Annotated in this window: 62 protein-coding genes and 1 tRNA gene (1 of these 63 running past the window's edge); 26 read left to right on the plus strand and 37 right to left on the minus strand. The window is 66.7% G+C overall.

Translation table 11 applies throughout. The annotated features are described in order from the left end of the window. The first annotated feature begins 27 nt into the window (after positions 1–27). The 8 genes from acpP to AC5P76_RS14590 all read left to right on the plus strand — a co-directional run bounded on the left by acpP (position 28) and on the right by AC5P76_RS14590 (position 6,518). A complete protein-coding gene (acpP, locus tag AC5P76_RS14555; RefSeq protein ID WP_053519101.1) occupies positions 28–267 on the plus strand; it encodes an acyl carrier protein in 240 nt (79 codons plus the stop codon). Between the two features lie 142 nt (positions 268–409). Further along, entirely contained in the window at positions 410–1,672 is a 1,263-nt protein-coding gene (fabF, locus tag AC5P76_RS14560) for a beta-ketoacyl-ACP synthase II (protein WP_053519103.1), read from the plus strand. A gap of 101 nt (positions 1,673–1,773) precedes the next feature. After that, positions 1,774–3,138 (plus strand): aminodeoxychorismate synthase component I, encoded by a 1,365-nt coding sequence (locus tag AC5P76_RS14565; protein WP_253118876.1) that lies wholly within the window; start codon positions 1,774–1,776, stop codon positions 3,136–3,138. 165 nt (positions 3,139–3,303) lie between these two features. Then, positions 3,304–4,365 (plus strand): endolytic transglycosylase MltG, encoded by a 1,062-nt coding sequence (gene mltG, locus AC5P76_RS14570; RefSeq protein ID WP_065175958.1) that lies wholly within the window; start codon positions 3,304–3,306, stop codon positions 4,363–4,365. Continuing rightward, entirely contained in the window at positions 4,362–5,027 is a 666-nt protein-coding gene (gene tmk, locus AC5P76_RS14575; RefSeq protein WP_065182455.1) for a dTMP kinase, read from the plus strand. Before mltG ends, tmk begins: the two co-directional genes overlap by 4 nt. Further along, positions 5,024–5,980: a DNA polymerase III subunit delta' gene (locus tag AC5P76_RS14580; RefSeq protein WP_111187151.1), complete on the plus strand. Its 957-nt coding sequence runs from the start codon at positions 5,024–5,026 to the stop codon at positions 5,978–5,980. The genes tmk and AC5P76_RS14580 overlap by 4 nt, the downstream gene beginning before the upstream one ends. Beyond that, a complete protein-coding gene (locus AC5P76_RS14585) occupies positions 5,977–6,330 on the plus strand; it encodes a PilZ domain-containing protein (protein ID WP_053520428.1) in 354 nt (117 codons plus the stop codon). The genes AC5P76_RS14580 and AC5P76_RS14585 overlap by 4 nt, the downstream gene beginning before the upstream one ends. A 113-nt stretch (positions 6,331–6,443) precedes the next feature. Continuing rightward, a tRNA-Val gene (locus tag AC5P76_RS14590) sits at positions 6,444–6,518 on the plus strand. Between the two features lie 84 nt (positions 6,519–6,602). Here AC5P76_RS14590 and AC5P76_RS14595 read toward each other — a convergent pair. The 8 genes from AC5P76_RS14595 to AC5P76_RS14630 all read right to left on the minus strand — a co-directional run bounded on the left by AC5P76_RS14595 (position 6,603) and on the right by AC5P76_RS14630 (position 11,831). Further along, on the minus strand, positions 6,603–7,166 hold the full coding sequence (locus AC5P76_RS14595; RefSeq protein WP_253118877.1) for a hypothetical protein: 564 nt from the start codon (positions 7,164–7,166) through the stop codon (positions 6,603–6,605). A 52-nt stretch (positions 7,167–7,218) separates the two neighbouring features. Next, positions 7,219–7,623 (minus strand): hypothetical protein, encoded by a 405-nt coding sequence (locus AC5P76_RS14600; RefSeq protein ID WP_111187148.1) that lies wholly within the window; start codon positions 7,621–7,623, stop codon positions 7,219–7,221. Between the two features lie 457 nt (positions 7,624–8,080). Then, positions 8,081–8,842 carry an Imm52 family immunity protein gene (locus tag AC5P76_RS14605; RefSeq protein ID WP_253118878.1) on the minus strand — a complete coding sequence of 254 codons (762 nt, stop codon included), beginning with the start codon at positions 8,840–8,842 and terminating at the stop codon, positions 8,081–8,083. A 177-nt stretch (positions 8,843–9,019) separates the two neighbouring features. Beyond that, positions 9,020–9,781: an Imm52 family immunity protein gene (locus tag AC5P76_RS14610; protein ID WP_253118879.1), complete on the minus strand. Its 762-nt coding sequence runs from the start codon at positions 9,779–9,781 to the stop codon at positions 9,020–9,022. Further along, positions 9,778–10,536: a Tox-REase-5 domain-containing protein gene (locus AC5P76_RS14615; RefSeq protein WP_253161736.1), complete on the minus strand. Its 759-nt coding sequence runs from the start codon at positions 10,534–10,536 to the stop codon at positions 9,778–9,780. Before AC5P76_RS14615 ends, AC5P76_RS14610 begins: the two co-directional genes overlap by 4 nt. A 17-nt stretch (positions 10,537–10,553) precedes the next feature. After that, positions 10,554–10,901 carry a hypothetical protein gene (locus tag AC5P76_RS14620; RefSeq protein WP_253118881.1) on the minus strand — a complete coding sequence of 116 codons (348 nt, stop codon included), beginning with the start codon at positions 10,899–10,901 and terminating at the stop codon, positions 10,554–10,556. After that, positions 10,882–11,385, minus strand: a complete 504-nt coding sequence (locus tag AC5P76_RS14625; protein WP_253118882.1) for a DUF4123 domain-containing protein — start codon at positions 11,383–11,385, stop codon at positions 10,882–10,884. Before AC5P76_RS14625 ends, AC5P76_RS14620 begins: the two co-directional genes overlap by 20 nt. After that, a complete protein-coding gene (locus AC5P76_RS14630; RefSeq protein WP_253118883.1) occupies positions 11,385–11,831 on the minus strand; it encodes a PAAR domain-containing protein in 447 nt (148 codons plus the stop codon). Before AC5P76_RS14630 ends, AC5P76_RS14625 begins: the two co-directional genes overlap by 1 nt. A 369-nt stretch (positions 11,832–12,200) precedes the next feature. Here AC5P76_RS14630 and AC5P76_RS14635 point away from each other — a divergent pair, with 369 nt between their 5' ends. From AC5P76_RS14635 to AC5P76_RS14650, 4 genes are all read left to right on the plus strand, one after another. Next, complete coding sequence (locus AC5P76_RS14635) at positions 12,201–12,581, plus strand: tautomerase family protein (RefSeq protein ID WP_074900404.1); 381 nt, start codon at positions 12,201–12,203, stop codon at positions 12,579–12,581. Positions 12,582–12,711: 130 nt separating this feature from the next. Further along, positions 12,712–13,098, plus strand: coding sequence for a DUF2946 family protein (locus tag AC5P76_RS14640; protein WP_253118943.1), 387 nt, complete (start codon positions 12,712–12,714; stop codon positions 13,096–13,098). Between the two features lie 120 nt (positions 13,099–13,218). Beyond that, complete coding sequence (locus AC5P76_RS14645) at positions 13,219–15,354, plus strand: TonB-dependent receptor (RefSeq protein ID WP_253118884.1); 2,136 nt, start codon at positions 13,219–13,221, stop codon at positions 15,352–15,354. An 11-nt stretch (positions 15,355–15,365) separates the two neighbouring features. Then, a complete protein-coding gene (locus AC5P76_RS14650) occupies positions 15,366–16,871 on the plus strand; it encodes a PepSY domain-containing protein (protein WP_253118885.1) in 1,506 nt (501 codons plus the stop codon). 9 nt (positions 16,872–16,880) lie between these two features. Here the strand turns inward: AC5P76_RS14650 and AC5P76_RS14655 are convergent, their stop codons facing one another. From AC5P76_RS14655 to AC5P76_RS14670, 4 genes are all read right to left on the minus strand, one after another. Further along, on the minus strand, positions 16,881–18,014 hold the full coding sequence (locus tag AC5P76_RS14655) for an MFS transporter (protein WP_253118886.1): 1,134 nt from the start codon (positions 18,012–18,014) through the stop codon (positions 16,881–16,883). An 11-nt stretch (positions 18,015–18,025) separates the two neighbouring features. Next, on the minus strand, positions 18,026–18,802 hold the full coding sequence (locus tag AC5P76_RS14660) for a DeoR/GlpR family DNA-binding transcription regulator (protein ID WP_065175969.1): 777 nt from the start codon (positions 18,800–18,802) through the stop codon (positions 18,026–18,028). Positions 18,803–18,942: 140 nt separating this feature from the next. Further along, on the minus strand, positions 18,943–19,617 hold the full coding sequence (locus AC5P76_RS14665; RefSeq protein ID WP_253118887.1) for a class I SAM-dependent methyltransferase: 675 nt from the start codon (positions 19,615–19,617) through the stop codon (positions 18,943–18,945). Positions 19,618–19,984: 367 nt separating this feature from the next. After that, positions 19,985–20,389, minus strand: a complete 405-nt coding sequence (locus AC5P76_RS14670; RefSeq protein ID WP_053519241.1) for a GFA family protein — start codon at positions 20,387–20,389, stop codon at positions 19,985–19,987. Between the two features lie 174 nt (positions 20,390–20,563). On the opposite strand from AC5P76_RS14670, the gene AC5P76_RS14675 reads away from it, so the two are divergent. Further along, positions 20,564–21,538, plus strand: coding sequence for an Lnb N-terminal periplasmic domain-containing protein (locus AC5P76_RS14675; RefSeq protein ID WP_253118944.1), 975 nt, complete (start codon positions 20,564–20,566; stop codon positions 21,536–21,538). Between the two features lie 5 nt (positions 21,539–21,543). Then, entirely contained in the window at positions 21,544–23,562 is a 2,019-nt protein-coding gene (locus AC5P76_RS14680) for an esterase/lipase family protein (protein WP_253118888.1), read from the plus strand. A 45-nt stretch (positions 23,563–23,607) separates the two neighbouring features. Here AC5P76_RS14680 and AC5P76_RS14685 read toward each other — a convergent pair whose 3' ends face one another. Then, positions 23,608–24,975 carry an MFS transporter gene (locus AC5P76_RS14685; protein ID WP_253118889.1) on the minus strand — a complete coding sequence of 456 codons (1,368 nt, stop codon included), beginning with the start codon at positions 24,973–24,975 and terminating at the stop codon, positions 23,608–23,610. Positions 24,976–25,056: 81 nt separating this feature from the next. Between AC5P76_RS14685 and soxR the strand changes: the two genes are divergently transcribed. Continuing rightward, positions 25,057–25,491, plus strand: a complete 435-nt coding sequence (gene soxR / locus AC5P76_RS14690) for a redox-sensitive transcriptional activator SoxR (RefSeq protein ID WP_253118890.1) — start codon at positions 25,057–25,059, stop codon at positions 25,489–25,491. A gap of 41 nt (positions 25,492–25,532) precedes the next feature. Here soxR and AC5P76_RS14695 read toward each other — a convergent pair whose 3' ends face one another. After that, the gene (locus AC5P76_RS14695) at positions 25,533–26,135 is read right to left on the minus strand and encodes a short chain dehydrogenase (protein ID WP_053519252.1); all 603 of its coding nucleotides are present in this window, start codon (positions 26,133–26,135) and stop codon (positions 25,533–25,535) included. Positions 26,136–26,235: 100 nt separating this feature from the next. Here AC5P76_RS14695 and AC5P76_RS14700 point away from each other — a divergent pair, with 100 nt between their 5' ends. Further along, positions 26,236–27,111 (plus strand): LysR family transcriptional regulator, encoded by an 876-nt coding sequence (locus AC5P76_RS14700; RefSeq protein ID WP_111187135.1) that lies wholly within the window; start codon positions 26,236–26,238, stop codon positions 27,109–27,111. A 60-nt stretch (positions 27,112–27,171) separates the two neighbouring features. On the opposite strand, the gene proC is transcribed toward AC5P76_RS14700, so the two are convergent. After that, positions 27,172–27,993 carry a pyrroline-5-carboxylate reductase gene (gene proC, locus AC5P76_RS14705; RefSeq protein ID WP_053519255.1) on the minus strand — a complete coding sequence of 274 codons (822 nt, stop codon included), beginning with the start codon at positions 27,991–27,993 and terminating at the stop codon, positions 27,172–27,174. 18 nt (positions 27,994–28,011) lie between these two features. Beyond that, positions 28,012–28,689 carry a YggS family pyridoxal phosphate-dependent enzyme gene (locus tag AC5P76_RS14710; protein WP_128989763.1) on the minus strand — a complete coding sequence of 226 codons (678 nt, stop codon included), beginning with the start codon at positions 28,687–28,689 and terminating at the stop codon, positions 28,012–28,014. Between the two features lie 87 nt (positions 28,690–28,776). On the opposite strand from AC5P76_RS14710, the gene AC5P76_RS14715 reads away from it, so the two are divergent. The 3 genes from AC5P76_RS14715 to AC5P76_RS14725 all read left to right on the plus strand — a co-directional run bounded on the left by AC5P76_RS14715 (position 28,777) and on the right by AC5P76_RS14725 (position 32,197). Beyond that, positions 28,777–29,814 (plus strand): type IV pilus twitching motility protein PilT, encoded by a 1,038-nt coding sequence (locus AC5P76_RS14715; RefSeq protein ID WP_053519259.1) that lies wholly within the window; start codon positions 28,777–28,779, stop codon positions 29,812–29,814. 99 nt (positions 29,815–29,913) lie between these two features. Next, entirely contained in the window at positions 29,914–31,056 is a 1,143-nt protein-coding gene (locus AC5P76_RS14720; protein ID WP_074900446.1) for a PilT/PilU family type 4a pilus ATPase, read from the plus strand. A gap of 157 nt (positions 31,057–31,213) precedes the next feature. After that, positions 31,214–32,197, plus strand: a complete 984-nt coding sequence (locus AC5P76_RS14725; RefSeq protein WP_253118891.1) for an aldo/keto reductase — start codon at positions 31,214–31,216, stop codon at positions 32,195–32,197. A gap of 30 nt (positions 32,198–32,227) precedes the next feature. On the opposite strand, the gene AC5P76_RS14730 is transcribed toward AC5P76_RS14725, so the two are convergent. Continuing rightward, positions 32,228–33,130: a LysR family transcriptional regulator gene (locus AC5P76_RS14730; RefSeq protein WP_053519263.1), complete on the minus strand. Its 903-nt coding sequence runs from the start codon at positions 33,128–33,130 to the stop codon at positions 32,228–32,230. A gap of 165 nt (positions 33,131–33,295) precedes the next feature. On the opposite strand from AC5P76_RS14730, the gene AC5P76_RS14735 reads away from it, so the two are divergent. Further along, entirely contained in the window at positions 33,296–34,003 is a 708-nt protein-coding gene (locus tag AC5P76_RS14735) for a YitT family protein (RefSeq protein ID WP_053519265.1), read from the plus strand. An 85-nt stretch (positions 34,004–34,088) separates the two neighbouring features. Here AC5P76_RS14735 and AC5P76_RS14740 read toward each other — a convergent pair whose 3' ends face one another. Beyond that, the gene (locus tag AC5P76_RS14740; RefSeq protein ID WP_495222785.1) at positions 34,089–34,634 is read right to left on the minus strand and encodes a DNA-3-methyladenine glycosylase I; all 546 of its coding nucleotides are present in this window, start codon (positions 34,632–34,634) and stop codon (positions 34,089–34,091) included. Positions 34,635–34,723: 89 nt separating this feature from the next. Between AC5P76_RS14740 and AC5P76_RS14745 the strand changes: the two genes are divergently transcribed. From AC5P76_RS14745 to AC5P76_RS14755, 3 genes are read left to right on the plus strand one after another with little or no spacing between them, the layout of a single operon-like run. Next, positions 34,724–35,290 (plus strand): YqgE/AlgH family protein, encoded by a 567-nt coding sequence (locus AC5P76_RS14745; RefSeq protein ID WP_053519399.1) that lies wholly within the window; start codon positions 34,724–34,726, stop codon positions 35,288–35,290. After that, on the plus strand, positions 35,283–35,750 hold the full coding sequence (gene ruvX, locus AC5P76_RS14750) for a Holliday junction resolvase RuvX (protein ID WP_253118892.1): 468 nt from the start codon (positions 35,283–35,285) through the stop codon (positions 35,748–35,750). The genes AC5P76_RS14745 and ruvX overlap by 8 nt, the downstream gene beginning before the upstream one ends. Before the next feature lie 16 nt (positions 35,751–35,766). Next, on the plus strand, positions 35,767–36,717 hold the full coding sequence (locus AC5P76_RS14755; RefSeq protein WP_253118893.1) for an aspartate carbamoyltransferase catalytic subunit: 951 nt from the start codon (positions 35,767–35,769) through the stop codon (positions 36,715–36,717). 92 nt (positions 36,718–36,809) lie between these two features. Here the strand turns inward: AC5P76_RS14755 and AC5P76_RS14760 are convergent, their stop codons facing one another. From AC5P76_RS14760 to AC5P76_RS14840, 17 genes are all read right to left on the minus strand, one after another. Then, a complete protein-coding gene (locus AC5P76_RS14760; RefSeq protein ID WP_253118894.1) occupies positions 36,810–37,301 on the minus strand; it encodes an REP-associated tyrosine transposase in 492 nt (163 codons plus the stop codon). 101 nt (positions 37,302–37,402) lie between these two features. After that, complete coding sequence (locus tag AC5P76_RS14765) at positions 37,403–38,221, minus strand: carboxylesterase family protein (RefSeq protein WP_197600954.1); 819 nt, start codon at positions 38,219–38,221, stop codon at positions 37,403–37,405. A gap of 70 nt (positions 38,222–38,291) precedes the next feature. After that, the gene (locus AC5P76_RS14770) at positions 38,292–38,558 is read right to left on the minus strand and encodes a hypothetical protein (RefSeq protein WP_053519409.1); all 267 of its coding nucleotides are present in this window, start codon (positions 38,556–38,558) and stop codon (positions 38,292–38,294) included. A 57-nt stretch (positions 38,559–38,615) separates the two neighbouring features. Then, on the minus strand, positions 38,616–39,977 hold the full coding sequence (gene mgtE / locus AC5P76_RS14775; protein ID WP_053519410.1) for a magnesium transporter: 1,362 nt from the start codon (positions 39,975–39,977) through the stop codon (positions 38,616–38,618). Positions 39,978–40,188: 211 nt separating this feature from the next. Continuing rightward, positions 40,189–41,958, minus strand: a complete 1,770-nt coding sequence (gene ptsP, locus AC5P76_RS14780) for a phosphoenolpyruvate--protein phosphotransferase (RefSeq protein ID WP_495222786.1) — start codon at positions 41,956–41,958, stop codon at positions 40,189–40,191. 2 nt (positions 41,959–41,960) lie between these two features. After that, positions 41,961–42,230 carry an HPr family phosphocarrier protein gene (locus tag AC5P76_RS14785; protein WP_053519412.1) on the minus strand — a complete coding sequence of 90 codons (270 nt, stop codon included), beginning with the start codon at positions 42,228–42,230 and terminating at the stop codon, positions 41,961–41,963. After that, entirely contained in the window at positions 42,223–42,615 is a 393-nt protein-coding gene (locus AC5P76_RS14790) for a PTS sugar transporter subunit IIA (RefSeq protein ID WP_065174531.1), read from the minus strand. Before AC5P76_RS14790 ends, AC5P76_RS14785 begins: the two co-directional genes overlap by 8 nt. A gap of 136 nt (positions 42,616–42,751) precedes the next feature. Then, positions 42,752–43,636, minus strand: a complete 885-nt coding sequence (rapZ, locus tag AC5P76_RS14795; RefSeq protein ID WP_053519414.1) for an RNase adapter RapZ — start codon at positions 43,634–43,636, stop codon at positions 42,752–42,754. Positions 43,637–43,663: 27 nt separating this feature from the next. After that, positions 43,664–44,614 (minus strand): HPr(Ser) kinase/phosphatase, encoded by a 951-nt coding sequence (hprK, locus tag AC5P76_RS14800; protein ID WP_053519415.1) that lies wholly within the window; start codon positions 44,612–44,614, stop codon positions 43,664–43,666. Next, positions 44,611–45,063 carry a PTS sugar transporter subunit IIA gene (locus tag AC5P76_RS14805; protein ID WP_053519416.1) on the minus strand — a complete coding sequence of 151 codons (453 nt, stop codon included), beginning with the start codon at positions 45,061–45,063 and terminating at the stop codon, positions 44,611–44,613. The genes hprK and AC5P76_RS14805 overlap by 4 nt, the downstream gene beginning before the upstream one ends. 21 nt (positions 45,064–45,084) lie before the next feature. After that, the gene (gene hpf, locus AC5P76_RS14810) at positions 45,085–45,402 is read right to left on the minus strand and encodes a ribosome hibernation-promoting factor, HPF/YfiA family (protein WP_005415556.1); all 318 of its coding nucleotides are present in this window, start codon (positions 45,400–45,402) and stop codon (positions 45,085–45,087) included. A gap of 58 nt (positions 45,403–45,460) precedes the next feature. Then, complete coding sequence (locus AC5P76_RS14815; RefSeq protein ID WP_445393802.1) at positions 45,461–46,885, minus strand: RNA polymerase factor sigma-54; 1,425 nt, start codon at positions 46,883–46,885, stop codon at positions 45,461–45,463. Positions 46,886–46,925: 40 nt separating this feature from the next. After that, complete coding sequence (gene lptB / locus AC5P76_RS14820) at positions 46,926–47,645, minus strand: LPS export ABC transporter ATP-binding protein (protein WP_065174533.1); 720 nt, start codon at positions 47,643–47,645, stop codon at positions 46,926–46,928. Beyond that, positions 47,645–48,178, minus strand: coding sequence for a lipopolysaccharide transport periplasmic protein LptA (gene lptA, locus AC5P76_RS14825; protein ID WP_065174534.1), 534 nt, complete (start codon positions 48,176–48,178; stop codon positions 47,645–47,647). Before lptA ends, lptB begins: the two co-directional genes overlap by 1 nt. 105 nt (positions 48,179–48,283) lie before the next feature. Next, entirely contained in the window at positions 48,284–48,859 is a 576-nt protein-coding gene (gene lptC, locus AC5P76_RS14830; RefSeq protein WP_053519420.1) for an LPS export ABC transporter periplasmic protein LptC, read from the minus strand. After that, positions 48,856–49,404, minus strand: a complete 549-nt coding sequence (locus AC5P76_RS14835; protein ID WP_053519421.1) for a KdsC family phosphatase — start codon at positions 49,402–49,404, stop codon at positions 48,856–48,858. Before AC5P76_RS14835 ends, lptC begins: the two co-directional genes overlap by 4 nt. Before the next feature lie 66 nt (positions 49,405–49,470). Then, entirely contained in the window at positions 49,471–50,472 is a 1,002-nt protein-coding gene (locus AC5P76_RS14840; protein ID WP_065174535.1) for a KpsF/GutQ family sugar-phosphate isomerase, read from the minus strand. Positions 50,473–50,526: 54 nt separating this feature from the next. Between AC5P76_RS14840 and AC5P76_RS14845 the strand changes: the two genes are divergently transcribed. From AC5P76_RS14845 to AC5P76_RS14855, 3 genes are read left to right on the plus strand one after another with little or no spacing between them, the layout of a single operon-like run. Beyond that, on the plus strand, positions 50,527–50,757 hold the full coding sequence (locus AC5P76_RS14845; RefSeq protein WP_053519423.1) for a BolA family protein: 231 nt from the start codon (positions 50,527–50,529) through the stop codon (positions 50,755–50,757). A gap of 22 nt (positions 50,758–50,779) precedes the next feature. Beyond that, entirely contained in the window at positions 50,780–52,051 is a 1,272-nt protein-coding gene (gene murA, locus AC5P76_RS14850; RefSeq protein WP_053519424.1) for a UDP-N-acetylglucosamine 1-carboxyvinyltransferase, read from the plus strand. Further along, positions 52,048–52,359: a hypothetical protein gene (locus AC5P76_RS14855; RefSeq protein WP_053519425.1), complete on the plus strand. Its 312-nt coding sequence runs from the start codon at positions 52,048–52,050 to the stop codon at positions 52,357–52,359. The genes murA and AC5P76_RS14855 overlap by 4 nt, the downstream gene beginning before the upstream one ends. A gap of 86 nt (positions 52,360–52,445) precedes the next feature. Here the strand turns inward: AC5P76_RS14855 and AC5P76_RS14860 are convergent, their stop codons facing one another. Together AC5P76_RS14860 and AC5P76_RS14865 are read right to left on the minus strand one after the other, a co-directional pair. Then, the gene (locus tag AC5P76_RS14860) at positions 52,446–53,129 is read right to left on the minus strand and encodes a DUF3108 domain-containing protein (protein ID WP_053519426.1); all 684 of its coding nucleotides are present in this window, start codon (positions 53,127–53,129) and stop codon (positions 52,446–52,448) included. Positions 53,130–53,131: 2 nt separating this feature from the next. Next, positions 53,132–53,306 carry the final stretch of a DUF3108 domain-containing protein gene (locus AC5P76_RS14865; protein WP_065174536.1) on the minus strand. It continues 638 nt past the right edge of the window, so the window shows 175 of its 813 coding nt (coding positions 639–813); its start codon lies off the right edge, out of view; it ends in the stop codon at positions 53,132–53,134.

Genomic DNA, 53,306 nt, shown 5'->3' on the forward strand with positions numbered 1-53,306 from the left:
CCACAACTCCATCTGGAGCGAGATCCCATGAGCACCATCGAAGAACGCGTCAAGAAAATCGTCGTCGAACAGCTTGGCGTCAAGGAAGAAGAAGTCACCACCAGCGCATCGTTCGTCGATGACCTGGGCGCTGACTCGCTGGACACCGTCGAGCTGGTGATGGCGCTGGAAGAAGAATTCGAGTGCGAAATCCCGGACGAAGAAGCCGAGAAGATCAGCACCGTGCAGGCCGCCATCGACTACATCAAGGCCCACGTCAAGGCCTGATGTCAGACGGCAGTGCGCGTGCGGGCATCCGCCCGGCGCGCACCGCACCCCATGGGGCCGCTGTTGCGGCCCCGTGTGTTTGCGCATCACACCGAAGCAAACCGCGTTGCCCGAAAGCATCTTCGGGTCAGGAGAATCAGCAATGAAGCGTCGCGTCGTCGTAACCGGCCTGGGTATCGTCTCGCCGTTGGGCAATGATCTGGCCAGCAGCTGGGAAGGCATCACCCATGGTCGTTCGGGCATCGGTCCGCTGACCAACGTCGCCGATTCCTACCTGGAACGGTTCACCACCAAGATTGCAGGTGAGGTCAAGGGCTTCGACATCACCGCCGACAATGCACTGTTCGGCAAGTACCGGGTCAGCGGCAAGGATGCCAAGAAGATGGACCCGTTCATCCATTACGGCCTCGGTGCCTCGTTCATGGCCCTGCATGATTCGGGCCTGGAGATCACCGACGCCAATGCCGAGCGCATCGGCGCCATCGTCGGCGCCGGCATCGGCGGCCTGCTCGGCATCGAAGAGCAGACCATCGAATTCCACGAGGGCAAGAAGATCTCGCCCTTCTACGTGCCCAAGACCATCATCAACATGCTGCCGGGCCAGCTGAGCATCATCACCGGCCTGAAGGGCCCGTCGTTCTCGGCGGTTTCGGCCTGCGCCACCTCGAACCACTCGATCGGCACCGCCATGCGCATGATCCAGTACGGCGATGCGGACGTGATGGTGGTGGGCGGCGCCGAGCGCGGCTCCTCGCCGACCGCCGTGGGCGGCTTCTGCGCGATGAAGGCCATGTCCACCCGCAACGACGCACCGGAACAGGCCTCGCGCCCCTGGGACAAGGACCGCGACGGCTTCGTGCTGGGCGACGGTGCCGGCATCCTGATCCTGGAAGAGTACGAGCACGCCAAGGCCCGTGGCGCGAAGATCTATTGCGAGCTGGCCGGCTTCGGCGCCAGCTCCGACGCGTACCACATGACCGCGCCGAGCGAGAACGGCGAAGGCGCTGCCCGCTGCATGACCATGGCGTTGAAGGACGCTGGCCTGAATCCGGAACAGGTGGGTTACCTCAACGCACATGGCACCTCCACGCCGCTGGGCGACCTGGGCGAAACCATGGCGATGAAGACGGCCTTCGGCGACCACGCCTACAAGATGATGGTCAGCTCCACCAAGTCGATGACCGGCCACCTGCTCGGCGCTGCCGGCGGTGTGGAGGCGATCTTCTCGGTGATGGCTCTGCAGGACAACGTCATCCCGCCGACCATCAACCTGCAGGAGCCGGGCGAAGGCTGTGACCTGGACTACGTCCCCAATGAAGCGCGCCAGGCCAAGGTCGACGTGGTGATGTCCAATGGCTTCGGCTTCGGCGGCACCAACGGCACGCTGATCTTCAAGCGCGTCTGACCGGGTTGTCGCGTCGGGCCATGCTCGACCGGACGTGCTCCACGCACGAGGAAGCCGCCGCAAGGCGGCTTCCGTGTATCTGAATTCCCCTGCAGGCCACCATGACCCACGCCCCGCTGATCCACCCGCTGCCGCATCCGATCGATCTGCTGGCCCTGCAGCAGCAAGCGCCGGAACGTTTCCCGCTGCTGATGGAGTCCACCGCTTCCGGCACCGCGCAGGGGCGCTGGAGCCTGCTGTTGGCCGCACAGGGCGACACGCTGCGCCTGGATGCCGATGGTTGCGTGCGCGACCAGCAGGATACGGTGCAGCCCGGCAGTTTCCTGCAGGCGCTGGACCGCGCCTGGCAGCAGGCACGGCTGCCGCACGATGGCAGTCACAGCCTGCCGTTCCGCGGCGGCTGGGCCTTGATGCTCGACTACGAAGTGGCCAGCCAGATCGAGCCGGTGCTGCCGGCGCGTGCGCGCGATGATGGCCGGCCGACGGCACTGGCGCTGCGCTGCCCGGCGGCCGTGCTGCACGATCACCAGAACCACGCCAGCTTCGTCATCGCCGAAGCGGGCGAGCAGGCGCTGCTGGACTCGCTGGTGGCGCTGGCCGCGCAGGCGCTGCCGGAGGCGGGGCAGGGCTGGCAGCCGCCGCAGTCGGTCGGCGAAGACGCGCCGCAGCGCTTCACCGACGGCGTGCGCCGGGTGATCGACTACCTGCGCGCCGGCGATGTGTTCCAGGTGAACCTGTCGCGGCGCTGGAGCGCGCAGTTCGCCACGCCGGTCAGCCCGCAGGCCCTGTACGCACAGCTGCGCCGCGCCAACCCCGCACCGTTTGCCGGCCTGTTCAGTGCGTTTGGGCGGCACGTGGTCAGCTCCTCGCCGGAGCGGCTGGTATCGGTGCATGCCGGCCACGCGCAGACCCGGCCGATCGCGGGCACGCGCCCGCGTTTCGAGGGTGACGATGATGCCGCGCGCATCCAGGAGCTGGTCGGGCACCCGAAGGAGCGCGCCGAGCACGTGATGCTGATCGACCTCGAACGCAACGATCTGGGCCGCATCTGCCTGCCCGGCACCGTGGTGGTCGATGAACTGATGACGGTGGAGAGCTACGCCCATGTGCACCACATCGTCAGCAACGTCAGCGGCCATCTGCGCCCGGAGGTCACCCCCGGCGAAGTGATCGCCGCAACGTTCCCCGGCGGCACCATCACCGGCTGCCCGAAGGTGCGCTGCATGCAGATCATCAGCGAGCTGGAGCAGGTGCCGCGCGGTGCCTATACCGGGGCGTTCGGCTGGCTGAACCGCGATGGCGACCTGGACCTGAACATCCTGATCCGTACCGCCGAGGTGGACGGCCGCGAGGTCAGTTTCCGCACCGGCGCCGGCATCGTGGTCGATTCGGACCCGGACAAGGAGCTGGACGAGACCCGCGCCAAAGCGCGTGGCCTGCTGCGCGCCCTGGGCCAGCAGGGGTAGGCGATCGACCCCCGCCGGGCATGGCCCGGCGCTACCGACGCATCACCCTCCCGGTAGCGCCGGGCCATGCCCGGCGAGCGAAGCGGGGTTGAGTACCACCCCGGCCATGACCCCACACCACCGGCACGGTATCCTGCACGACGGAATCGAGTTCTGAGGTAATCCATGGCGGGAGCCAAGCGCGGGTGTCTGTTCGTGGTAACGCTGCTGGTGGTGCTGGTCGCGGTCGTGGCCGGCGCGGGCGCGTGGTTCTTCTACAAGCAGACCCAGTTCGCCGATGCCCGGATCTCCCCCTCCGCAGAGACCGTGGTGATCGCCAGCGGCGATGGCCTGAACACCGTGCTGCGCAAGCTGCGCGAGGCGGGCGTGGACGAAGGCCAGGACGCACAGTGGCAGCTGCTGGCACGCCAGCTCGACGCCGCCGGCAAGCTGAAGGTGGGTGAGTACGCGCTGGACAGCCAGCTGACCCCGCGCGAGCTGCTGCTGCGCATGCGCGCCGGCAAGGTCCTGCAGCACCGCGTCACCATCATCGAAGGCTGGAACATCCGCCAGCTGCGCGCGGCGCTGAAGCGTGCCGATCCACTGCTGCACACCACCGATGATCTTGATGATGCGGCACTGATGCAGCGCCTGGGCTTCGGCGGCCAGCATCCGGAAGGCCGGTTCCTGCCGGAGACCTACATCTACCAGCGCGGTGACAGCGACGTGGATGTGCTCAAGCGTGCGCATGCGGCGATGGAAAAGGCGCTGGACGAGGCTTGGCAGAGCCGTGCGCCGGACCTGCCGATCAACACGCCGTACGAGCTGCTGACGCTGGCATCGATCATCGAGAAGGAAACCGCGCTGGCCAGCGAGCGCCCGCAGATTGCCGGCGTGTTCATGCGCCGCCTGCAGATCGGCATGCGCCTGCAGACCGATCCCACCGTGATCTATGGCATCGGCGCGGCCTACGACGGCAACATCCGCCGCCGCGACCTGACCACCGATACGCCTTACAACACCTATACCCGTGCGGGCCTGACCCCGACCCCCATCGCCATGCCCAGCCGCGACGCGCTGATGGCCGCGGCACAGCCGGCAGCGGGGGATGCACTGTATTTCGTCGCCGTTGGCGATGGCAGTGGCGCGCACGTGTTCTCGTCCAGCCTGGACCAGCACAACGCTGCGGTAGCGCGCTACCTGCAGCAGCTGCGCCAGCAACGCACCCAGGAGACCCCGGCGCAATGAGTCCCGCGCTGCTACGTCACCCGCGTTTCGTCAGCCTGGAAGGCGGCGAAGGCGCCGGCAAGACCACTGCGATCAATGCCATCCGCGCGTGCCTGCGCCAGCATGGCCATGAGGTCGTGCTGACGCGTGAACCGGGCGGCACGCCGCTGGCCGAGCGCATCCGCAGCCTGATACTGAAGCCCGATGCCGAGATCGCCGCCGAGCCGCTCAGTGCCGAGGCCGAACTGCTGCTGGTGTTCGCCGCCCGCGCGCAGCACGTGCGGGAGGTGATCCAGCCGGCCCTGCAGCGCGGTGCCTACGTGCTGAGTGATCGCTTCACCGATTCCAGCTACGCCTACCAGGGAGGGGGCCGTGGCCTGGACCCGCAGTGGATTGCCGAGCTGGAGCGCCGTGCCGTTGGCCTGTTGCCGGGCCTGACCCTGCTGCTGGATGTGGACGTGGCGGTCGGTCGCGCGCGCGCCAATGGCCGCGACCTGTGGCCGGACCGCATCGAGAGCGAGCAGGACGATTTCTTCCAGCGCGTGCGTGAAGTGTTCCGCAGCCGCGCCCAGCAGGACCCACAGCGCTTCGCCGTGATCGACGCGGGCCAGGTGCAGGAACGCGTGGCCGCCGACGTGATCGCGCAGGTCGAGCGCTGGCTGCAGGAAGGAAAGGGCGCATGAGCACCTTCTCGCCCTGGCAGCAGCGCGCATTCGATCAGACCGTGGCCGCGCTCGACGCGGGCCGGCTGGGGCATGGCCTGTTGATCTGCGGCCCGGCTGGGCTGGGCAAGCGCGAGGTTGCACTGGCGCTGGCCGACCACGTGCTGGCGCAGGGCGATGCCGCGCACGCCACGCGCACCCGCCACCTGATCGCTGCCGGTACCCACCCGGACCTGCAGCTGGTGAGCTTCATTCCGAACAAGAGCGGCGACAAGCTGCGTACCGAGATCGTCATCGAGCAGGTGCGCGAGATCACCGACAAACTGGCATTGACCCCGCAGTACGGTGTGGCCCAGGTGGTGATCGTCGATCCGGCCGATGCGATCAACCGCTCCGCGGCCAATGCACTGCTCAAGACGCTGGAAGAGCCGCAGCCCGGCCGCTACCTGTGGCTGATCAGCAGCGACCCGGCACGCCTGCCGCAGACCATCCGCAGCCGGTGCCAGCGCCTGGAGTTCAAGCTGCCGCCGCACGAGGAAGCGCTGGCCTGGTTGCAGCAGCAGGGCCACAGCGACGCCTCCGCACGCGAAGCGCTGGACGCCGCGCGCGGCCATCCCGGCCAGGCCGACAACTGGCTGCGCGAGGACGGGCTGAGCCTGCGCCGTGAGGTGGCCCGCGACCTGGAGCAGCTGGCCACCGGCAGGACCGGCGCGGTGGAGCTGGCGCAGAAATGGTGCGGTGATGACAACGCGGCGCTGCGCCTGCGCTTCGCCGCCGACCTGGCGCTGGCCCAGGCCAGCACGGACGCCTTGACCGCGCCGGAGCGATTGCACAAGCTGGCAGCCTGGTTCGACGCTGCCAACCGCACCCGCGACCTGCTGCGCACCACGGTGCGTGCAGACCTTGCGGTGGTCGAGTTGCTGCTGGCCTGGAACAAGGTGAACGAGCGGCCTGCCGCAAGGGGAAATCGATGAGTGCCAGCAACGCCCGCCAGGGCATCCTGTCCCTGGCCGTGAAGGACAAAGCCGCGCTGTACAGCGCGTACATGCCGTTCGTGAAGAATGGCGGCATCTTCGTGCCCACGCCCAAGCGCTACTTCCTCGGCGACGAGGTGTTCCTGCTGCTGACCCTGCCCGATTCCAGCGAGCGCCTGCCGGTGGCCGGCAAGGTGATCTGGGTGACCCCGGCAGGCGCGCAGGGCAACCGTACCGCGGGCATCGGCGTGCAGCTGGCAGACGGCGCTGAAGGGGAGGGCGTGCGCCACAAGATCGAGACCCAGCTGGCCGGCCTGACCAGCTCGGACAAGCCCACCCACACGATGTGAGGCAGCGCCGGGCCACGCCCGGCGGCACGCCTTGAAAACACCCGTGAAGACGGATGTGAAAACTGTTGACGGCCTCTGAAAAGTTCCTATAATGAGCGGCTCAGCAACACACCGGGCGGTTAGCTCAGCGGTAGAGCATTGCCTTCACACGGCAAGGGTCACAGGTTCGATCCCTGTACCGCCCACCATGTTGCAGAACGAAAAAAGCCTCCAGAAATGGGGGCTTTTTTGTTATCTGATGATGCGTGCCAGCGTCGCTGCTGCGGCTGCCATCAGCCGTGCTGGTCCAGCAGATCCCGCGCGATCATCGCCGTCGCATCCAAGAGGTCGTGGCCGCTACCGGCCTGCACCACCACCGCCAACAGACCACGGCCCACCTCGGCATTGCCGCTGGTCAGTTCCATCTCGCCCTCAAAGCACAGATCGGCCAGCCACTCGTGCGCCTGTTGAAGCCCGCGCTTGCGGGTGCGGCGAAACTCCGCCAGCAGCTTCGCCTGGCCCGCGCCGTGCTCGCCGTCAGCGAGCAGGCCAATGGCGCCGCCGTGCGCAGCGCGCCAGACCTCGGGCAAAGGCCGGCCGTGCTCATCCAGCATCTCGGGTGCAAACTGTGCGCAGTACATCTCGTAGCGTTTGCCTGCTGTGCTGGCCGGCACGATACCGGCCTCGGCAAGCAGGCGTTCGGCTTCGTCGAGCTGATTGAACTTCAGGCGCAGCAGAGCGGGGCGGCTCAGTTGTCGAGCCAGCGCGTGCTGGTTGGCGGCAAACCATACGTTCCAACCCACGGTTGCGCGGCCTTCCAGTGCGGCCTTGAAGTAGTCCAGATGTTCGGCGTCCATTACGGCCTCCTGCGTTCCCTGCGCGATTGTAGCGGGAGGGCATCCGGGCCGGTCAGTCAGCGCCGGAGAGGCAATGATTCGCCTCGCGCACCAGCTGTCGTGCGGCCACGATCAGTCCGTCGGTGTGGAAAGCACCCAGCTGTTCGTCCGGGCCGCCTTCGGCGCGCGCACGGTCGGCAGCCTGCAGCAGATCGAGCAACGCGGTAAGCCCAGACATCGAGCGGCGCAGCGAGGCGTGATTGCTGGCAACGAGGGTGAGGCTTTTGCACGGCTGTCCGTCATCGCCGTCGGCGCGGCTGATGGCATTGAGGTACGTGAAGAAGGCAGGCGACTGCACGGGCAGACTCTGTTCGTGCAAGGCGCACTCGATCTCGCGTGCGAGGTCCTCGGGCACGTCGGCGGCGATGTCGCCGATCAGGGCGTGCAGACGGGGATGGACAGCGGTGCGGTTGGTCATGGCGAAACCCTCACTGGCGTGGGGCCACCTTCCGAGTGAAGGTGGCGGACGGTGCGGGTTGGCGTACCAAGGCAAACAAACTTCAAGGGAGAAGAACGCCTGGCGGATCTTGCGATCCCCACGCACCGTCCGCCATTGACGGCAGTCGGTGCATTCTCTCAGCTGCGATTGATTCCGCAGGCCTTGAAGCTTGTTCGTTTATTCGAGACGCCAATCCCGGCCAAGGCAACTGCCCCGGCGCGGTGATCATCCGGCTGCGCAATCACATCGGTCTGTAAGGAAAATTCTCTTTCATGCCAATGCGGAGGAGGGAGATTTCGATCTGTGCGTCAGTGCACGGGCGCGCTGCGAGCAACGTCACTTCCGATGCCGCGCGCTGCACGTGCTGTCGGTGCACTTCGCGACAACGCGGTACGCGCCGCGGGTTGTTTGCGTCACGCTGCGCACGATGCCCGGATCACTCGAGCAGCGTCGGGTCGGTGATATCCAGCAGCCCGGCATTCGCCATCCGCAGCTCAACCTGATGCACGCGCCTCAGATGTTCCGGGTTGCGCAGATCGAAGGGTTCGTCCAGCGCTACGATCATCGTTCCTTTGCCTTTCACGACCTCCATGGACGCCGCTTCAGGAATGAATTTCTTCGGCACGAGGTGGGGTACAAATCCCATCCAGCCCAGCCAGCGTCGATGGGGAAACAGTTGATGGAAGTGTGCGTAGGTTTCATATCCCTCTCCGTCCGGGAGTGGGGACGTAACGTCTGTCGCAACGAACACGGCATCCAAACGGGTTGCAATGCTTCGGACGCAGGATCGAATGATTCCGGATGTGCCATCCGGACCAAACGCCTGGACGGGGGCGTTGATGCTCAGGGTAACCCTGCCGAACCACGGCCTGTAATCCAGCGTAGGACAGCCAGGTTGATCATGAGCTTTCTGGCTCAAGGCGGGAGTAATGGAAGCGCCGGCACCGCCTGAATTGGCCGCAGTTGGGTACTTTCTATGGTAGTAGGCGGCGTTCTCGGCGACTGCATCGATGAACCTTGTCTTGTCGCTTAGAGGTACCGGTCTGCCAGAGGAATCACGAAGCGCCCAGTTCTGGAAAAGGTGATGTATCTCGCCAAGCTCTTCGGTAAGTTGCAACAGTTGTCGATAGGCCGCTTCAGCACTCAGCACCTCCAACGGCACAGTTGTATCTATGAATGCGTTGTACATCTCGGGCATTGTGATTTTCTAGGGGGATGTTGGATCAACGCAGGTGCAAGTTCGCAGATCTCGTCCTTTCCGCATGATGCGGGATGCACGATCCTTCTCACCATTCCTTGTACTTCGGCTAATGCTCATCGCGACAGCAGCACAAGTGGCAGGTCAGCTACATTGCATTGTGCACGGATGCCCGAATCACTCGAGCAGCGTCGGATCGGTGATGTCCAGCAGCCCGGCATTCGCCATCCGCAGCTCAACCTGATGCACGCGCCTCAGATGTTCCGGGTTGCGCAGATCGAAGGGTTCGTCCAGCGCTACGATCATCGTTCCCTTGCCTTTCACGACCTCCATGGACGCCGCTTCAGGAATGAATTTCTTCGGCACGAGGTGGGGTACAAAACCCATCCAGCCCAGCCAGCGTCGATGGGGGAAGAGGCGATGATTGGCATAGTAGGTGTCATAGCCCTTGCCGGTTGGAAGGGGACATACAACGTCTGTAGCTACATGATCGGCAACCATGGCGGTTGATAGCGCCGCAACGCACTGGCGTACCACCGAAGTGGCGCCTTCCGCAGAGAATGCTTCGATGGGCCTGAAGATCGTCATCGTCAGTCGTCCCGCCCATGGGTAATACTCGATGGAAGCCCTTCCAGGGGTTTTCCACTCCCTGGCGGTCATGGCAGTGGTGAGGTTGGCGCCCGCGCCACCGGCATCCGGGTCATCAGGGAATTCCTGTCCGTCCTGCTCGGCATGGGACGCCAGCATCTGGACGAAGCGCTCTTCATCGGAATATGGAATTGCCCCATTCGAGCGTGAATGCTCAATCCAGCGGTGGAACGCAGGATGCACGTCCTGGAGCAATAGAACGAGCGGTTGGAGCCGGCCATAGACAGTTTGCGCGTCAAGCGTTTCAGTGGCGATCCACGCGTCTACGACAGTTCTGAACATGGGCGTCATGGTGAGTGCCTGCAGCAGAAGGAATCATCTTTGAACAGCCTGACCGCGATGTCGAAGCACTCGATCTCAAGGAAGTGCCATTCCAGCTTTGCGGGTCGGCCAAGCGCGAGAACATGTGCGCGCTGTCTATGAAATTGTCTGAGCCAGCTCTCCAGGATGGTGGGTCGAGTTCGATCAAGCTGGGCCCAGAAGCGCAACTCGCCATCATCTTCAAAGAACTGCTTGTAGTGGCCCTTGGTCTCTACCACAGTGCACTGAGCGCGCCAGAATCCATCAAAGCGAATGCCGTCATGATTCCACTCGGTTACGGTAATGCGATTCCTGCTCTTGCGGCCTGCCAACTTCAATCGCGCACGGTCCAGCGTTGTTCCCCCATACGTGTAATCGAAGCTCTCCGGTCCGGCCAGGCGATTGGCGATTCGCAGCTGGTAGTCGTAGTTCCGGTACTGAGTCAGTGGAATCGTGTAGTTCGCGGGCACGAGGTAGCCTTGTGCCAGCTTGCAGGCGTTGCAGTCATTCTGGTTGCTCGTCTGCGAGCAATCTGTCTCGCTTGTCTGCACCCTGGGTTCGGTCTTCACTCCAGTTTCGACACCCGCCGCTTCCTTGATCTTCCTCCATATCTGGCCGAGCGTCGGGCCGCCTGCCGTGTTTCCTGGCATCTGGCCTGGGAGCGGAACGGGAGCATCGCGAACCGGATCCCATGCCCCTGGCGACGTCACCGGGGGAGGGGGAATAGGGAATGGCACAGCACCCATTTTCTGGTCCTTTCAGTTCAGTCTGTCATGCGGGAAGAGGCCAGCAGCGCCAGAAGGTCCGCTGCCGTGGCGTTGGGATGGGTGGTCTCGTTGAACCAGACCCGGGTGACTGCCTGGTCACGCAACCCGCGGGCCCAGGCCACATCGGCTTTCACCCAGCGCACCAGGGTCGGTAGATGCGTGATGTGCAGGGATGTCGTAGCGTGCCGGTAACTTGCACGGACGTCCTCCACGAGTTCGTCGTCGCTTCGTTGGGCGGTTTCGACAGGAAAGTGTCTTCTGGTTTCGCGCGAAAGCGGGACGACGAACGTTGCTGGATCCGGGAGGCAAAGCCTCGCATACTGTTCAGCGCTGAGTGTCAGCATCGCATGCACCTGGCCTTTCGAGATCGGCTCGGACCAGAGACCAGTCCTGACTGTTCAACGTGACCTGCCACTCCAGTATCGGACCGAGCAGGTCCAGCTGTTGTCGGGGAGTGAGGACATCGCAATATCGGAGGAAGGCTCTGGGGTCGTAGTAGCGCATCAATGCCAACGACCCGTCCGGCAGCGAGATGTCCAGTTTCGTCTGCAGATGTTGAAACAATGGATCGAAGGCTGTCGCTGAAGCCAGTATCGTGACGCCCGAAGACTGACGACCGAGGCAGGTCAGCCAGTGATGTACAGGTCTCTGGATCGCTCCCCAAGGTAACTCGATCAGCCAGGGAGAAGCTTGGACGAGATCGCTCTCGGGCTGTCCTGTGAACAGCGAGCGGTGGAGCAGTGTGTCCTGCTGAGTGTAATGGCGGAGTTCGCCCTCTCGTTCAGGGGCGGCGGCGCAGTCCACCAAAGCGAATGCTGTCCACGCCATCACGAGCGCACCAGAAGCGGAGCGCCGCTGGTGCCTGCAGTGAGCAGGCACTCCAGGCAGATGGCCGCTCCGGGAGAGGAGCCTGTCGAGACATCAATCGTTGAGGGTGCGGCAGTACAAGGCGCTTCGCTGACGTACACCAGGCGCTGTTGGGTGGAAACAAGCTGGCAGCCGCATGCGAGACGGTGCCCGTGGAGCGCGACGGGGTGACCGTCGATGATAAGGGTGGGCTCGCCTTCGATGATCGCGAAGACCCCCTGATGCAGCGGGCAGGTGGCGCTGTCGCCTTCACGTGCGACGGCGCGGCCCTCGATGTCTGTGCAGGGTGAGCCGTTGATGACGCGTCCGCTACTGCTGGTCGTGTCACCAACGACAATCCAGTGTCGTCTCACGTTGAGATATCGAACCTGTTGGTCGGTGCCCAGCCTGCAATCCTGCAACGACATCCATCAAGCATTTGCAGCCATCATGCTGTCACTTATGGCACTCCATGCAGCTGCTGATTGTGATCGCTTGTCCCGTTTCTGCTGGAGAAACAAGAGCTTTCCAGAAATTTGGGGTCGCGGGATTCAGTCAATGAGGGCAGGGACGTGGTCTGCGCGACGCTGCGTTGATGAGTTCAGAAACCTGCGAGAAGCGACATGCACCCTCGTAATCAGAGAGCGAACGCGGAGCGGCAGGGAAGCTGAGAAGTGCGCCCTCCTGGGGGAGGAAATTGCAGGGCTCTAAACGGGACGCGCGTTCGCGCGACATTTCACACAGAAATCCAGCAGCCCGGCGCATCGTCTCCCAACCCTCCACCCGGGAGCCCCACCATGCCGCTCGCCCGCATCGATCTCCGCAAAGGCCAATCCGCCGACTACCTGCAGCGCGTCGGCGAGGCCATCTACCAGGCCATGCGCGCTGTCGGCGTGCCCGAGAACGACCGCTTCCAGATCTTCCAGGAGCACGACGCCGCCACCCTGGTCTACGACCCCAGCTACCTGGGTGTGCAGCGCTCCGACGATTTCATCTGCATCCAAATCACCTGGAACGAGGGCCGCACCCTGGAGCAGAAGAAGGCGCTGTACGCGGGCATCGCTGACGGCCTGCATTCGGCAGTGGGCATCCGCCGCGAGGACGTGTTCATCAATCTGGTGGAAGTGAAGAAGGAGAACTGGTCGTTCGGGCATGGCGTTGCCCAGTACGCGACGTGAGGCGCCTGCGTCACCCTGTCGCAGGGGCAAAACCCTGAACGTGGTCCAAGGTTGCGGCGCCGCGCCGTAGAATGCCCGGGTGCACCGCCCCCGATTCCACCGCCGGTTCCAGGCCCTGGCATGGCTCGCCCTGCTGCTGGTGCTGCTTGCCCCGCTGGTGAGCCGCTGGGTGGCGCACGGCCGCGTGGCAGCGGCGGCGCCGGTGGCGGCGATGGATCATTCGCTGCATGCGCAGCACACGATGGAAGGCCATCACGACCATCATGCGATGGCGACGCCGCACGATGAGGCCGCGAAGAATCCGCCCGCCGATCCACACGCCGACCATGAAATGGGCGTGGATTGCGATTACTGCCTGATCGCGGCGCGGCTGATCACCCTGCTGGTGGCGACGTTCCTGCTGCTGGTGCCCTTGGCGCCGGTCTGCCGGGCGCGGCTGGGCGCTGTGCTGGCAGTGCCCGCGCGCCTGGCGGGAACCCTCGGGGCGCGGGGACCACCGGCGGCATTGGCGGGCTGAGCCGCGCGCGCGGCCGTGCATTCCCTCTGATGGAAGCCGCCAGGCATGGCCTGGCGCTACCGCGTGCGCTTTCCTTCCTGCTGCCCCGCGGTGCGGGGTGGCATTGCATGCCGTGAAAAAATGAAAAGACATCCGAAGCGCGTTGCCCTGCGTTGGGCGACGCTGCCGGCGCTGTGCGCCTGCGCCCTGCCTGTTGCACCTGCCCGTGCCGAAGCGGCGGGCCCGACCACCCTGGACACCGTACGCGTAGTCGATACCCGGCACGGTGCGCTGTCGGCCACCCCCGGCGCAGGTTCCGCGCTCGGCCTGAACGTGCTGCAGACACCTGCGGCGCTCACCGTGATCGACCGCGACCAGCTGGAGCAGCGCGGCGACAGCAACCTCAACGATGCGATCAGCCGCGCGGGTGCGATCAGCGCGATGCCGCATCCGGGCAACGGCCTCAGCGCGCTGTCCAGCCGGGGCTTCACTGATGGGGCGTCGGTGATGCGCCTGTACGATGGCCTGCGCCAGTACGGGGGCGTCGGCATCACGTTCCCGTTCGATACCTGGTCCATCGAGCGCATCGAAGTGCTGCGCGGGCCGGCCTCGGTGATCCACGGCGACGGTGCGATCGGCGGTGTGATCAACATCGTGCCGAAGAAGCCTTCGCGCGGTGCCGTCGAGAACGAGATCAGTGTGACGGTGGGCAGCGAGGACATCGCGCGCCTGGGCTTCGGCAGCGGTGGCGCGCTGACGCCCGAGCTGGCCTACCGGCTGGATGTGAGCGGCAACTACAGCGGCGGCTGGGTGGACCGTGGCCGCAACAGTGACGCGACTTTCTCCGGGGCATTGCTGTGGCAGCCGCGTACCGACCTGCAGCTGACGCTCACCCATGGGCAGGGCTACCAGCAGCCGATGCGCTACTTCGGCACGCCGCTGGTGGATGGCCGACAGTTGGACGCACTGCGCCACCGCAACTACAACGTGGAAGACAGTGACATCCGATTCCGTGACCGCTGGACGCAGCTCGATGCGCTGTGGACGCCGAACGCGAAGATGGAGTGGCGCACCCGCGTCTACCAGATCGACAGCCAGCGCGATTGGCGCAACGCCGAGGCCTATGTCTACAACCCGCGCACTGGCCTGATTGACCGCTCGGGCAACACCCAGATCACCCACAACCAGGACCAGACCGGGCTGACCTCGACGCTGCGCGTGCAGGGTGAGGTGGGCGGTCTTGCCAACAGTTTCGCGCTGGGGATGGATGCCAACCGTGCGCATTTCAAGCACACCAACAATACCTATGCCGGCAGTTCCGGTCCGGTCGATCCGTTCCATCCGGTGCCGGGGCAGTTTGCCAGCGATGCGCCGAACCTGCCGCGCTACCGCAACAGTGCCGAGCAGTACGCTCTGTTCGTGGAAGACCGGCTGGCCCTGAACGAGCGCTGGTCGGTACTGGGCGGGCTGCGCCACGACCGCGCGCGCATCGATCGTACCGATCTGATCAGCGGCCAGAAGGCATTCTCGAAGACCTACAGCAGCACCGGCTGGCGAGCAGGTACGGTATTCGCGCTGCAGCCGACGCTGAGCCTGTACGCGCAGTATTCGCAGGCGGCCGACCCGGTCAGCGGCCTGTTGATGATCAGCCCGGCCAACGGTGCCTTCGACCTGGCCAAGGGGCGTCAGGTCGAAGTCGGCCTGAAGCAGGCCTTCGACGGTGGCGAGTGGACGCTGGCGGCGTACCGGATCCGCAAGACCGGGCTGCTCAGCCGTGATCCGCTGCTCCCGGATCGTCGGGTGCAGGTGGGCGCGCAGACTTCGCGCGGAATCGAGGCGTCCTTGAACTGGAATTTCGCGCCGCAATGGACGCTCGATGCCAACGCGACGGTTCTGAAGGCCGAGTTCGAGGACTTCCTGGAAGCCACCGGTTCGCCGGCTGTGCTGGTCTCGCGCGATGGCAACGTGCCGCCGAACGTGGCAGAGCGGCTGGCCAACGTATGGCTGAGCTGGCAGTTCCTGCCGGACTGGACCGTGGCCGGCGGTGCGCGTTACGTCGGCAAGCGTTACGCCGACAACGCCAACACCCTGGAGCTGCCGGGCTACAGCACCACCGATCTGGCGCTGACCTGGCAGGCGGCACCGCGCACGCGGGTGACAGCCCGTGTGTTCAACGTGTTCGACAAGGCGTACTACGCCACGGCGTACTACACCAGCACGCAGTGGCTGCTGGGCGCGGATCGCCGCGTCGAGTTCACCCTCGATCACCGCTTCTGAGGACGCACGCCATGTCGCTGCGATCCACTGCCAAGCGCTGGACCTACCTGGTGCACCGCTGGCTGGGCATCGGCGGATGCCTGCTGATGCTGCTGTGGTTTGTCAGCGGCATGGTGATGCTGTTCGTCGGCTACCCGAAGCTGACGCCCGGCGAGCGGCTGGCGGCGTTGCCGGTGCTGGGAGACGCGCATGGGCTGCTGGGACTGTCGGCGTTGCCAGCGGCCGTGCAGGCTGAGCCGGAAAGCGTGGCGCTGACCACGCTGCGTGGCGAGCCCGCCTATGTGGTGCGTAGTGGCAGCCACGTGGGAGCCTGGTCGGCGCGCACCGGGCAGGTCCTGCTGCCAGTATCGGCACAGCGCGCCGAAGCCTCGGCGGCGCAGTTTGCCGGCGGTCCGGCATTCGTGGGTGCGATGCGCGTGGATGAGGACCGCTGGACGCATTCGCGTGCGCTGGATGCGCATCGGCCGCTGTACCGGGTCGAGGTGGGCGGTGCGCGGCCGGGTGACCTGTATGTGTCTTCGCGCACCGGCGAGGTGGTGCTGGATGCACCGCATGTGCAGCAGCGCTGGAACTATGTGGGCGCTTGGCTGCACTGGCTGTACTTCCTGCGCATGCAGTCGGTGGACCCGGTGTGGACGTGGGTGGTGATCGTGCTGTCCGCACTGTGCACGGTGGTGGCGGTGAGCGGCATCGTGGTGGGGGTGTGGCGCTGGCGCTTCGCTGGCCACTATCGTTCCGGTGCGAAGACGCCGTACGTCGAGCCGTGGATGCGCTGGCATCATCTGATCGGTCTGGCGGCTGCGGCGTTCGTGTTCACCTGGATCTTCAGCGGGCTGATGTCGATGAATCCGCTGGGCGTGTTCAGCAGTACGCGCGCGGCGATCGACACGGCGCAGTATCGCGGCGATGCGGTGGCGGTGAATGGCCCACTGGGCGAACCGGCAGCGCTGCTGGCTGCGGCCCATGATGGGCTGTTCATGCCGGTGGAGATCCAGTGGCGGCGCATCGGCGGTGAGCTGTTCGCGCTGTTGCTGGACGGGCAGGGCGATACGCGCATCGTATCCGCAGACGAAGGGCATCTCCGGATGATGCCGCTGCTGCCGGTGGCATGGCTGCAGCAGAAGGCGCAGGCGATGTCTGCCGCGCCGATCCATCGGTTCGCGCTGCTGCATGCAGCGGATGCCTATTTCTATCCACGTGCGCCGGAGGCGATGAACGGCGCGGCGGTGCGCCGCTTCCCGGTGGCCGTGGCGGACTTCGGTGATGCCGAGGCGACGCGCGTCTACTTCGATCTGGCCAGCGGCGATCCACTGCTGACCCTGGGGCATCGTGAGCGCGTCGGGCGCTGGCTGTTCTACTTCCTGCACAGCTGGGACCTGCCGGCAATGCTGCGGCAGGAGACGGCCCGGCTGGGCGTGCTGCTGCTGTTGAGCACCGCCGGCACCGCGCTGTGCGCGACGGCTACGGTGATCGGTTATCGACGATTGCGGATGAAGGTCCGGCGTCGGCGCCGTTGATGCCGCGCGCTACACCCGCAGCCAGCGCGTGGACACCGCCACCAGCAGCAGCGCAATGGCCACACCGATGAATGCAGCGATCAGGCCGAAATGATTGGCGGCGAAGCCGATGAGTGCCGGGCCGGCAAGAATGCCGGCAAAGCCCAGCGTGGACACGGCGGTGATCGCCAGCGCGCCGGGCATGCGGGTCTGGTGGCCGGCCAGCGAGAACAGCGCCGGCGCGATGTTGGCGCAGCCGAGGCCGACCAGCAGATAACCGGCCAGTGAGACCTGCCAGGGCGTGACAAGCGTCAGCACCAGCACGCCACTGGCAGCGAGCAGGCCACCGAACACGATGGCGCGTTCGCGTCCCACCCGCGCCACCAGTGCATCGCCGAGCAGGCGGGCCACGGTCATGGTCAGGGTGAAGATCACATAGCCGATGCCAGCCATGCGCGCATCGACGCTGCGCACGTCACTGAGAAAGACCGCGCTCCAGTCCAGCATCGCGCCTTCGCCGAGGAACGCGACGAAGGCCAGCACGCCGATGAACAGCACGATGCCGTGCGGCATGGCCAGCATCGGCGTGTCCTGCGGCATGCGCTCGCGGTGCCAGTACGACGCCGACAGCAGCATCGCCAGCAGCATCGCGCCTACGCCGATCAGCACCGATGCCAGCGGAGGCAGCTGCAGGGACAGCAGCACGGTCATCATTGCCGCGCCCAGGAAGCCGCCGATGCTGAAGAAGGCGTGGAAGCCAGACATCATCACACGCCGCGCTTCGCGCTCGACCACCACGGCCTGCACGTTCATCGTGCAGTCCATCGCGCCTACCGCGGCACCGAACACGAACAGCACCAGGCCCAGCAGCCACGCTGAACCGGCCAGGGCCAGGCCCGGCACGGTGAGGCAGATCAACAGCGTACTTGCCACCATCACCCGGCGGCAGCCCAGCCGCGCGGCCAGAACGCCCGCCACTGGCATCGCCAGCAGCGAACCGGCACCCAGGCAGAGCAGCACCAGGCCGAGCGTGGCGTCGTTGAGGTCCGCGCGTGCCTTGGCGAACGGTACCAGCGTCGCCCACAGTGCCGTGGCGAAGCCGGGAATGAAGAATGCAGCGCGGGTCGCGTGCTGTTCGGCACGCGCGCGGTAGGCAACGGACATGGGCGGTTCGGTCAGGGCGGGGTGGGGTGCACCGCAATACCGGCAGCGAGGAAGCGCGCTGCCAGTGCGGGCGGGGCTGATGTGGTCAGCACCAGGTCGTCGATCTCGTCGAGGCCGGCGATCTGCCAGTGGCCACGGGCACCGAGTTTTTCGGTGGTGGCGGCGACAATGACGCGGCTGCTGCAGGCCACCATGGCGCGCTTCAAGGTGGCTTCTTCGGCATCCATCGCCCACACACCAGTGTCGCCGTCCACCGCGCACGGGCCGGGCAGGTACACGTCGGCGCGCAGGCGCTGCACCTGGGCCAGTGCTTCAGCACCGACCGCGCCGCCGCCGCTGGCCAGGCGGCCGCCGATCAGCTGCACGGAAGTGCCTTCATGCACACTGGCGGCGGTGGCGATCTGCGGCGCGTTGGTAATCACCGTCAGTGCCAGTTCGGGCGGCAACTGCTGGGCGATGGCCAGGTTGGTCGAACCGGCATCGAGCAGCACCACCTGCCCAGGTTGCAGCAGGGCACAGACGCGCGCGGCCAGTTCGGCCTTGTCGCCACGATCGCGGGTCAGGCGCTCGCGCAGCGGGCGCTCCTTCGGCGGCGGCAGCACGGCGCCGCCGTAGACGCGCTGGCACAGGCCTTGGGCGGCCAGTTCACGCAGGTCGCGGCGGATCGAATCTTCGGAAACCGCATAACGACGCGCCAGTTCCGCGGCGATCACGCGGCCCTGCTGGCGCAGTTCCTCGAGGATCTGCCGGGTACGTTCGGCGGGGAGGGGGCTGGAATCGGCGTTCATGGGATAAGTGTGCATATTCGTGCATGAACATGCAATAACGTGCATTCCGGGTCGACGCACGGGAGCCCCTTCTCCCGGGCGGCCCTGGAAAAGTGCGAGGTGCGGGGCTTGGCCGGGCGAGCGCCGGCTCTGCAGGTTCGTCAGGCCGCGTAGGCGACCCAGCCCTTGAAGGTGAATCCGGCGTAGAACAGCTCGATGTCCTTGAAGCCTGCCTCCTGCAGCACCTCCACCTCCTGTTCCGGTGACAGCAGCGGCAGGCGCTCGGCGATGGCGGTGATCGCGCGCTGTGCATCCGCACGGGCAATGCCGGAAGCCTCGCCGAAGGCCGCATAGCGCCTCAACCAGCGCAGCTTCGCCTCCGGCTCCTGCGGGACGCTGTGGTGGGCCACCACCAATGGCGCGCCCGGACGCAGCCGCCTGCGCAGTTCGCGCAGGGTATGCCGGCGCTGGTCGATATCGAGGAAGTGCAGGGTCAGCAGGCAGCTGGCGCCATCGAAGATCGTGGCCGGGGCATCCTCGATGTAGCCCTCCAGCAGCTCCACGTGGTTCATCCGTGTGCCGAGCGTTTCGCGGGCCAGCGCCAGCATCGGGCCGGCCGGATCGACTCCGAGCATGCGCCAGTGCGGGTGGGCGTCAGCGAAGGCCTTCAGCTCGAGGCCGCCACCGGCGCCGAGCACCAGCACGTGGCCGTGCTCGGGCACGTGCTCGGCCAGCAGCAGGTGGGCCATCTGTTGCAGACCGAGGAATCCAGGTACCTGCCGCAGCGGTCCCCCGTGATAGCGGGCCGCAGCCTGGGCATCGGAGAACGAAGGCATCCGGGGGCACCTGCAGCAGGAGGGGAATTATCACTGTAGCGCGGGCGTCAAGAGGTGCCGCCCAGTCCGCGATGCGGCTGCGGCGTGGTGCGCGCACAGGGCTTCGCCGCCTGTCATCGTGGCGTCGTCGATGCCTCACGCCGGCTATGCAGGCCAACGTCCACGCTTGATCGTCCCCGCCCCCACGGAGACCGACCATGTGGCTGCTTGATCATTTCTGGCCTGCACGCCGGCCCGCGCCTCCGCCGAGCCCCGTTCAAGCGGAGCCCGCGCCACGCCGGCCCTGGCGCAAACGCCCCGCGCGGGCCGGCCGCAGCGGCATGGCGCCCTGGCAGAAGGTCGCCGCGCCGACACGCCGAACCCGGCACTAGGCCGGGCGGTCGGCCGGATGGTTCACGCCATCGCTGACCGGAATCACGCCCAGCGCGAAGGGATCGATGCCCTCCAGGCAGGCGACGTTGTAGCCGTACTGGTCGGGGTTCGAACGCCGACGGTGGTGGGTGTAGATGCCGCACACATCGCAGAAGTAGTGCTCGGCCACATGCGTGTTGAACTGGTACAGCCGCAGATGGTCCCGCCCTCGCACCACCTGCAGCCCTGCGAGGGCGACGCTGGCGGCGATGGCGCCGCGGCGGCGGCACATCGAACAGTCGCAGCGGCGCGGGTCGACGATGCCGTCCGGCAGGTCCAGCAGCAGTTCGACCGTACCGCAATGACAGCGGGCGCTGTGCTGGGGTTGGACCGCAACACCGGCCACGGAGGTAATGCCCATCGATGCTCCTGGAAGAGGGAACGGTATGTGGAAAACGGCGTTGCAGACGGTGCACCCAGCAGCCTGAACGGGCCGTAGATACCAGGGCGAACCCGCTTGTGGCTAACTATGCGCCCCCGGGACCACGACAGGACGCCAGTGAAAGCCGCAGGACGTTGGATGACAGGAAGTGTGATGGTACTGCTGGCACTGTGGATGGCTGGCCTGCTGCTCTATCAGCTGCCGGGGCCGGGCTGGCTGGCGTCGGCCGTGGCGGTACTGTGGGTGCTGTCCGCCCTGTGGGCGTCCTGGCGGGTTGCCCGTGGCCATGGCACGCGACGGCTCGGCATGGCCTTCGGCGTGGCGCTGGCCCTGGCGCTGGGGTGGTGGATGCTGCTGACCCCGCGCCAGGATCGCGTCTGGGCCGATGACGTAGCGCAACGCCTGCACGTGGTCTCCTTCGATGGGCGGCATGTGGTGCTGGACAACGTGCGCGATTTCACCTGGCGCAGCGAAACCGACTATGACGCGCGCTGGGTGCGCCGCACGTACGACCTGGACCAGCTGCGTTCGGCCGACCTGGTGCTTTCGTACTGGATGGGGCCGGCGATCGCCCACACGCTGATCTCGTTCGGCTTCGACGATGGCCGCCATGTCGTGTTCTCGCTGGAGATCCGCAAGGAACGCGGGGAATCGTTCTCGGCACTGGGGGGATTCTTCCGCAAGTTCGAGATGACCCTGGTGGCCTCCGAAGAGACCGACATCATCCGCACGCGTACCAACGCGCGTGGCGAGGATGTCTATCTGTACCGCCTGCATGGCATGGACCGCGCACAGTTGAAGGAACTGTTCGCTGCCTACATCGCGCAGGCACGCGAGCTGGATGCAAAGCCCGGCTTCTACAACACGCTGACCAGCAACTGCACCACCATCGTCTTCGATCTGGCCAGGCATATCGCGCCGCGGCTGCCGCTGGACTACCGCCTGCTGCTGTCCGGCTATCTGGCCGAGTACGCGCAGGAGGTCGGTGCATTGACGCCGGGGGTGCCGTACGCAGTGCTGCATGCCAAGGGCCGGATCACCCAGCGCGCGCTGGACCTGGGTGACGGCGGCAACTTTTCCACCGTGATCCGCCAGGGCGTGCCCGGCACCGAGCAGGACCCGCAGTGATGCTCATGTCCACACTTTCCCGCTGGCAGCGCGTGCTGCCGGCGTCGCTGGCGATCTTCATGCTGCTGGCCGGCAGCGGCTGCGCGATGGTCACCGTCAAGCAGGTGAAATCCAGTGACTCGCTGGTCAACAAGCGTGCCGATGTGCTCAACACCGGCAAGCTCAGCCCGGCGGCCCGGGAAACGCTGAGTGCAGCCGGGCTGGATGAGTCGCAGTGCGAGAAGGACTTCGTGGTCTGTCGCAGCACGCTGTTGATGACCGACGATCTCAACGTCGAACAGCGGCTGTCCGCGTTGTCGGAGCTGTGGGTGAAGGCAGCGCTGGCGCTGACCCCGAAGAAGACGGCGGCGGGCGATCCACCGATGAGCGATGCCGCACTGGATGCATGGCTGGAAGCGGCGCGCTATGCCTACGCCTACCTGTTCTACAGCGGCCGTTCGCCGTCCGATCGGGCGTTCGAGGACCGGCAGACGCAGGTGCGCGACTACTACAACTATGCAGCCGAGAAGGCCGCGGTGGTTCTGTTCGTGCGGGCGCGCGCCGCCGCGCTCGCCGGCGAGGACTATACGAAGCCGATCACGGTCGGCAGCTGGTCGCTGGCCTCCAACTACCAGCAGCTGGCCCTGAAGAGCATTCCGGCGCAGCTGGTACCCGCTGGCACGGTCAGCTTCGTCGGCCTGCGCAGTACCTATCGACGCGACGGTTTCGGTGCGGAGCTGGTGATGGTGATGGACCCGCCGAAGCTGGTTGCTCCGGCGGTCTCCGCAGATGGCCCGAAGGCGGACGGCGGGCAGGACGACGACAGCGATGCGCGTCGTGGTCGCCGCCATCGCCATGATGATGCGGTGCCGGAGTTCAGCGAGATGTCCTCGATCAACGTCACCGCGCTGCTGCGCTTCGAGGGCAGCACGCTGGAGGACGTGATGCGTACCCGCCGGGTCGAGCTGGACGCTTATTCGCCCGAAGCGACCGAGCGCATCACCCTGCACGGCGAGCAGGTGCCGCTGGCCGGCAACTTCACTGCCGCCTACGGCCTGTGGCTGGCGCAGAGTGGCTTCGCCCGGCAATCGCTGCGCACGCTGTTCGGCATGAGCGAGGGTATCGGTGAGCCGCACATCTACCTGATGCAGCCGTGGGATCCGAACCGCCGCATCATCTTCATGCTGCATGGCCTGGCCAGCAGCCCGGAAGCGTGGGTGAACCTGGCCAACGAGATCATGGGCGATCCCGAGCTGCGCCAGCAGTTCCAGGTGTGGCAGGTGTATTACCCGACCAACGCGCCGATCGCGCTGAACCGCTATGAGATCGCTACTGCATTCAACGACACGCTGAAGCATTTCGACCCGGATGGCAGCACGCGCGCCTCGAAGGACATGGTCTACATCGGTCACAGCATGGGCGGCGTGCTGGCCCGCCTGCTGGTGAGCGACTCGGGCGATGTGCTGTGGAACGACCTGCTGGCCAACTATGACCTGAAGGGTGAACGACTGAAGCGGGTGCAGAACAAACTGGGCCCGCTGCTGCACTTCAAGGCGCAGCCGAATGTGGAAAGGGCGATCTTCATCGCCGCTCCGCATCAGGGCACCGACATCGCCGGCAACAGGGTCGGCCGCCTGATCGGCCGCCTGGTGCGCCTGCCGCTGACCATCCTGGGCAAGTTCGAGGATGTGTTCCTGGCGCTGGCGCAGGCCGAGCAGCAGGTTGACGGCACCGCCAAGCCGAAGATTCCCAACAGCATCGACAACCTCAAGGCCAGCGATCCGTTCGTGAAGGCGGCCGCACAGCTGCCGATCGAAGCGGGCCTGAAGTACCACTCGATCATCGCCCAGCGCAAACCGGAACTGCCGTTGGAGAAATCCGACGATGGGCTGGTGCCGTACTGGAGCGCGCACCTGCCGGGGGCGCTGTCGGAGAAGGTCATCATCTCCGGACACAGCGTGCAGGAATCGCCGCAGGCCGTGCTGGAGGTGCGCCGCATCCTGCATCGGGACATCGATGATGTGGACGCGGCGGCCACGCCATGACCGCACTGATCGCCGGGCCACGCACGGCCGAATCAACCGGTGGCGTTACACCCGGCGTGCAATCAGCGTGGACAGCAGAGCCAGGCCCAGGGTGATCGCCAGGCACAGCACGTAGCCGGTGTGCGGCCTGTCGTCCACGAACAGGGCAAACAGCGCGCCGGAGACGGCCAGTGCGGTGGTGACCGCCAGCGCCTCGCTCAACTGCAGCGCCGAGGTGTTGGCTCCCTGTTCGTGCGGTGCCGAAAGGGACAGGGTCAGTACCGAAAGACTGGCGTAGATCATGCCCATGCCGAAGCCGGTCAGCGTCCAGCCGATCAGAGCCACCGGCAGCGGTACCGTGCGGAACAGCACCGCCAGCGTGGCCGCGATACCGATCGCCATCAGCGGCGTTCCCGCGCGCAGCAGCTGCTGGCGTGACCAGCTATTGCGCTGGTGGCCCTGCAGCCACGACCCGGCGAACCAGCCCAATGCCCCCAGGCTCAACACCGCGCCGGCCCCGCTGGGTGACAGCCCGCGCTCGCGCTGCAGCAGCAGTGGCAGGTAGGCCTCGCAGGCGAAGAATGCCGCAGCGGCGATGCCGCGCAGGGCGATCACACTGGGCAGGCCGCGATGCAGGCGCAAGGTGCCGGCAGGCAGCAGCCGCTGCACGCAGAACAGCAGCGCAAGCATCGCCACAGCGATGCACAGCACTGCCGCCATCCCTTGCTGCTGCCCGCCGAGATACAGCAGCAGCGCTGCCAGCGACGCGCCGCTGGCCCAGCGCACCACCCGGCTGCGATTGCCGCTGTCGCCCGCAGGCGAGGGCTGCAGGCGTGACAGTGCAGGTCGCAGCAGCAATGCAGCGGGTAGCGCCAGCAGCGGCACGGCCAGGAACACCCACCGCCAGCCCAGGTGCTGCACGATGAGCCCGCTCGCAGCCGGGCCGATCATCGACGGCACCACCCAGCCAGCGGAGAATGCTGCGAACACCTTCGGCCGCAGCGATTCGGGGTAGGTACGGCCGACCATCACATACAGCGAGACCGAGATCGCGCCCGCGCCCAGGCCCTGCAGCAGCCGCCCGGCCACCAGTATCCCCATGTGCGTGGCCAGGCCGGCCAGCAGCAGGCCCAGTACGAAGCACGCCAGGCCCCACCACAGCGGCCGCGCGGGCCCGTGCCGGTCGGCCCAGAGGCCAGCGAGTGTCATGCCGATGACGCTGGTGGCGAGGGTCCCGCCGAAGGCCAGCGCGTACAGGCGGAGCCCGTCGAGTGCGGCGGCGACGGTGGGCATGGCTGCGGCCACCGCCAGCGCTTCGAAGGCGTGCAGCGAAACCAGGGCGACCATGCCGAGGGTGGTCGCACGATAGCGCGCGGAGAGGATGGAGGTTTCGGCAGGAGGGGCGGCGTCGGCAGCAGATGGAGTCGGGGTCATGCGGAAAGTCTGGGAGGCCGCGCTTGTCATCCGGCGGCGAAGACCGCAGCATGACACCTGAACTATAGTTGAGGTCAAGCAATGGTGTCGCAGGAACTGAGTGTGGGTGAGGTTTCGCAGCGCAGCGGCGTGGCCGTATCCGCACTGCACTTCTATGAGCGCAAGGGCCTGATCAGCAGCCTGCGTACCTCGGGCAACCAGCGCCGCTTCAGCCGCGACGTGCTGCGCCGGCTGGCGGTGATACGCGTTGCACAGCGCGTGGGCATGCCGCTGGAGGCGGTGGCGCGCGCTTTCGAAAGCCTGCCGCAGGGCAGGGCACCGACCAAGGCCGACTGGGCCACGCTGTCTGCACGCTGGCGGACCGAGCTGGATGAGCGCATCCACATGCTGCAGCTGCTGCGTGACGAACTGACCGGGTGCATCGGTTGCGGCTGCCTGTCACTGAAGCGCTGCCGGCTGGCCAACCCCGACGATGTCCTCGGGGAACGGGGTGACGGTCCGATGCGCTGGGGCTGAGGCCCCGGCACATCGGAGGGCACGCCAGGCTGGATCATGCATCACCAGACGGTGATCGTTTCACCGCTCAGGATGCCTTCCACCGCGCGCTGGTACGCCAGTGCCGCGCGCTGGGCGGTGACCGCTTCAAAGCCGGGGAAGTAGGGCGCGTAGGCATCCATTGATTCGACCAGCACATTCGGGCTGACGACATTGATGCGCAGCCCGCGGGGCAGCAGCTCCAGGGCCGCTGCGCGCACGAATCCTTCCAGCGCGGCGTTCACCGAGGTTGCATTGACGCCATCGCGGATCGGCTGGGCACTGACGATGCCGCTGGTCAGGGTGATCGAGCCACCGGCGGTGAGGTGATGCTGGGCGGCCAGTGCCAGCCGTACCTGCCCGAGCAGCTTGTCCTGCAGGCCGACGTTGAACCGTTCGGGCGTCATGTCACGCAGGGGACCAAAATGCAGTTTGCCTGTTGTGGAAATCACCGCATCGACCGCGCCGGTGCGGGCAAACAGTTCGTTGACGCTGGCATCGTCGGTCAGATCGACGCGCAGCGTGCCGCTGCTGCGCCCTGCGTCCAGGATCTGGTGCTGCTGGCCGAGCTGGCGCGCGACGGCCTGGCCGAGCGTGCCGGTGGCGCCCACGAGAAGAATCTTCATGACGGTTCCTTGCTTGGGGGAGACGAAGCGCAGTCTGCGCCGTGACGACGCGGTTTGGTAAGCTGCGTATGATTCGCTGATTACTAATCAGGACTTAGCAATGGACATGCTGCGCTGCATGCAGGCCTTCGTCGCCGTGGCCGAGCGCGGGAGTTTCGCCGCTGCCGCCGAGCACCTGCAGGTGTCTGCGGTGATGGTGGGCAAGTACATCCAGCAGCTGGAAAGCCACCTCGGCACCGCGCTGTTGCAGCGGAACACGCGGCGGCAGCGCCTGACCGAAGCGGGCAGCGCCTATCTGGCCGGTTGCCGGCAGGTGCTGGAACAGGTGCAACAGGCCGAGGCGGACGTGGCCGGCCTGCAGCTGCAGCCGCGCGGTGTGTTGCGGGTCAGTGCTCCCACCACCTGGGGCAGCTGCGTGCTGGCGCCCCGGTTGGCCGAGCTGCTGCGTGCACAGCCGCTGCTGAACATCGAACTGGATCTGAGCAATCGCCGCGTGGACCTGATCGAAGACGGCTTCGACGCGGCGATCCGGGTCGGTCCGCTGCCCTCGGCGGACATCGTTGCGCGTCCGCTGCCCCCCTATGCGATGAGCCTGTGCGCAGCGCCGTCGTACCTTCGCCGTCGAGGCACGCCGCGGACGCCCGCGGATCTGCAGGGGCACGATTGCCTGAGCCACCTGGCGTGGCGTGGCGGGCACGGTTGGCAGCTGGCCAGTGGCGAGCATGTGGACTGGGAGGCACGGCTCACCAGCAATGACGGCTTCGCGCTGCGCGAGGCTGCCGTGGCGGGTGCCGGATTGATTCTGCAACCGACGGCGCTGCTGGCCACGGAGATCGCCGCGGGCCGGCTGAAACCGCTGCTGCGCGACCATCTGCCGGCGCCGCGGCCGATGCACCTGATCTATCTGCCGGACCGTCGCCCGCGCCCGCGCCTGCAGTGCTTCGTCGACTTCGTCATGACCACGTTGGGGCAATGAGCATCGGGGGAGATGGGGTCAGATCCCTTTGCCCCGGCAGAGGGATCTGACCCCAAGGAATCAGTCGTTTGCCGCTGACAGTTCCTGGCCGCGCACCTGTGCGGCGCGCAGCGCGGCATCCACCAGTGCCTCGAAGCCGCCGGCCTGGAAGCTTTCGATCGCAGCCTGGGTGGTGCCGTTGGGCGAGGTCACGCGGCGGCGCAGCTCGGCGGGACTTTCGCCCGCTTCATCGAGCATGCGTGAGGCGCCCAGCAGCGTCTGCACCACCAGCGTGCGTGCGGCGTCGGCGGGCAGACCCTGGGCGATGCCTGCCGCTTCCATCGCTTCGGCGAGCAGGAACACATAGGCCGGACCGCTGCCGGAGACAGCGGTGACCGAATCCATCAACGGCTCGCTGTCGATCCATACCGTGCGTCCGGCACTGGCCAGCAGGTGCTCGGCCTGGGCCCGCTGCGGTGCATCCACTGCCGGTGTTGCGTACAGGCCGGTGACGCCGGCACCGAGCAGCGCGGGCGTGTTGGGCATCGCGCGCACCACCGGCAACGTGCCGCCCAGCCAGCGCTGCAGCTGCGTGCTGGTGATGCCGGCGGCGATCGAGACCACCAGCGGTCGGTTGTCCTGCGCCAGCGGCTGCAGCGACTGGCAGACGTCGCGCAGTACCTGTGGCTTGACCGCCAGCAGCCAGGTCTGGCCCTGCGCGGCGGCCGCGCTGGCGCTGTCGTGGGTATGCACGCCGAAGTCGCTGGCAAGCGCATCGCGCACGGCGGCGACCGGCTCGGCCACGTGGATGCGCGTGGCAGGCACGCCCTGGCGGATCAGGCCGGCGATCAGGCTGCGTGCCATGTTGCCGCCGCCGATGAAGGTGATGGAATCTGCTGCCATGGAAGTCTCCTCGGAATGTCAGGCCGGCCGCGGACGGGCGCCGAACAGGGCGGTGCCGATGCGCACCAGGGTGGCGCCTTCGGCGATGGCCTCGGTGTAGTCGCTGCTCATGCCCATCGAAAGGGTATCGACCTGCGGGAAGCGGTCGGCCAGTGTCTGGAAAAGTGTGCGCATGCGCACGAATGCGTCGCGGCGGCGTTCCGCCTCCGGCCACGGCGCCGGGATCGCCATCAGACCCCGCAACCGCAGGCCAGGCTCGGCGGCGATGGCCTCGGCCAGGGCCTGGACGTCCTCTGGCGCGCAGCCGTGCTTGCTCGATTCATCATCGATGTTGACCTGGATCAGCACGTTCAGCGCTCCGCGCGCCGCCGGTCGATGGCGGGCCAGCGCGGTCACCAGCTTGGGACGGTCCACGCTCTGCACCCAGTCGAAATGCGTGGCCACCGCTTCGGCCTTGTTGGACTGCAGATGGCCGATCAGGTGCCATTCCAGGTCGAGGTGCTGCAGCGCCTGCATCTTGGCCAGCGCCTCCTGCACGTAGTTTTCGCCGAAGGCGCGCTGGCCCTGTGCAGCAAGGGCGGCCACGGCCTCGGCCGGTTGGGTCTTGGAGACCGCCAGCAGGCGCGGCGGCGCACGTCCGGCGGCCTCCGCCGCAGCGTGCAGGGTGCTCAGGATCTGGGGCAGGGCAGTGGCCACGTAACGCGTTCCAATCGATCAGGAGGCTATACTGCCGCCCGGGGAAAGATCCTTCCAGTCGAAGCCGTTATTGGGGAGTAGCCGCTCATGGATATCGCCGAGCTGTTGGCGTTTTCCGTAAAGAACAAAGCGTCCGACCTGCACCTGTCCGCAGGCCTGCCGCCGATGATCCGCGTGGACGGCGACGTTCGCCGCATCAACATCCCGGCACTGGATCACAAACAGGTCCATGCGCTGGTGTACGACATCATGTCCGACAAGCAGCGCCGCGACTACGAGGAATTCCTCGAAGTGGATTTCTCGTTCGAGATCCCGTCGCTGGCACGTTTCCGCGTGAATGCGTTCAACCAGAACCGGGGTGCGGGCGCGGTGTTCCGTACCATTCCGTCGGAGGTGCTGACGCTGGAGGATCTGGCCTGCCCGCCGATCTTCCGCGAACTGATCCAGCAGCCGCAGGGCCTGATCCTGGTGACCGGCCCGACCGGTTCGGGCAAGTCGACCACGCTGGCCGCGATGATCGACTACATCAACAAGAGCGAATACGGCCACATCCTCACTGTCGAGGATCCGATCGAGTTCGTGCACACCTCGCAGAAGTGCCTGATCAACCAGCGCGAAGTACACCGTGATACGCATGGCTTCAACGAGGCACTGCGCTCGGCACTGCGAGAAGACCCGGACATCATCCTGGTCGGCGAACTGCGCGACCTGGAAACCATCCGCCTGGCACTGACCGCCGCGGAGACCGGCCACCTGGTGTTCGGCACCCTGCACACCAGTTCGGCGGCCAAGACCATCGACCGCATCATCGACGTGTTCCCGGCCGGCGAGAAGCCGATGGTGCGCTCGATGCTGTCCGAGTCGCTGCGCGCGGTGATCTCGCAGGCACTGTTGAAGAAGGTGGGCGGCGGCCGTACCGCAGCGTGGGAGATCATGGTGGGCACGCCGGCCATCCGCAATCTGATCCGCGAAGACAAGGTGGCGCAGATGTACTCGGCGATCCAGACCGGTCAGCAGCAGGGCATGATGACGCTCGACCAGCACCTGCAGGACCTGGTCAAGCGCAGCCTGATCACCCGCAACCAGGCGCGCGAGTACGCCAAGGACAAGCGACTGTTCGAGTAAGGCAAGGCAGAAGCGGGCCCCGGCGCGCGACCGCGCCGGCGACTCCGCGATGTTCCGACCATCGACTGAAGCCTGGCACATGCCTCCTGGGAGCCTGCCGTGAACACCACCGCCACCACCATCGATTTCACCTCCTTCCTCAAGCTGATGGCGCACCAGCGCGCCTCGGACCTGTTCATCACCGCGGGCATGCCGCCGGCGATGAAGGTCAATGGCAAGATCGCGCCGATCACGCAGACACCCCTGACGCCGCAGCAGAGCCGCGACCTGGTGCTGAACGTGATGACGCCGGCACAGCGCGAAGAGTTCGAGAAGACCCACGAATGCAACTTCGCCATCGGCCTGTCCGGTGTCGGCCGTTTCCGCGTGAGCTGCTTCTATCAGCGCAACCAGGTGGGCATGGTGCTGCGTCGCATCGAGACGCGCATCCCGACCGTGGAAGAACTGAGCCTGCCGCCGATCATCAAGACGCTGGCGATGACCAAGCGCGGCATCATCCTGTTCGTCGGTGCGACCGGCACCGGCAAGTCGACGTCGCTGGCAGCGATGATCGGTTATCGCAACCAGAATTCCACCGGCCACATCATCACCATCGAGGATCCGATCGAGTTCGTGCACAAGCACGAGGGCTGCATCATCACCCAGCGCGAAGTGGGCATCGATACCGACAGCTGGGAGGCCGCGCTGAAGAACACGCTGCGCCAGGCGCCGGACGTGATCATGATTGGTGAGGTGCGTACACGCGAAGGCATGGACCACGCCATCGCCTTCGCCGAGACCGGCCACCTGGTGCTGGCGACTCTGCATGCCAACAACGCCAACCAGGCGATGGACCGCATCATCAACTTCTTCCCGGAAGACCGTCGCAACCAGCTGCTGATGGACCTGTCGCTGAACCTCAAGGGCGTAGTCGCCCAGCAGCTGGTGCCGTCCCCCGATGGCCGCTCGCGCAAGGTTGCGATGGAGATCCTGCTGGGCACGCCGCTGGTGCAGGACTACATCCGCGACGGCGAGATCCACAAGCTGAAGGAAGTGATGAAGGAATCGGTCCAGCTGGGCATGAAGACCTTCGACCAGAGCCTGTTCGAGCTGTACCAGGCCGGTGAGATCAGCTACGAGGATGCACTGCGGTACGCCGATTCGCAGAACGAAGTGCGGCTGCGCATCAAGCTGAGCCAGGGCGGTGACGCGCGCACCCTGTCGCAGGGGCTGGACGGCGTGGAAATCTCCGAGATCCGCTGAAGCAGCAGGGGACGGCAGCCGGGCATCGCCCGGCGCCGCGGAAGATCACCGGGGCGGCCGGATTCATGAAATCCAGTCATGACCGACTGCGGCGCAGCCGGTTCAATCCGATGGCGCCGCAGGCGTATCGTCAGCGCTCCCCCTCTGGAGCATGACAATGCAGACACGTGAACTCGGCCGCAGCGGCCTGAAGGTTTCCGCCCTCGGCCTGGGCTGCATGGGCCTGAGCCACAGCTACGGCAAGCCCGTGGAACTGGAGCAGGGCGTCGCGCTGCTGCACGCAGCCGTGGAGCGCGGGGTCACCTTCTTCGACACGGCTGAGGTGTATGGCCCGTACACCAACGAGGCACTGCTGGGCAGGGCGCTGGCGCCGCATCGGGACCGGCTGGTGATCGCCACCAAGTTCGGTTTCCGCAATGCCCAGGCCGATACCGGGCTGGACAGCCGCCCGGAGAACATCCGTGCCGTGGCCGAAGCCAGCCTCAAGCGCCTGCGTACCGACCACATCGATCTGTTCTACCAGCACCGTGTCGATCCCAACGTGCCGATCGAGGACGTCGCCGGTACCGTGCGCGACCTGATTGCCGAAGGCAAGGTCGGCCACTTCGGGCTCTCCGAAGCGAGTGCCGCCACCGTGCGCCGCGCACATGCCGTGCAGCCGGTGGCTGCGGTGCAGAGCGAGTACTCGCTGTGGTGGCGCGAGCCGGAGCGCGAACTGCTGCCGACCCTGCAGGAGCTGGGCATCGGCTTCGTACCGTTCAGTCCGCTGGGCCGGGGCTTCCTGACCGGTACGATCAATGCAGATACCACGTTCGAGGCCGACGACTTCCGCAACACCGTGCCGCGGTTTGAAGTCGAAGCGCGCCGGGCGAACCAGGCGCTGGTGGACCGGATCGGCGCCATTGCCGCCGCCCGCGGTGCCACCCCGGCACAGGTGGCATTGGCCTGGCTGCTGGCGCAGGCAGACTGGATCGTGCCGATTCCGGGTACCACCAAGGTGCATCGCCTGGAAGAGAACCTGGGAGCGGTGGACCTGCAGCTGTCGAGCGAAGAACGGCAGCGCATCGCGCAGGCGCTGGATGAAGTTTCGATCGTCGGCGAGCGCTACAACGCCCAGCGTGCGGCGCAGGTCAAGGGCTGATCGTGGTGGGTGCGGGCCTTGGGCCCGCACTCATCGGTCCATCATCGGCCCGCGCAGGGCATCGAGCACCGTGCGCATCGCCAGGGTCACGTGGTGGCGCGAGGGGTAGTACGCGTAGTAGCCATCGAACGGCGGGCACCAGTCGTCCAGCACCGATTGCAGGCGCCCATCGTCCAGCATCGGCAGGACCTGGTCTTCCGGCAGCCAGGCCAGCCCGCTGCCGGCCAGTGCCGCGCTGCGGGTCATGCCCATCGTGTTGAAGGTCCACTGCCCGCTCACGCGCACGCTCAGTTCGTGGCCATCCTGGCCGAAGTCCCATGGCATCAGTCCGCCATGGGTGGGCAGGCGCAGGGTGATGCAGTTGTGGCTGGCCAGGTCGTGCGGATGCGCGGGGGCGGCGTGCTGACGGAAGTAACCCGGGGCACCGACCACGCGCATCCGCAGCGGGGGGCTGATGGGCACGGCGATCATGTCGCGTGCCAGGCGCTCGCCGAGGCGGATGCCGATGTCATAGCGCTCGGCGACGATGTCGGCCAGGCCATAGTCGGTGGTCAATTCGATCTTCAGGTCGGGGAAGCGCTGCAGCAGGGGGGCCAGCCGCGGCCACGCCAGATACTCAGCGGCGTGGCCGGTGGCGTTGATGCGGATGGTCCCGGCGGGGCGGTCGCGGTACTCGGCCAACGCGGCCAGTTCGTGCTCGATCTCCGCCAGGCGTGGTGCCAGCGTGGCGAGCAGGCGGGCGCCAGCCTCGGTGGTGGAGACGCTGCGGGTGGTCCGGGTCAGCAGGCGCACCCCGAGCCGCTCTTCGAGGCCGCGCATGGCGTGGCTGAGCGCGGACTGGGAGACACCCAGCTGGGCGGCCGCGCGGGTGAAGCTGCCCTCGCGGGCGACGTGGACAAAGGCCTGCAGGTCGTTGAGGTTTTCGCGCGGCATGCGGGAATGATACGGCGCCGCCGCTGCCCGCTGCCCGCTGCCGCGCAGGCTGATGCTTTCCGGGGAGCCCTCAGGCAGGGCGGCGCATCCAGCTGAACGATTTCATCTGCAACTGTCATGCGGATCGTGTCTAATACCGCCTCCCCCCGCTGTCCCCCCACCCGCATGTCCCATCCTTCCCATGGCCCCGCGCCGTGCGACGACGCTGACGGCCACCTGGTCACCGCCGGTCCGTTGACTCCGCCGCCGGACAGCGCCGGTACCACCGCCGACGAGAAAGCGCTGCGCCACTCGGTGGCCGAGGACGTGCAGGGCATGGTGCTGGCGACGATGGTGGCCTCGCTGGGCCTGGCCATCTTTGCCAAGGGCGGGCTGATGATCGGCGGCATGGCCGGCATGGCGTTCCTGCTGCACTACTCCATGGGCTGGAACTTCGGGCTGGTGTTCGTGCTGGTCAATCTGCCCTTCTACTGGGTGGCGCTGCGGCGCATGGGCTGGGAGTTCACCCTGAAGACCTTTGCCGCGGTTACCGCCTGCGGCGTACTGACCGATCTGCTGCCGCGCTGGATCGATTTCTCGCACATCCATCCGCTGTACTCGGCGATCGTCGGCGGCGCGCTGTCGGGGCTGGGCATCCTGTTCTTCATCCGCCACCGCGCCAGCCTGGGCGGCATCGGCATCCTGGCGGTCTACCTGCAGCGCACCCGTGGCTGGAGCGCCGGCAAGGTGCAGATGTCCTACGATGCCTGTCTGATGATCGCCGCGTTCTTCGTGCTTTCGCCGTCCAAGGTGATGTATTCGGCGATCGGCGCGGTGGTGCTCAGCCTGGTGCTGATGTTCAACCACCGGCCCGGCCGTTACATGGGCGTGTAAGCGCGCCTTCCGCGTTCGCCGGGCATGGCCCGGCGCTACCGGAACCGGTATGTGGTAGCGCCGGGCCATGCCCGGCGGGTCCGGTTCAGCGGGCGACGGCCTGCAGCCAGGGCGGTGACAGCTTCAGCAGCCGCGCATGCACCGGGCAGTCTGCGGAGTGCGCACCCGGCAGGTAGCCCAGGCTCATCAGGAATTCGCCGGTGATCTCGCCGCCGGTGAAGCGGAAGGTCTTCTTGAACAGCTTCACCCAGTCAGCCTTGCTGCGTGGGTGATGCGCGTCCAGCCAGGCGGCAAAGCTGCCGTGGTCCGCACGCAGCTGCTGGATCACCTGTGCGTTGTGGATCGCGGCAAGCACCTTCAGGCGGTTGCGGATGATGCCCGGATCCGAGAGCAGGCGCTCGATGTCCTGCTCGGCATAGGCCGCGACCCGGTCCACGTCGAAGGCATCGTAGGCTGCGCGGAATCCTTCCCGCTTCTTCAGGATGGTCTCCCAGCTCAGGCCGGCCTGGTTGATCTCCAGCACCAGCCGCTCGAACAGCTCGCGTTCGTCGCGCTGCGGGAAGCCGTACTCGTGCGCGTGGTAGTAGTCGTGCACCGGGTGGCCGGGGGCGATCAGGCAATATCCGGACAAGGCGAACTCCTGCGGTACGGGGTGGTCATTATGCGCGCCGTGACCGGCAGGTGCAGGCATCGGGGGCGACCAGCGGCTAGAATGGCGGCATGCCCGCAACTCCCACTTCCCTTGCCGATCACCTGCTCGTCGCGCTGCCGTCGCTGCTCGACGCGACCTTTGCCCGCAGCGTCGCGCTGATCTGCCAGCACGACGAGAACGGGGCGATGGGCGTGCTGGTCAACCAGCCATCCGAGTACACGCTGGGCGAGGTGCTGTCGCAGATGGACATCGCCACCAGCGATGGCGACCTGCAGGCGCGCATGGTGCTCAACGGCGGGCCGGTACATCCCGAGCGCGGGTTCGTCATCCACGACGATGCGCGGCCCTGGGATTCCAGCCTGACGGTGGGCGAAGGCCTGTACCTGACCACGTCGCGCGACATCCTCGAAGCAATGGCCCGCGGCGAAGGCCCGGCCAATGCCGTGGTGACCCTTGGCTGCGCCGGATGGGGCGCCGGGCAGCTGGAAAGCGAGCTTTCCGAGAACAGCTGGCTGACCGTGCCGGCCGACGCCGAACTGGTGTTCCAGCTGCCGCTGGAGCAGCGCTGGCAGGGCGCGGCCTCGCGCATCGGCGTGGATCTGTTCCGGCTCACCGATTACAGCGGCCATGTCTGAGCCGGCCGCCCTCCGTCGCGATGGCACCGTGCTCGGCTTCGATGTCGGCGCGCGACGGATCGGTGTGGCCATCGGCAGTGCCTTCGCCGCGCACGCGCGTGCCGTGGCCGTGGTCGACGTGCACGGCAACGGCCCGGACTGGGCGGCGATCGAACGCCTCATCAAGGAATGGAAGCCCGATGGCCTGGTGGTCGGCGATCCGCTGACGCTCGACGGCCAGGACCAACCCAACCGCAAGCGCGCGCAGGGCTTCGCCCGCCAGCTGCGGGAACGATTCAAGCTGCCGGTGGTGATGATCGACGAGCGCTCAAGCTCGGTGGAAGCCGCCCGCCGCTTCGCCGCCGAGCGCGCCGAAGGGCGCAAGCGCCGCCGTGATGCGGCCGCGCTCGATGCGGTGGCTGCGGCGGTGATCATCGACCGCTGGCTGTCCTCGCCGGACGACGCCACTCCCATTCCCTGACTGCACGATTCCCGCCATGACCGCCCAGCAACTCGATGCCTCCGGCCGCCTGCGCCACCTGCTGACTCTTGAGGGCCTGCCCCGCGACACCCTGCTGCAGCTGCTCGACCGCGCGGGCCAGATCCGCGACGCGGCGGTCGGCCGCGTCGGCAACAAGCGGCACGTGCTGGCCGGTTCCGCGGTGTGCACGCTGTTCTTCGAACCGTCCACCCGCACGCGCAGTTCGTTCCAGCTGGCCGCGCAGCGCCTGGGCGCCGACGTTCTGAACTTCGATGCGTCGACCTCGTCCACGCGCAAGGGCGAAACCGCCTGCGACACGCTGCGCAACCTGGAAGCGATGGGCGTGCGCGGTTTCGTGGTGCGCCATCCCGATGATGGTGCCGTGGCCGCACTGGCCGAAGCGGCGGGCGAGGGCACCGCCCTCATCAACGCCGGCGATGGGCGCAGTTCGCACCCCACCCAGGGCCTGCTGGACATGCTGACCCTGCGCCAGGCCAAGGGCCCGGATTTCTCGAAGCTGAAGGTGTTGATCGTCGGCGACGTGAAGCACTCGCGCGTCGCCCGCACCGACCTGCACGCACTGCGCACGCTGGGCGTGGGCGAGATCCGCGTGTGTGGCCCGCAGTCGCTGCTGCCGGACGACGAAACCCTGAAGGGCTGCGTGGTGGGCGAAGATTTCGACGCGATGCTGGAAGGGGTCGACGCACTGATGATGTTGCGCCTGCAGCGCGAGCGCATGGAAGAAGGGCTGGTGCCGTCGCTGGAGCAGTATCACGACCAGTACGGACTGACCCGCGAACGCCTGGCCCGCGCCGGCAAGGACGCCGCGGTGCTGCACCCCGGCCCGATCAACCGCGGCGTGGAAGTGACCGACGATGTGGCCGATGGCCCACAGTCGTGGGTGCTGCGCCAGGTCGCCAACGGCGTCGCCGTGCGCATGGCCGTGCTGGAAACCCTGCTGGGCTGACCACCCGCTCTGGTAGGTGTCAGCCTTGGTTGACACACTTACCGCGCGGCTTGTCCGCGCACCGCTCTGGTAGATGCCAACCTTGGTTGGCACTATCCATCCGCGCCCAAGTTGTCGAGCGGATCACACGAAGCGCCAAGCTCCCATTCGCACCATGCATGGGGATATTGCCCAAGCCGCGTCGTCAGCCCGGCCCTGATCGGATTTCCCATCAGATACATCGCATGCCGGTGCAACGATTCGTCAGAGCGGATCGCATGATCGTGATAGCAGGCCTGCCAGAAGCGCCCGACTCGCCCCAGCAACCGGTTTACCTGCTGGGCGGTGCGCGACTTGAAACGCTTCATGACGGTTTCCGGCGTTCCCGCACGTAGTTCGACCAGCCAGTGGATGTGGTCGGGCATGACCACGTACGCAATTGAGCGGGTGAAGCCTTCCTGATCCAGTCGCTGGAATTCGCGGACTGCCAAGGCGGCCGCTGCGGCGTTGGTGAAGAGCGGCGCGCGGTCATGGACGACGGTGGTGAGGATATAGCTGAGGCCGATGCTGGAGCGACGACCGAGCAGGAGACGTGTGTTCTGCATGGAGCAAGCATGGACGGGCCTGCTTCCAGTGAACATCGGCATATGGGTTGGTTTCAGGTAGGCCAGTGCCAACCAAGGTTGGCAACTACCGAAGCTATGGCTCATCGCTTCTGCGCGAACAACCACGCCCACATTGCCGGGTCGGCGTAGGTGGCATCCCAGGCGTTGTGGTTACCTTGCGGATACTCGGTGTAGCGTACGTCGGCGGCGCCGGTGGCCTGGAATGCGGCGTGCAGGCGGCGGTCGTCGTCTGGTGGCACCACATCGTCAAGCGCACCATGGAAGATCCAGATCGGCGTGTGCCGCAGGCGCTGTGCAATCGCGGCATACGGATCGGCTTCGTTGGCGACCTGCTCCACGAACAGGGTCGGCCGCACCGCGCGGGGGGCCAGCACCGCGCCGCAGACCGGCACGATCGCCGCGAAACGGCGCGGGTCATCCAGTGCGATGTTCCAGCTGCCGTAGCCGCCCATCGACATGCCGGTCAGGTACTGCCGGGCCGGGTCGGCACCGAACTCGGCGAGGGTGGCGTCGAGTGCGGCCAGGGCCACCCGGTTGTTGCGGCCGCTCCATTCCTCGTGCCCGGGAACCTGTGGGAACACCACCAGCGCCGGGAAGTCGCGGTGGTCGCGCAGGTAGGGGCCGAGCCCGGCGTGGGTCTGCTTCACGCCATCGCCGCCACGCTCGCCAGAGCCGTGCAGGAACAGGATGACGGGCACATCGACCGGCGCGGCACCCTGCTGCGCCGGACCACGCGGCTGCAGGCCCGCGGGAATGAACACCTGGTAATAGGCCGTCCGGCCATCCACCTTCACCGCACGCGCCTCGAAGCGTCCGTGCGTCCGTTCGGCGGTGCTGGCGCAGCCTCCTACCATCAGGACCAGCAGCAGCGGCAACCAGCGTGCAAGCAGACGAACCATGAGCGCGTTTCCTGATCTGGAATCGTTTTCATGGTAGTCCAGTCGCGCCTGGCCAGCATCGTGCAGCGCGTCACTCGGGCCGGGGGGCGCTGGCGACGATGTCCAGCTGCTCCTGCGCTTCAGCGTTGCCTTCGGCGGCGGCGGCCCGTACCTGTGCCAGATCCGGGTGCAGCACCACCAGCAGCGGGTTCTCGCACACCGGGCAGTCGTACTCGGTGGCATCCTCGTCCAGCTCCATCACCATTGCCCGCGAACTGCCCTTCCATTCGCACGCGGCACAGGTATGCAACTGGTCGCGCCAACCCGGCTGGAAGTAGTTTTCGATCGTGGTTGCCATGGGGTGTTCCAGTGGGAATGGGCCCCGCGCCCCGACCGGGGGCAGGGCGCAGGTCGGTCAGTGCAGCAGCACCAGGGTGGCCAGGCCGAGGAAGGTGAAGAAGCCCATCGAATCGGTCACGGCGGTCAGGAAAATACCGCTGGCCAAGGCCGGATCGAAGCCGAAACGTTTCAGGGTCAGCGGCACCAGCACACCGGCCAGCGCGGCGAACAGCAGGTTGAAGGTCAGCGCGATGGCGATCACCGCCGACAACCCCGGCGAATGGAACCAGGCCAGCACGATCAGGCCCAGCACGGAACCCAGCAACAGGCCGTTGAGCAGTGCCACCCGCACTTCCTTCCACAGCAGGGTGCGTGCATTGGATGCGCCCACCTGGCCCAGCGCCAGGCCGCGCACCATCAACGCCAGCACCTGCGTGCCTGCGTTGCCGCCGAGGCCGGCGACGATGGGCATGAGCACCGCCAGCGCCACCAGCTTGTCGATCGTGCCTTCGAAGTGACCGACCACGCTGGAGGCGAGGAAGGCGGTACACAGGTTCACCGACAGCCACATCAGGCGACGGCGCATCGCGCGCCACACCGGGCTGAACAGATCCTCGTCCTCGTCCAGGCCGGCGGCGCCCAGCGCCTGGTGCTCGGCCTGGCCACGGATGATGTCGACCACGTCATCGATGGTGATGCGGCCGACCAGAATGTTGTTGTCGTCCACCACCGGCGCGGAAATCCAGTCATGGTCGGAGAACTGGCGGGCGACCTCCTGGTCGCTCTCGCCGACATCGATCGCCGGCTGTTCGTCGTCGATCAACCGGTTGATCGGCGTGGTGTCTTCATGGGTGACCAGCGCTGCAAGCGAGACACGGCCAAGATACTGATGGCGGCGGCTGACCACGAACAGGTGGTCGGTATGGTCCGGAAGTTCGCCGCGCAGGCGCAGGTAGCGCAGCACCACGTCGACGTTGACGTCGGCGCGCACGGTCACCACGTCCGGGTTCATCAGGCGGCCAGCGCTGTCCTCGGGGTAGGACAGGACCTGCTCGAGGCGCTCGCGGTTCTCGCGGTCCATCGACTTGAGGACTTCGTCGATGACCGTGTCCGGCAGGTCCTCGACCAGATCGGCCAGGTCGTCGATGTCCAGGTCTTCGACCGCGGCGATGATCTCGTCCGGGTCCATGTCCGCGAGCAGGCTCTCGCGCACGTCGTCGCCGACGTGGACCAGCACCTCGCCGTCATCTTCCGGATCGACCAGGCCCCACACGACTTCGCGCTTTCCCGGCGGCAGCGATTCGAGCAGGTTGCCGATCTCGGCGGGGGCCAGAGTATTGACCAGGCGACGCACCGGTCCCAGCCGGCCACTGTCCAGTGCATCGGACAGCATCCGCAGTTGGCGCGCAGTCTTGTCGTGGCGTACAGCTTCAGCCATCGCAGCTCCCGCGGGATAAGAAAAGCCGCGATCCTGGCAAGGATGCGGCAACAGGGGTGTTCAGCGCGTCATTATCGCAAGGGGATGTTTCAACGCATACCCCGGTGTCTGCGGCCAGCGGGGTCCATGAATTCCGCCGGGCCATGCCCGGCGAGCGGGATGCGTGGGGTGGTAGCGCCGGGCCATGCCCGGCGAGCGCGCAGCGCGGCCGTCAGGGCGTATCGGCCACCAGTGCCAGCCAGCGCTCGATGCCGCGACGGTCCCGCGCGGCCAGCAGCTTCGGAGCGCGGGCGCGCAGGGATGCCAGGTCGGCCTCGCGGATCGCGCGGCGGACTTCCAGCAGCGTGCCCGGATGCAGGCTGAACTCGGTCAGGCCCAGTGCCAGCAGCAGCGGCGCCATGCGTGCGTCCCCCGCGATCTCGCCGCACACCGCCACCGGCACACGATGGCGTGCGCCGGTCTCGATCACCATCTGCAGCAGGCGCAGCACCGCCGGGTGCAGCGGCGAGTAGAGTTCGCCCAGTGCCTCGTTGTTGCGGTCGGCCGCGAGCAGGTACTGCACCAGGTCATTGGTGCCGATCGACAGGAAGTCGACCAGGTCGATGAAGCTCTCCAGCGCCAGAGCAGCGGCGGGTACTTCGATCATCGCCCCCAGCGGCACGTGGTCGGCCACCATGTGCCCTTCCGCGCGCAGTTGTTCGGACAGCTTGAGCATGCGCCGGCGCACGGCCAGCAGCTCTTCGCGCGTGCTGATCATCGGCACCAGCACCCGCAGCTTGCCATAGGCCGAAGCACGCAGAATCGCCCGCAGCTGGGTGTCAGCCACTTTCGGCCGTGCCAGCGACAGGCGCACGCCCCGCAGGCCAAGTGCCGGGTTCTCTTCGTTGCTCAGGGTCAGGCCGGTACGATCCGCTTTGTCCGCACCCAGATCGAGGGTGCGGATGGTCACCGGCCGCCCGCTCATGCCCAGCGCGGCGTCGCGGTAGGTCCGGAACTGTTCTTCCTCGTCCGGCAGCTCGTTGCGCTGCAGGAACAGGAATTCCGTGCGGTACAGACCCAGTCCCTGCGCGCCGAGGGCGTGGGCCTGGGTTACGTCCTCCAGCGATTCGGCGTTGGCCAGCAGGGCGATGTCGACCTGGTCGCGGGTACGGCTGGGTTTGCTGCGCAGGCGTCCGAGCTCCCGCTGCTCGCGGGCGTGTTCCTTCAGTCGTGCGCGATAGTCACGCAGGTTGTCGGCCTGCGGGTTGACGGTGATGCTGCCGTCGGCGCCATCGACGATCAGCACGTCGCCATCGGCAACGCGGCTGAGCAGCTGCGGAACGTTGACGATCAGTGGCAGGTGCAGACTGCGGGCGAGGATGGCGCTGTGCGACAGCGCGCTGCCGGCGGTGGTGACGATGCCCACGACGCCCTGTGCCTGCAGCTGTGCCAGCTCGGACGGCGCGATGTTGTCGCAGACCAGGATCTCGCCGGCCAGCCCCTTCATCACCGGCGCACGCTCCGGCTGCAGGAAGGCGTGAATGCGGCCGATCACATGATCCAGATCGTCCATGCGGCTCTTCAGGTAGGCATCGTCCATGCCATCGAAGACCTTGGCCAGGCGGTCGCGCTGCAGGCGCAGGGCGTATCCGGCGCTGTACGGGCCGCTGCGGATCAGCTCATCCAGGCCGAACAGCAGCTCCGGGTCGTCCAGCAGCAGCGCGTGCAGATCGAGGAATTCGCCTACTTCCTGGTTCAGTGCGCCGTGCAGGCGCTGCCGAAGCTCATGCATCTCCGCGCGCGCGGCATCCACGGCGTGATGCAGGCGCGTCAGCTCGGTTTCGATCTGCTGCGGTGCCACGCGCTGTTCGGCAACGTCCAGCGCATGCGGCAGGCGCACGCGTGCACGCCCCATCGCCGAACCCCGCGCAGCGCCATGACCAGCCAGCAGCTGGACCGGCCGTTGGCCGGAAGGGAGCTGGCCGGCGCGGGCGCGCGGCACGATCAGCTGTCCTCGTCGAAGCGGCGTTCGAACAGGTCGACCACCGCGTCCATCGCGGCGGCTTCGTCTTCGCCACTGATGCGCACGGTGACCGGGGTGCCCTGGCCGGCAGCGAGCAGCATCACGCCCATGATGCTCTTGGCGTTGATCTCGCGGCCCTTGGCAGCCATGGTCACGTTGCACCGGAACGGTGCCAGGGTCTGCACCAGCTTGGCGGTGGCCCGGGCATGCAGGCCCAGGCGGTTGCTGACGGTGAGTTCTCGTTCAAGCATCGTCGACTATCGCTCCATTACGGGTACCCGCCGCAGCGGTGGCGGGCAGTTGATCCAGTGCCTGTTCCGGATAATTCATCACCCGCAGCAACATCGGCAGGCTCAGCGCCGACACCCGGCGAACCGGGGTCCCCAGCCGGGCCAGCTGCCCGGCAAGGTTGGCGGGGCTGGCGCCGTACAGGTCGGTCAGGATCAGCACGCCTTCTCCACCATCAACCCGCCGCAGCGCGGCCGAGGCGAGGGGGAGCAGAGCATCCAGGTCTGCGTCGAACGGTACTTCGAAAGCTTCGGTCTTCAACGGCAGCTGCCGCAGGAGCCGGGTCGCCACGTCAAGCAGGGCGGCGCCGACCCCGGGATGTGTTACGAGGAGAATGCCACAGGTCATTACTGCACGTTAACAGGTCAAGGTGAATTGGCGATAGCCGCAGATGAGGGGCACTGTGTCCCGTATTCAGCGTCCCCCGCCTGCCGGCCCATCCCGCCTCTCCGCGGGGCGGTCGGGCGCACCCCGGCCGGGCCTCTCAATCCTGCTCGCGGTGATAGGTGGCCACGTCTTCCCAGCCCATTTCGCGGGCATGCCGGGCCATCCGTTCGGCCAGATAGACCGAGCGGTGCTTGCCGCCGGTGCAGCCGAAGGCCACGGTCACGTAGCTGCGTGTGCCGTCGCCCAGCTTCGGCAGCCAGGTGTCGAGAAAACCCATCAGCTGTGCGAGGTAGCACTGCACGTCCGGCTGGGCTTCCAGGTAGTCGCGCACGCCCGGCTCGCGGCCACTGAGCGCACGCAGCTCGGGATCCCAGTGCGGATTGGGCAGCACCCGCGCATCGAAGACGAAATCCGCTTCGGCCGGCACGCCACGCTTGTAGGCGAACGATTCGAACAGCAGCGACAGGCGGGTTGCATGGTCCAGCGTGAACTCGGTGATGATCCGGCGGCGCAGCTGGTGCACGTTGAGCGCGCTGGTGTCGATGATGGCGTCGGCCTCCTGGCGCAGCGGTGCGATCAGTTCGCGCTCGCGGGCGATCGCTTCCGGCAATGACAGACCGAGCTGGCTGAGTGGATGGCGGCGACGGGTGTCGGCATAGCGCTTGAGCACCGCCTCGTCGCTGGCTTCAAAGAACAGCACCTTGGTTTCCACGCCAGCATCGGTGGCCAGTTGCCGCCAGTTGGCCAGCTGGCTCAGATCGGCCTGGCCGCGCACGTCGATGCCGACCGCCAGCCGGCGCGGCGCGGCGCCGTCATGGTGGGCCAGCAGGCTGCGCACGAAGTCCGGCAGCAGCTGGATCGGCAGGTTGTCCGAGCAGTAGTAGTCCTGGTCCTCGAACGTCTTCAGGGCGACGGATTTACCCGAGCCGGACAGGCCGCTGACGATGATCAGGGTCGGGGCGGTGGGGGCAGCGGTGCTCATGGACAGACTCTTCGAAGGCCAGGGAAATCAGGGTGTTCGCCGTTCCAGCAGGTTGCTGTGGCGCGCGATGAACATCGCGGCCGGGTCGATGCCCTTGGTCCGCAGGATATGCAGGCGGGTGGCCGCCTCGGTCAGCACGGCCAGGTTGCGGCCGGGCATCACCGGCAGCGTGATCAGCGGCACGTCCAGGTCCAGCACATGGCGGGTACCGGAATCGCCGGTCAGGCGTTCGTAGCCATGCGGAGTGGGCTCGGTCATCGGCTTGGTCAGGTGGACGATCAGCCGAAGGTACTTGTTCTTCTTTACAGCCGTGTCGCCGAACATCTCGCGCACGTTCAGCACGCCCAGGCCGCGTACTTCCAGCAGGTCCTGCAGCAGTTCCGGGCAGGTGCCGTCGAGCACGTCCGGCGCGATCTGGGTGAATTCAGGTGCATCATCTGCCACCAGGCGGTGGCCACGGCTGAGCAGTTCCAGCGCCAGCTCGCTCTTGCCCGACCCGGCTTCGCCGGTGATCAGCACGCCGATGGAGTAGATCTCCATGAACACGCCGTGCAGGATCACGCGCGGCGCCAGCGTGCGTGCCAGGTGGTAGGAAAGATGATTGAGCAGTTCGTGGCCGCGCTTGGGAGATACCCACAGCGGCGTGCCCGACTCGTCGGCGGCCGCGCGCAGGTCTTCCGGACAGGGCTGGTTGCGGGTAATCACCAGCGCCAGCGGGTGCGACTGCATGAGCTTTTCGATCGTCTCCCAGCGCTGGCGCGGTTCCAGCGCGTCCAGCCAGGACAGTTCCTCGGTGCCCAGGATCTGCACCTTGTTGGGGTAGATCGCATTGAGGTAGCCCGCCAGCGAGGGCCGGCGGGAGACGGTGTTGCCGGCCTCGAGCTCGCGCTTCTCGCCGGATTTTCCCGCCACCCAGCGCAGGCCCAGGCGTTCGCGCTGCTGTTCGAACAGTTCGCGTGCGGTGATGCTGGTATTCATGCGGCACTCGCCGGGGGCGTGAGATCCAGGGCCTGACGCAGTGCCCGCGCGTCGCCGGCGGCGCGCAGCGCCTCGCGGATGGCGGGGGCGGAGAACAGTTCGGCCAGTTCGGACAGCAGCATCAGGTGCTGATGGGTGTAGTGGGCCGGAACGGCCATCGCGAACACCAGGTCGACCGGCTCGTCGCCCCCGAAGTCGACGGGGGTCTCCAGTCGCAGCAGGGCGCCGCGTGGGCGGTCCAGGGTCGGCGCGCGGCCATGCGGGATGGCGATGCCGCAACCGATCGCGGTGCTGCCCAGCGCCTCACGCTGGCACAGGTTCAGATAGATCTGTTCGGCATTGGCCTGGCGGCAGGCCAGCAACCCGGCCGCGGCCTTGAGGACGCTGTCGCGGTCGGTGGCCGTGCAGAGCTGGGTCTGCACGGCCGCCAGGAGGTCAGTCAGGGGCATGTCTGCGGGGAACGGTGGCGATCAGCCGCCATTGTCACCCACCGGCAGCGGTGCGTGCTGCTGTTTTTTCTCCTTGTGCTTGATCACCAGGCGGTCAAGCTTGTCCGCCAGCAGGTCGATCGCGGCATACATGGTCTGGCCGCCGGCCTCGGCGTGCAGGGTCTGGCCGGGAATGTTGAGGCTGGCGTCGACGTGGTGTTCGGTCTTCTGCAGCTTGAGGGTCACCCGCGCTTCGCAGTGCTGGTCGAAGTGCTTTCCGATCCGGGCCAGCTTCTCCTCTACATAGGACTGCAGGGCCGGGGTGACTTCGACGTCTTTGCCAAACGTTTCGATGCGCATCGGGTTTCTCCTGTGTTCGGATGTGCCAATGAACCTCTCCGCCGGGCGCGGCGGTGCGTCAAGCGATTCTGACCCTTTCGTGCGAGGCGGAAATGTTCATGGCTTCACGATACTTCGCCACGGTGCGTCGCGCCACTGGAATTCCCGACGATTTGAGCAGGTCAGCCAGCTTGGCGTCAGAAAGGGGCTTGCGCGGGTTTTCGTCATCGATCAGGCGCCGGATCATTGCCTGGATGGCGGTGCTGGATGCCTCACCGCCGCCTTCGGTATCGATGCCCGACGCGAAGAAGGCGCGCAGCGGCAGGGTGCCGCGTGGGGTCCTGACATGCTTGCGGGCGATCGCCCGCGAAATGGTGGATTCGTGCAGGCCCAGTTCGGCGGCGATCTCACGCAGGGTGAGCGGGCGCAGTGCCTGTTCGCCGAACTCCAGGAAGCCGGACTGCTGCAGGATCAGGCAGCGCACCACCCGCAGCAGGGTCTCGCCACGCTGCTGCAGGCCTTTCAGCAGCCAGCGGGCCTCCTGCAGCTGGGCGCGCAGGTAGCCGGCGTCGGCCTCACCGCAGCGGCGGATCATCTGTTCGTAACCGCGGTGGATGACCACCTTCGGCCCGGCATGGCCCGCCAGGGCGGCGCGCCACACGCCGTTCTGCCGCCAGACGACTACGTCCGGCACCACGTAGGTGTCCTGCGACAGCGGCGCGATCTGGGTGCCCGGGCGCGGGTCCAGCGACCGCAGCAGGGCCACGGCGGTCTCGACATCGGCCAGGGGCTGCCGGAGTTCGTGCGCCAGCCCAACCACGCCGCTGCGCGGCAGCCGCTCCAGCGGCCCGGCAGCGACCTGGCGTGCCAGGGCAAGGCCAGGTGTGTCGGCCGCCAGTACGTCCAGTTGCAGTTGGAGGCATTCGCCCAAGCTGCGTGCCGCTACTCCGACCGGATCGAAGCGCTGGATCTGGTGCAGTACGGTGAGGATCTCGTCCTCGCCGGCGTGGATCGCCGGCAGCAGGGTTTCGGCGATGGTGGACAGCGGTTCGCGCAGGTAGCCATCGTCGTCCAGAGCGTCGATAAGTGCAGCCCCGATGCTGCGGTCGCGTGCGGACAGATGCGACAGGTGCAGCTGCCACAGCAGGTGGTCGGCCAGGGTCTCGGTTTCGGCCACGCGTTCGGCCGCGCTGCCGCTGTCGTCATCGTCGTCGAAGCTGCCGCCGCTGCCGGCGGTGCTCCAGTCCGGTTCCGCCGTTGCCCAGTCGTCCTCCGGGCCGGCGTCGGCGCGTTCGGGCGGGGCGTCATCGCCGTTGCCATCGTCGCCGGCAGCGGCATCGCTCTCGTTGCCTTCGGCCCAGTCCAGCAGCGGATTGCTCTCCACCGCCTGGGCGATCTCCAGTTCCAGCTCGGTGCTGGACATCTGCAGCAGCTTGATCGCCTGCTGCAGCTGGGGCGTGAGCACCAGCTGCTGTCCCAACGATGTCTGCAGCCGAGTCTTCATGCCTGTGCCGAAGAGGGGGAATGGAACCCGGCAGCTGCGGTCACAGCTTGAACGAGTCCCCAAGGTAGACGCGACGTACGTCGGCATTGTCCAGGATCGATTCCGGCGAACCCTGGGCCAGTACGGTGCCCTCGGCGAGGATATACGCGCGGTCGCAGATTCCCAAGGTCTCGCGCACGTTGTGGTCGGTGATCAGCACACCGATGCCACGCTGCTTGAGGTGGGTGACGATGCGCTGGATCTCGCCGACCGAGATCGGATCGACACCGGCAAACGGTTCGTCGAGCAGGATCAGCCGGGGTTGCGCCGCCAGCGCGCGGGCGATTTCGCAGCGGCGGCGCTCGCCGCCGGACAGGCTGGCGCCAAGCTGTTCGGACACATGGCCCAGCTGCAGTTCGTCCAGCAGGCTGCTCAACTCGCGCTCGCGGCCGGCCGAGTCCAGATCCTCGCGCAGTTCCAGCACCAGGCGGATGTTGTCGGCCACGGTCAGCTTGCGGAACACCGAAGGCTCCTGCGGCAGGTAGCCCACGCCCTGCTTGGCACGGGTGTACATCGGATCGCCGGTGATGTCCTTGCCATCGAGCACGATGCTGCCGGCATCGGCGGCAACCAGGCCGACGATCATGTAGAAGCAGGTGGTCTTGCCGGCACCGTTGGGGCCGAGCAGGCCGACCACTTCGCCCGCTTCGAGGGTGAGCCCGAAGTCCTTGACGACCTCACGTTGCTTGTAGCGCTTGCGCAGGCCCTTGGCGACGAGCATTACTTCCGGCTCCCGGCCGGCTGCGCCGGCGTGGTGGTGGCGGCAGGCGTCTTGTTCTTGGGCGGGATAACGGTGCGCACGCGGCTGCCGTCGCCGCCGGAGTTCATCTCGCCGGTACGGGTGTTGTAGACCATGCGCTGGCCGGCGTTGGTGCCGCGCGCGCTGGTGACCTTGTAGTTGCCGGTGAGGGTGATGATCTCGGTCTTGATGTCGTAGTCGATGCGGTCGGCGAGCGCATCCATCCAGGTGCCGTCATCGAGCTGCTGCTTCAACTTCGCCTGCTTGCCGGTGAACACCACACGCACCGGCTCGCCGTCCTTGAGATAGATCTCCGCTTCGGACGAGCGCAGGTCCAGCGTGCCCTGGGTGATGATCACGCCCTGCGACAGCACGGTTTTGCCGTCGCCGGTGAGCATGCCGTTCTGTGCACCGGCATCGATGTTCATGGGCTCGTTGCGGTCGGTCGACTTCGCCTGCGCGAGGGCGGGGACAAGAAGACTGAGTGCGAGCATGGCTGCAAAGGGGATCTTCATCGGGGTCCGTTCTGCCGGTGGTGGCTGCCCGGTCAGGAGGGCAGCAGCGGGTGGGGGCTGCCGGCGCCGCGCCTGTCCAGGGACGTCGCGGGCCGGGCGGCGGAATCAGCGTCTGGGCGTGTAGCGACCCTTGGACTGGCTGAGGAAATGATACGTGTTGTTCTTCGAATCCACCTCGAACCCGACGCCGGACTGCTCCATGCCGGGGCGGGTCATGGTCACCAGGGCGTCGGTCCGGGCCCGGCTCTCCTTGGGGAACACGTCCAGGTGGTCGGTGCGGAAGGTGGTCGGCACGACGCCGGGGGCAGCCGGACTGTCACCCGCCACCTTGCCGCGCAGCTTCAGTTCGTCACCCTTGGCGCTCAGCCAGCCGGTCTCCGCGCGCAGGGTCCAGTGCCTGCCGTCCTTGTCGGGCATCTCGAACAGTGGCGTGGCGATGTTGATGGTCTGGTCGCCGCGCTGCCGCTCCAGCCGCGGCGCGCGCAGGGTGGTCGATTCCTTGCCCTGCTCGTCCAGGGCGACGATCTGGAAGTCGTGCAGGATGTAATCCACGCCGACTTCCTGGCCGCTCTGGGCCGGGCCCTTGTCGCGGTTGCGCAGCGCGGCCCAGCTGCTGAGCAGGGCCGCCAGCAGCAGGCCGATGCCGAGCACGGTGCGCCAGTTCACGGTCGGTGCGTTCATGCGCCATACCTCGCCAGGACCGACGCGACATGACCCTGCGCGGCCAGCAGAACGTCGCACAGCTCACGCGCCGCGCCGCGCCCGCCTTCGGAACGGGTCTGCCAGTGCACACGTTCGGCGATCCACGGATGGGCATTGGCCGGCGCCACGGCCAGACCGACCGCACCCAGGGGCGCCAGATCCGGCAGGTCATCGCCAAGGAAGGCGACCTGTTCCAGGCCGATGCCGCGCTGGGCACACAGAGCCTGCACGCTGGCCAGCTTGTCGCCCACGGCGATGTGGGTATCAATGCCGAGATCGGCACCGCGCCTGAGCGCGGACTGGCTGTTGCGCGCGGTGATCAGCACGGGGTGGATGCCGTGCTGCTGCAGCAGTTTCAGGCCCAGGCCATCCTGCACGAAATACGCCTTGCTCTCGTTGCCGTCCTGGTCGTAGTACAGCCGACCGTCGGTGAGGGTGCCGTCCACGTCGAAGCAGGCCATGCGGATCCGCGCCGCAGCGGCATGCAGGTGGGCAGGGAAGGCGGGCAGGGGGGACCAGGGCATCAGGACGTTGAACTCGATCAGGGCAGGTGTGGGGTTACAGACTGAATGGGGTCTACGGACTGTCGGTTAAACCACCCGGGCCCGCAACAGGTCATGAATGTTCAGGGCGCCGACGGCGCGGCCCTGGTCATCGACCACGATCAGGCCGTTGATCTGCTGGGTTTCCATCTGGCGGGCGGCCTCCACCGCGAGCTGGTCGGCTCCGATGGTGCGGGGGTTGCGCGTCATCACATCGGCGATCTTTGCCGTGCGCACGTCCAGCGCACTGTCCAGTGCCCGGCGCAGGTCACCGTCGGTGAACAAGCCGATCAGCACGCCCTCGGCATCGACCACGGCGGTCATGCCCAGGCGCTTGCGGCTCATCTCCACCAGGGCCTCGCTGAGGCTGGCGCCGGCATCGACCTTGGGCAGATCGGCACCGGTATGCATGACGTCGGTGATATGCAGCAGCAGGCGACGGCCAAGGCTGCCGGCCGGATGCGAGCGGGCGAAATCGTCAGCGGTGAAGCCGCGCGCGTCCAGCAGGGCCACCGCCAGCGCGTCGCCCATCGCCAGCGAGGCGGTGGTGCTCGAGGTCGGAGCCAGCGCCAGCGGGCAGGCCTCGGCCGGCACGCTGACGTCCAGGTGCACGTCGGCGGCGGTCGCCAGGCTGGACTGCGGGCGGCCGGTCATGGAGATCAGCACGTTGCCCTGGCGCTTGAGCACCGGCAGCAGCATCAGCACTTCGTCCGATTCGCCCGAATAGGACAGGGCCAGCACCACGTCGGCTTCGGTGATCATGCCCAGGTCGCCATGGCCGGCTTCGCCCGGGTGCACGTAGAACGCCGGGGTACCGGTGGACGCCAGGGTTGCGGCGATCTTGCGCGCCACATGGCCTGACTTGCCCATGCCGGTGGCGACCACCCGCCCGCGGCTGCCCAGGATCACCTGGCAGGCCTTCTGGAACGGCTCGCCCAGGCGCTCGGCGACCGCCTGCAGTGCCTGCTGCTCGATCTCGAACACGCGGCGGCCGCTGGCCACCAGGGCGGCCGGCTCGACGGAACGGGGGGGCGGGAGGGACTCGGCCATGCGGACGCCACGCAGCGGAAGTAGAATGAGGGTTCATTTTATTAGGAAAGCCCGTTGGACGCCGACACCATCCGCAACCTGATCGAAACCGGCCTGCCTGGCGCCCGCGCCGATGTGCGGGGCGACGATGGCGTGCATTTCGAAGCGACCGTGGTCTGCGACGCCTTTGCCGGCAAGATGCCGCTGGCCCGCCACCGCATGGTCTATGCCACGCTGGGCGACCTGATGGGCGGCGCGATCCACGCGCTGGCGCTGAAAACCGTGACCCCGGCCGAAGCCGGCTGAACCGCAGAAGATCCCGAACCCCATGGCCAAGATCGTTGTAACCGGCGGCGCTGCGCTGCACGGTGAAGTGAGCATCTCCGGCGCCAAGAACGCCGTCCTCCCCATCCTCTGCGCGACCCTGCTGGCCGATGAGCCGGTGGAGATCACCAACGTGCCCCACCTGCACGATGTGGTCACCACGGTGAAGCTGCTGGGCGAACTGGGCGCCAAGGTCACCATCGACCAGGGCACGCTGTCGCGCGGCAGCGCGATCGTGGTCGACCCGCGTGCGGTGAACCAGCATGTGGCGCCGTACGAACTGGTCAAGACCATGCGTGCGTCGATCCTGGTGCTGGGTCCGCTGCTGGCCCGTTTCGGTGCGGCCGAAGTGTCGCTGCCCGGTGGCTGTGCCATCGGCTCGCGTCCGGTCGACCAGCACATCAAGGGCCTGCAGGCGCTTGGTGCCGACATCGTGGTAGAGAACGGATTCATCAAGGCTTCGGCCAAGCGCTTGAAGGGTGGCCACTTCACCTTCGACATGGTGAGCGTGACCGGGACCGAGAACGTGCTGATGGGCGCGGTGCTGGCCGAAGGCACCACCATCCTCGACAACTGCGCGATGGAGCCGGAGGTGACCGATCTGGCCCATTGCTTGATCGCTCTGGGTGCGAAGATCGAAGGCCTCGGCACCGCCCGCCTGGTGATCGAAGGCGTGGAGCGCCTCTCCGGTGGCCGTCATGAAGTGCTGCCCGACCGCATCGAGACCGGCACCTTCCTGGTGGCCGCCGCGATGACCGGCGGCAAGGTCACGGTCAACCGTGCGCGTCCGAACACCATGGACGCGGTGCTGTCCAAGCTGGTCGAGGCGGGTGCCCGGATCGAGACCACCGAGGACAGCATCACCCTGGACATGCAGGGCAAGCGGCCGAAGGCGGTGAACCTGACCACCGCGCCGTATCCGGCATTCCCGACCGACATGCAGGCGCAGTTCATGGCGCTCAACTGCGTGGCCGACGGCGTCGGCGTGATCAACGAAACGATCTTCGAGAACCGTTTCATGCACGTCAACGAGCTGCTGCGCCTGGGCGCGGACATCCAGGTCGAAGGCCATACCGCGATCGTGCGTGGCAGCGAGCACCTGAGCGGCGCGCCGGTCATGGCCACCGACCTGCGTGCATCGGCATCGCTGATCCTGGCCGGCCTGATGGCCAGCGGCGATACCACCATCGATCGCATCTACCACCTCGATCGCGGCTACGAGAACATCGAAGAGAAGCTGTCTTCGCTCGGTGCCACCATCCGGCGCGTGCCATGATCCTTCGCGGAAAATTCAGCCCGCGTCGCAAGGCGCTGCTGGCGCTGGTGCTGATCGTGCTGGCGTGGCTGGGATATGCCTGGTACGCCGATATCGCCATCACCCGCGGCATCGAGCAGAAGGACATGGACTGGAACGGTGACGGCACGGTATCGCGTGACGAGATCATCCAGTCGTTCTATGCCGTGTCGGTGAACGACAGCCAGGAAGGCAACCGCCATTGCCGCACGTTCGTCTGGCGCGGAAGCGGTGAGCAGATCCGGGTGGACTGCCGCACCGAGTTCAAACCGGCCGAAGAGAAGAAATGAAAAACGCCCGCGCAAGCGGGCGTTTTCCTTGTGCGGGGCCGGGGTCAGAGCCCATCCCCGAGGGGATGGGATCCGACCCCCGGCACTCAGTTCATCGATCGGATGGTCAGGTCCAGCGCGTCGCGGCCGCTTTCCCGCTGCAGCATGCGCGCCGGCACCGGAAACTCCGGCACGATCCAGGCGATCAGCTCCTTGTTGCCATCGGCACGCGACACCTTGGTCGCCTCGTAGCTCTTGCCGCCCACGGTGATCGATTCCTTGCCGATCACACGGTAGGTCATGTTCTTGATCCGGCCCTCGTCGACCATGCGGTAGGTCAACGGCTTGCCGGCTGCCAGGTCGCGGGCGATGGCCAGATTGATCAGCAGCGCATCCATGTCGCCGGCCTTCAGGGCGATCGGTCCGGCGCGGTCCGGCTTGATGTCGCCGGTCCAGGTGGCCTGGTTGCTGGTCCAGTTGTAGTTGGCCTGCACGTTGCGCTTCTTCACCAGCAGCGCCGAGCGGTCCTGGCTGCTGAGCGGACGCAGCTGGCCGCGCACTTCCTCGAACACGGTGCTCTGGCTCAGGTCGGCCAGCTGGTTTTTCACCTGCAGGCTGTAGCGCCACTTGTTGCTGCCTTCACTGGCCAGCGTCATGGTGCCGTTGGCCTGCATGCCCATGTAGCTGGCCAGATAGTCGGCCTTGAACGGCTCCAGGGCCATCGCCGGCAGGCTGGCCATCGACAGGGTGGCAGCGGCGATCCACGTCAGGGGGCGGGAGAGGGTGTTCATGCTCAGACTCCTTGGTATTCGATCAGGCGGAGATCGACGCGGTCTTCGCCATCTTCGCGTTGCAGGATGCGCACCGGGGTGGGGACACCGTTGGCGATCCAGAGAATGGTTTCGTTGTTGCCGCCGTTGCTGCGGTATACCCGCAGCGCGTTGTAGGACAGGTCGCCGACCTCGACG

The sequence above is a fragment of the Stenotrophomonas sp. YJH_SMC_36 genome (assembly GCF_059369935.1).

Excerpts from the sequence above, each read along its gene's own strand:
- acpP (WP_053519101.1), top strand. The coding sequence starts at position 28 with ATGAGCACCATCGAAGAACGCGTCAAGAAAATCGTCGTCGAACAGCTT.
- fabF (WP_053519103.1), top strand. The coding sequence starts at position 410 with ATGAAGCGTCGCGTCGTCGTAACCGGCCTGGGTATCGTCTCGCCGTTG.
- AC5P76_RS14565 (WP_253118876.1), top strand. The coding sequence starts at position 1,774 with ATGACCCACGCCCCGCTGATCCACCCGCTGCCGCATCCGATCGATCTG.
- mltG (WP_065175958.1), top strand. The coding sequence starts at position 3,304 with ATGGCGGGAGCCAAGCGCGGGTGTCTGTTCGTGGTAACGCTGCTGGTG.
- tmk (WP_065182455.1), top strand. The coding sequence starts at position 4,362 with ATGAGTCCCGCGCTGCTACGTCACCCGCGTTTCGTCAGCCTGGAAGGC.
- AC5P76_RS14580 (WP_111187151.1), top strand. The coding sequence starts at position 5,024 with ATGAGCACCTTCTCGCCCTGGCAGCAGCGCGCATTCGATCAGACCGTG.
- AC5P76_RS14585 (WP_053520428.1), top strand. The coding sequence starts at position 5,977 with ATGAGTGCCAGCAACGCCCGCCAGGGCATCCTGTCCCTGGCCGTGAAG.
- AC5P76_RS14595 (WP_253118877.1), bottom strand. The coding sequence starts at position 7,166 with ATGGACGCCGAACATCTGGACTACTTCAAGGCCGCACTGGAAGGCCGC.
- AC5P76_RS14600 (WP_111187148.1), bottom strand. The coding sequence starts at position 7,623 with ATGACCAACCGCACCGCTGTCCATCCCCGTCTGCACGCCCTGATCGGC.
- AC5P76_RS14605 (WP_253118878.1), bottom strand. The coding sequence starts at position 8,842 with ATGCCCGAGATGTACAACGCATTCATAGATACAACTGTGCCGTTGGAG.
- AC5P76_RS14610 (WP_253118879.1), bottom strand. The coding sequence starts at position 9,781 with ATGACGCCCATGTTCAGAACTGTCGTAGACGCGTGGATCGCCACTGAA.
- AC5P76_RS14615 (WP_253161736.1), bottom strand. The coding sequence starts at position 10,536 with ATGGGTGCTGTGCCATTCCCTATTCCCCCTCCCCCGGTGACGTCGCCA.
- AC5P76_RS14620 (WP_253118881.1), bottom strand. The coding sequence starts at position 10,901 with ATGCTGACACTCAGCGCTGAACAGTATGCGAGGCTTTGCCTCCCGGAT.
- AC5P76_RS14625 (WP_253118882.1), bottom strand. The coding sequence starts at position 11,385 with ATGGCGTGGACAGCATTCGCTTTGGTGGACTGCGCCGCCGCCCCTGAA.
- AC5P76_RS14630 (WP_253118883.1), bottom strand. The coding sequence starts at position 11,831 with ATGTCGTTGCAGGATTGCAGGCTGGGCACCGACCAACAGGTTCGATAT.
- AC5P76_RS14635 (WP_074900404.1), top strand. The coding sequence starts at position 12,201 with ATGCCGCTCGCCCGCATCGATCTCCGCAAAGGCCAATCCGCCGACTAC.
- AC5P76_RS14645 (WP_253118884.1), top strand. The coding sequence starts at position 13,219 with ATGAAAAGACATCCGAAGCGCGTTGCCCTGCGTTGGGCGACGCTGCCG.
- AC5P76_RS14650 (WP_253118885.1), top strand. The coding sequence starts at position 15,366 with ATGTCGCTGCGATCCACTGCCAAGCGCTGGACCTACCTGGTGCACCGC.
- AC5P76_RS14655 (WP_253118886.1), bottom strand. The coding sequence starts at position 18,014 with ATGTCCGTTGCCTACCGCGCGCGTGCCGAACAGCACGCGACCCGCGCT.
- AC5P76_RS14660 (WP_065175969.1), bottom strand. The coding sequence starts at position 18,802 with ATGAACGCCGATTCCAGCCCCCTCCCCGCCGAACGTACCCGGCAGATC.
- AC5P76_RS14665 (WP_253118887.1), bottom strand. The coding sequence starts at position 19,617 with ATGCCTTCGTTCTCCGATGCCCAGGCTGCGGCCCGCTATCACGGGGGA.
- AC5P76_RS14670 (WP_053519241.1), bottom strand. The coding sequence starts at position 20,389 with ATGGGCATTACCTCCGTGGCCGGTGTTGCGGTCCAACCCCAGCACAGC.
- AC5P76_RS14675 (WP_253118944.1), top strand. The coding sequence starts at position 20,564 with ATGGTACTGCTGGCACTGTGGATGGCTGGCCTGCTGCTCTATCAGCTG.
- AC5P76_RS14680 (WP_253118888.1), top strand. The coding sequence starts at position 21,544 with ATGTCCACACTTTCCCGCTGGCAGCGCGTGCTGCCGGCGTCGCTGGCG.
- AC5P76_RS14685 (WP_253118889.1), bottom strand. The coding sequence starts at position 24,975 with ATGACCCCGACTCCATCTGCTGCCGACGCCGCCCCTCCTGCCGAAACC.
- soxR (WP_253118890.1), top strand. The coding sequence starts at position 25,057 with ATGGTGTCGCAGGAACTGAGTGTGGGTGAGGTTTCGCAGCGCAGCGGC.
- AC5P76_RS14695 (WP_053519252.1), bottom strand. The coding sequence starts at position 26,135 with ATGAAGATTCTTCTCGTGGGCGCCACCGGCACGCTCGGCCAGGCCGTC.
- AC5P76_RS14700 (WP_111187135.1), top strand. The coding sequence starts at position 26,236 with ATGGACATGCTGCGCTGCATGCAGGCCTTCGTCGCCGTGGCCGAGCGC.
- proC (WP_053519255.1), bottom strand. The coding sequence starts at position 27,993 with ATGGCAGCAGATTCCATCACCTTCATCGGCGGCGGCAACATGGCACGC.
- AC5P76_RS14715 (WP_053519259.1), top strand. The coding sequence starts at position 28,777 with ATGGATATCGCCGAGCTGTTGGCGTTTTCCGTAAAGAACAAAGCGTCC.
- AC5P76_RS14725 (WP_253118891.1), top strand. The coding sequence starts at position 31,214 with ATGCAGACACGTGAACTCGGCCGCAGCGGCCTGAAGGTTTCCGCCCTC.
- AC5P76_RS14730 (WP_053519263.1), bottom strand. The coding sequence starts at position 33,130 with ATGCCGCGCGAAAACCTCAACGACCTGCAGGCCTTTGTCCACGTCGCC.
- AC5P76_RS14735 (WP_053519265.1), top strand. The coding sequence starts at position 33,296 with ATGTCCCATCCTTCCCATGGCCCCGCGCCGTGCGACGACGCTGACGGC.
- AC5P76_RS14745 (WP_053519399.1), top strand. The coding sequence starts at position 34,724 with ATGCCCGCAACTCCCACTTCCCTTGCCGATCACCTGCTCGTCGCGCTG.
- ruvX (WP_253118892.1), top strand. The coding sequence starts at position 35,283 with ATGTCTGAGCCGGCCGCCCTCCGTCGCGATGGCACCGTGCTCGGCTTC.
- AC5P76_RS14755 (WP_253118893.1), top strand. The coding sequence starts at position 35,767 with ATGACCGCCCAGCAACTCGATGCCTCCGGCCGCCTGCGCCACCTGCTG.
- AC5P76_RS14760 (WP_253118894.1), bottom strand. The coding sequence starts at position 37,301 with ATGCAGAACACACGTCTCCTGCTCGGTCGTCGCTCCAGCATCGGCCTC.
- AC5P76_RS14765 (WP_197600954.1), bottom strand. The coding sequence starts at position 38,221 with ATGGTTCGTCTGCTTGCACGCTGGTTGCCGCTGCTGCTGGTCCTGATG.
- AC5P76_RS14770 (WP_053519409.1), bottom strand. The coding sequence starts at position 38,558 with ATGGCAACCACGATCGAAAACTACTTCCAGCCGGGTTGGCGCGACCAG.
- mgtE (WP_053519410.1), bottom strand. The coding sequence starts at position 39,977 with ATGGCTGAAGCTGTACGCCACGACAAGACTGCGCGCCAACTGCGGATG.
- AC5P76_RS14785 (WP_053519412.1), bottom strand. The coding sequence starts at position 42,230 with ATGCTTGAACGAGAACTCACCGTCAGCAACCGCCTGGGCCTGCATGCC.
- AC5P76_RS14790 (WP_065174531.1), bottom strand. The coding sequence starts at position 42,615 with ATGACCTGTGGCATTCTCCTCGTAACACATCCCGGGGTCGGCGCCGCC.
- rapZ (WP_053519414.1), bottom strand. The coding sequence starts at position 43,636 with ATGAGCACCGCTGCCCCCACCGCCCCGACCCTGATCATCGTCAGCGGC.
- hprK (WP_053519415.1), bottom strand. The coding sequence starts at position 44,614 with ATGAATACCAGCATCACCGCACGCGAACTGTTCGAACAGCAGCGCGAA.
- AC5P76_RS14805 (WP_053519416.1), bottom strand. The coding sequence starts at position 45,063 with ATGCCCCTGACTGACCTCCTGGCGGCCGTGCAGACCCAGCTCTGCACG.
- hpf (WP_005415556.1), bottom strand. The coding sequence starts at position 45,402 with ATGCGCATCGAAACGTTTGGCAAAGACGTCGAAGTCACCCCGGCCCTG.
- AC5P76_RS14815 (WP_445393802.1), bottom strand. The coding sequence starts at position 46,885 with ATGAAGACTCGGCTGCAGACATCGTTGGGACAGCAGCTGGTGCTCACG.
- lptB (WP_065174533.1), bottom strand. The coding sequence starts at position 47,645 with ATGCTCGTCGCCAAGGGCCTGCGCAAGCGCTACAAGCAACGTGAGGTC.
- lptA (WP_065174534.1), bottom strand. The coding sequence starts at position 48,178 with ATGAAGATCCCCTTTGCAGCCATGCTCGCACTCAGTCTTCTTGTCCCC.
- lptC (WP_053519420.1), bottom strand. The coding sequence starts at position 48,859 with ATGAACGCACCGACCGTGAACTGGCGCACCGTGCTCGGCATCGGCCTG.
- AC5P76_RS14835 (WP_053519421.1), bottom strand. The coding sequence starts at position 49,404 with ATGCCCTGGTCCCCCCTGCCCGCCTTCCCTGCCCACCTGCATGCCGCT.
- AC5P76_RS14840 (WP_065174535.1), bottom strand. The coding sequence starts at position 50,472 with ATGGCCGAGTCCCTCCCGCCCCCCCGTTCCGTCGAGCCGGCCGCCCTG.
- murA (WP_053519424.1), top strand. The coding sequence starts at position 50,780 with ATGGCCAAGATCGTTGTAACCGGCGGCGCTGCGCTGCACGGTGAAGTG.
- AC5P76_RS14855 (WP_053519425.1), top strand. The coding sequence starts at position 52,048 with ATGATCCTTCGCGGAAAATTCAGCCCGCGTCGCAAGGCGCTGCTGGCG.
- AC5P76_RS14860 (WP_053519426.1), bottom strand. The coding sequence starts at position 53,129 with ATGAACACCCTCTCCCGCCCCCTGACGTGGATCGCCGCTGCCACCCTG.